Origin of the sequence: Pigmentiphaga soli, assembly GCF_039541095.1 — a bacterium.
Classification (GTDB): Bacteria; Pseudomonadota; Gammaproteobacteria; order Burkholderiales; family Burkholderiaceae_B; genus Pigmentiphaga; species Pigmentiphaga soli.
Window position 1 is genome coordinate 1 of the sequence record NZ_BAABFO010000007.1, and the last position, 55,677, is coordinate 55,677.

Annotated in this window: 51 protein-coding genes and 2 tRNA genes (1 of these 53 only partly in view); 26 read left to right on the plus strand and 27 right to left on the minus strand. The window is 68.8% G+C overall.

Going from position 1 to position 55,677, the window contains the following annotated elements; translation table 11 throughout:
- The 4 genes from ABD927_RS08720 to ABD927_RS08735 all read right to left on the minus strand — a co-directional run.
- On the minus strand, positions 1-933 hold a 933-nt coding region (locus ABD927_RS08720; RefSeq protein WP_345248391.1), incomplete at its 3' end, for an NAD(P)/FAD-dependent oxidoreductase.
- Positions 934-935: 2 nt separating this feature from the next.
- Complete coding sequence (locus ABD927_RS08725) at positions 936-1,379, minus strand: Rrf2 family transcriptional regulator (RefSeq protein ID WP_345248393.1); 444 nt, start codon at positions 1,377-1,379, stop codon at positions 936-938.
- A gap of 246 nt (positions 1,380-1,625) precedes the next feature.
- A tRNA-Arg gene (locus tag ABD927_RS08730) sits at positions 1,626-1,702 on the minus strand.
- A gap of 59 nt (positions 1,703-1,761) precedes the next feature.
- Positions 1,762-2,727 carry a LysR family transcriptional regulator gene (locus tag ABD927_RS08735; protein ID WP_345248395.1) on the minus strand — a complete coding sequence of 322 codons (966 nt, stop codon included), beginning with the start codon at positions 2,725-2,727 and terminating at the stop codon, positions 1,762-1,764.
- Between the two features lie 91 nt (positions 2,728-2,818).
- Here ABD927_RS08735 and ABD927_RS08740 point away from each other — a divergent pair, with 91 nt between their 5' ends.
- The 6 genes from ABD927_RS08740 to ABD927_RS08765 all read left to right on the plus strand — a co-directional run bounded on the left by ABD927_RS08740 (position 2,819) and on the right by ABD927_RS08765 (position 8,122).
- Complete coding sequence (locus ABD927_RS08740) at positions 2,819-3,781, plus strand: 3-hydroxyacyl-CoA dehydrogenase family protein (protein WP_345248397.1); 963 nt, start codon at positions 2,819-2,821, stop codon at positions 3,779-3,781.
- A gap of 22 nt (positions 3,782-3,803) precedes the next feature.
- Positions 3,804-4,682, plus strand: coding sequence for an isocitrate lyase/PEP mutase family protein (locus ABD927_RS08745; RefSeq protein WP_345248399.1), 879 nt, complete (start codon positions 3,804-3,806; stop codon positions 4,680-4,682).
- Between the two features lie 55 nt (positions 4,683-4,737).
- Entirely contained in the window at positions 4,738-5,724 is a 987-nt protein-coding gene (locus ABD927_RS08750; RefSeq protein WP_345248401.1) for a Bug family tripartite tricarboxylate transporter substrate binding protein, read from the plus strand.
- Between the two features lie 49 nt (positions 5,725-5,773).
- Positions 5,774-6,484: an enoyl-CoA hydratase/isomerase family protein gene (locus ABD927_RS08755; RefSeq protein ID WP_345248403.1), complete on the plus strand. Its 711-nt coding sequence runs from the start codon at positions 5,774-5,776 to the stop codon at positions 6,482-6,484.
- A 64-nt stretch (positions 6,485-6,548) separates the two neighbouring features.
- On the plus strand, positions 6,549-7,631 hold the full coding sequence (locus ABD927_RS08760; RefSeq protein WP_345248405.1) for a TauD/TfdA family dioxygenase: 1,083 nt from the start codon (positions 6,549-6,551) through the stop codon (positions 7,629-7,631).
- An 89-nt stretch (positions 7,632-7,720) separates the two neighbouring features.
- Positions 7,721-8,122 carry a hypothetical protein gene (locus tag ABD927_RS08765; protein WP_345248407.1) on the plus strand — a complete coding sequence of 134 codons (402 nt, stop codon included), beginning with the start codon at positions 7,721-7,723 and terminating at the stop codon, positions 8,120-8,122.
- 8 nt (positions 8,123-8,130) lie between these two features.
- Here the strand turns inward: ABD927_RS08765 and ABD927_RS08770 are convergent, their stop codons facing one another.
- The 4 genes from ABD927_RS08770 to ABD927_RS08785 form a co-directional block, all read right to left on the minus strand.
- Positions 8,131-8,610, minus strand: a complete 480-nt coding sequence (locus ABD927_RS08770) for a DoxX family protein (RefSeq protein WP_345248409.1) — start codon at positions 8,608-8,610, stop codon at positions 8,131-8,133.
- Between the two features lie 110 nt (positions 8,611-8,720).
- Positions 8,721-9,221, minus strand: a complete 501-nt coding sequence (locus ABD927_RS08775; RefSeq protein ID WP_345248410.1) for a TPM domain-containing protein — start codon at positions 9,219-9,221, stop codon at positions 8,721-8,723.
- A complete protein-coding gene (locus tag ABD927_RS08780; RefSeq protein ID WP_345248411.1) occupies positions 9,202-10,185 on the minus strand; it encodes a TPM domain-containing protein in 984 nt (327 codons plus the stop codon). The genes ABD927_RS08775 and ABD927_RS08780 overlap by 20 nt, the downstream gene beginning before the upstream one ends.
- Positions 10,182-10,802, minus strand: a complete 621-nt coding sequence (locus ABD927_RS08785) for a LemA family protein (protein WP_345248413.1) — start codon at positions 10,800-10,802, stop codon at positions 10,182-10,184. The genes ABD927_RS08780 and ABD927_RS08785 overlap by 4 nt, the downstream gene beginning before the upstream one ends.
- 213 nt (positions 10,803-11,015) lie before the next feature.
- Here ABD927_RS08785 and ABD927_RS08790 point away from each other — a divergent pair, with 213 nt between their 5' ends.
- From ABD927_RS08790 to ABD927_RS08800, 3 genes are read left to right on the plus strand one after another with little or no spacing between them, the layout of a single operon-like run.
- A complete protein-coding gene (locus tag ABD927_RS08790) occupies positions 11,016-11,750 on the plus strand; it encodes a c-type cytochrome (protein ID WP_345248415.1) in 735 nt (244 codons plus the stop codon).
- Positions 11,747-13,045, plus strand: a complete 1,299-nt coding sequence (locus ABD927_RS08795; protein WP_345248417.1) for a cytochrome c — start codon at positions 11,747-11,749, stop codon at positions 13,043-13,045. Before ABD927_RS08790 ends, ABD927_RS08795 begins: the two co-directional genes overlap by 4 nt.
- Before the next feature lie 16 nt (positions 13,046-13,061).
- Positions 13,062-14,465: an aminotransferase-like domain-containing protein gene (locus ABD927_RS08800; protein ID WP_345248419.1), complete on the plus strand. Its 1,404-nt coding sequence runs from the start codon at positions 13,062-13,064 to the stop codon at positions 14,463-14,465.
- Positions 14,466-14,479: 14 nt separating this feature from the next.
- On the opposite strand, the gene ABD927_RS08805 is transcribed toward ABD927_RS08800, so the two are convergent.
- Positions 14,480-15,376 (minus strand): DUF72 domain-containing protein, encoded by an 897-nt coding sequence (locus ABD927_RS08805; RefSeq protein WP_345248421.1) that lies wholly within the window; start codon positions 15,374-15,376, stop codon positions 14,480-14,482.
- Between the two features lie 66 nt (positions 15,377-15,442).
- Here ABD927_RS08805 and ABD927_RS08810 point away from each other — a divergent pair, with 66 nt between their 5' ends.
- Positions 15,443-17,524 carry an ATP-dependent helicase gene (locus ABD927_RS08810; RefSeq protein ID WP_345248423.1) on the plus strand — a complete coding sequence of 694 codons (2,082 nt, stop codon included), beginning with the start codon at positions 15,443-15,445 and terminating at the stop codon, positions 17,522-17,524.
- Positions 17,525-17,681: 157 nt separating this feature from the next.
- A complete protein-coding gene (locus ABD927_RS08815) occupies positions 17,682-19,274 on the plus strand; it encodes an EAL domain-containing protein (RefSeq protein WP_345248425.1) in 1,593 nt (530 codons plus the stop codon).
- 88 nt (positions 19,275-19,362) lie between these two features.
- Here the strand turns inward: ABD927_RS08815 and ABD927_RS08820 are convergent, their stop codons facing one another.
- From ABD927_RS08820 to ABD927_RS08845, 6 genes are all read right to left on the minus strand, one after another.
- Positions 19,363-20,508, minus strand: coding sequence for a hybrid sensor histidine kinase/response regulator (locus tag ABD927_RS08820; RefSeq protein WP_345248427.1), 1,146 nt, complete (start codon positions 20,506-20,508; stop codon positions 19,363-19,365).
- Complete coding sequence (locus ABD927_RS08825; RefSeq protein ID WP_345248429.1) at positions 20,508-21,149, minus strand: chemotaxis protein CheB; 642 nt, start codon at positions 21,147-21,149, stop codon at positions 20,508-20,510. Before ABD927_RS08825 ends, ABD927_RS08820 begins: the two co-directional genes overlap by 1 nt.
- The gene (locus tag ABD927_RS08830; protein ID WP_345248431.1) at positions 21,149-21,967 is read right to left on the minus strand and encodes a CheR family methyltransferase; all 819 of its coding nucleotides are present in this window, start codon (positions 21,965-21,967) and stop codon (positions 21,149-21,151) included. The genes ABD927_RS08825 and ABD927_RS08830 overlap by 1 nt, the downstream gene beginning before the upstream one ends.
- 6 nt (positions 21,968-21,973) lie before the next feature.
- Positions 21,974-25,192, minus strand: a complete 3,219-nt coding sequence (locus tag ABD927_RS08835; RefSeq protein WP_345248433.1) for a response regulator — start codon at positions 25,190-25,192, stop codon at positions 21,974-21,976.
- 207 nt (positions 25,193-25,399) lie between these two features.
- Complete coding sequence (locus ABD927_RS08840; RefSeq protein ID WP_345248435.1) at positions 25,400-25,708, minus strand: hypothetical protein; 309 nt, start codon at positions 25,706-25,708, stop codon at positions 25,400-25,402.
- On the minus strand, positions 25,705-26,622 hold the full coding sequence (locus tag ABD927_RS08845; protein WP_345248437.1) for a YihY/virulence factor BrkB family protein: 918 nt from the start codon (positions 26,620-26,622) through the stop codon (positions 25,705-25,707). Before ABD927_RS08845 ends, ABD927_RS08840 begins: the two co-directional genes overlap by 4 nt.
- A 236-nt stretch (positions 26,623-26,858) precedes the next feature.
- Here ABD927_RS08845 and ABD927_RS08850 point away from each other — a divergent pair, with 236 nt between their 5' ends.
- Genes ABD927_RS08850 through ABD927_RS08865 form a run of 4 tightly spaced genes read left to right on the plus strand, consistent with a single transcriptional unit; the run spans position 26,859 to position 33,670 of the window.
- Positions 26,859-29,156: an ABC transporter substrate-binding protein gene (locus ABD927_RS08850; RefSeq protein ID WP_425570226.1), complete on the plus strand. Its 2,298-nt coding sequence runs from the start codon at positions 26,859-26,861 to the stop codon at positions 29,154-29,156.
- Complete coding sequence (locus ABD927_RS08855; RefSeq protein ID WP_345248441.1) at positions 29,153-30,130, plus strand: ABC transporter permease; 978 nt, start codon at positions 29,153-29,155, stop codon at positions 30,128-30,130. The genes ABD927_RS08850 and ABD927_RS08855 overlap by 4 nt, the downstream gene beginning before the upstream one ends.
- A gap of 4 nt (positions 30,131-30,134) precedes the next feature.
- The gene (locus ABD927_RS08860) at positions 30,135-31,595 is read left to right on the plus strand and encodes an ABC transporter permease (RefSeq protein WP_345248443.1); all 1,461 of its coding nucleotides are present in this window, start codon (positions 30,135-30,137) and stop codon (positions 31,593-31,595) included.
- Positions 31,592-33,670, plus strand: a complete 2,079-nt coding sequence (locus tag ABD927_RS08865) for an ABC transporter ATP-binding protein (protein ID WP_345248445.1) — start codon at positions 31,592-31,594, stop codon at positions 33,668-33,670. The genes ABD927_RS08860 and ABD927_RS08865 overlap by 4 nt, the downstream gene beginning before the upstream one ends.
- On the opposite strand, the gene ABD927_RS08870 is transcribed toward ABD927_RS08865, so the two are convergent.
- A complete protein-coding gene (locus ABD927_RS08870; RefSeq protein WP_345248447.1) occupies positions 33,639-34,406 on the minus strand; it encodes a GGDEF domain-containing protein in 768 nt (255 codons plus the stop codon). The genes ABD927_RS08865 and ABD927_RS08870 overlap by 32 nt on opposite strands.
- A 160-nt stretch (positions 34,407-34,566) precedes the next feature.
- Between ABD927_RS08870 and ABD927_RS08875 the strand changes: the two genes are divergently transcribed.
- Both ABD927_RS08875 and ABD927_RS08880 read left to right on the plus strand, forming a co-directional pair.
- On the plus strand, positions 34,567-34,902 hold the full coding sequence (locus tag ABD927_RS08875; RefSeq protein WP_345248449.1) for a hypothetical protein: 336 nt from the start codon (positions 34,567-34,569) through the stop codon (positions 34,900-34,902).
- A gap of 87 nt (positions 34,903-34,989) precedes the next feature.
- Positions 34,990-35,077: transfer RNA gene (locus ABD927_RS08880), tRNA-Ser, on the plus strand.
- Between the two features lie 41 nt (positions 35,078-35,118).
- Here ABD927_RS08880 and ABD927_RS08885 read toward each other — a convergent pair.
- The 7 genes from ABD927_RS08885 to ABD927_RS08915 form a co-directional block, all read right to left on the minus strand.
- Positions 35,119-36,180 carry a Rieske 2Fe-2S domain-containing protein gene (locus ABD927_RS08885; protein ID WP_345248451.1) on the minus strand — a complete coding sequence of 354 codons (1,062 nt, stop codon included), beginning with the start codon at positions 36,178-36,180 and terminating at the stop codon, positions 35,119-35,121.
- A gap of 25 nt (positions 36,181-36,205) precedes the next feature.
- Positions 36,206-37,417 carry an aromatic ring-hydroxylating oxygenase subunit alpha gene (locus ABD927_RS08890; protein WP_345248453.1) on the minus strand — a complete coding sequence of 404 codons (1,212 nt, stop codon included), beginning with the start codon at positions 37,415-37,417 and terminating at the stop codon, positions 36,206-36,208.
- Between the two features lie 52 nt (positions 37,418-37,469).
- A complete protein-coding gene (proX, locus tag ABD927_RS08895; protein WP_345248455.1) occupies positions 37,470-38,438 on the minus strand; it encodes a glycine betaine/L-proline ABC transporter substrate-binding protein ProX in 969 nt (322 codons plus the stop codon).
- A gap of 76 nt (positions 38,439-38,514) precedes the next feature.
- Positions 38,515-39,414 (minus strand): ABC transporter permease, encoded by a 900-nt coding sequence (locus ABD927_RS08900; protein WP_345248457.1) that lies wholly within the window; start codon positions 39,412-39,414, stop codon positions 38,515-38,517.
- A gap of 2 nt (positions 39,415-39,416) precedes the next feature.
- The gene (locus ABD927_RS08905) at positions 39,417-40,619 is read right to left on the minus strand and encodes an ATP-binding cassette domain-containing protein (protein WP_345248459.1); all 1,203 of its coding nucleotides are present in this window, start codon (positions 40,617-40,619) and stop codon (positions 39,417-39,419) included.
- Between the two features lie 193 nt (positions 40,620-40,812).
- The gene (locus tag ABD927_RS08910) at positions 40,813-41,799 is read right to left on the minus strand and encodes a porin (protein ID WP_345248461.1); all 987 of its coding nucleotides are present in this window, start codon (positions 41,797-41,799) and stop codon (positions 40,813-40,815) included.
- Between the two features lie 297 nt (positions 41,800-42,096).
- Positions 42,097-43,338: an MFS transporter gene (locus ABD927_RS08915; RefSeq protein WP_345248463.1), complete on the minus strand. Its 1,242-nt coding sequence runs from the start codon at positions 43,336-43,338 to the stop codon at positions 42,097-42,099.
- Between the two features lie 210 nt (positions 43,339-43,548).
- Between ABD927_RS08915 and ABD927_RS08920 the strand changes: the two genes are divergently transcribed.
- Genes ABD927_RS08920 through ABD927_RS08945 form a run of 6 tightly spaced genes read left to right on the plus strand, consistent with a single transcriptional unit; the run spans position 43,549 to position 48,508 of the window.
- Positions 43,549-43,920 carry a RidA family protein gene (locus ABD927_RS08920; RefSeq protein WP_345248465.1) on the plus strand — a complete coding sequence of 124 codons (372 nt, stop codon included), beginning with the start codon at positions 43,549-43,551 and terminating at the stop codon, positions 43,918-43,920.
- Positions 43,921-43,936: 16 nt separating this feature from the next.
- Positions 43,937-45,157: an amino acid ABC transporter substrate-binding protein gene (locus ABD927_RS08925; RefSeq protein ID WP_345248467.1), complete on the plus strand. Its 1,221-nt coding sequence runs from the start codon at positions 43,937-43,939 to the stop codon at positions 45,155-45,157.
- Positions 45,158-45,203: 46 nt separating this feature from the next.
- Positions 45,204-46,073: a branched-chain amino acid ABC transporter permease gene (locus tag ABD927_RS08930; protein WP_345248469.1), complete on the plus strand. Its 870-nt coding sequence runs from the start codon at positions 45,204-45,206 to the stop codon at positions 46,071-46,073.
- Position 46,074: 1 nt separating this feature from the next.
- Entirely contained in the window at positions 46,075-47,058 is a 984-nt protein-coding gene (locus tag ABD927_RS08935) for a branched-chain amino acid ABC transporter permease (RefSeq protein WP_345248471.1), read from the plus strand.
- A complete protein-coding gene (locus ABD927_RS08940; RefSeq protein WP_345248473.1) occupies positions 47,055-47,795 on the plus strand; it encodes an ABC transporter ATP-binding protein in 741 nt (246 codons plus the stop codon). The genes ABD927_RS08935 and ABD927_RS08940 overlap by 4 nt, the downstream gene beginning before the upstream one ends.
- Complete coding sequence (locus tag ABD927_RS08945; protein WP_345248475.1) at positions 47,792-48,508, plus strand: ABC transporter ATP-binding protein; 717 nt, start codon at positions 47,792-47,794, stop codon at positions 48,506-48,508. Before ABD927_RS08940 ends, ABD927_RS08945 begins: the two co-directional genes overlap by 4 nt.
- Here ABD927_RS08945 and ABD927_RS08950 read toward each other — a convergent pair.
- The 3 genes from ABD927_RS08950 to ABD927_RS08960 form a co-directional block, all read right to left on the minus strand.
- Positions 48,493-49,425, minus strand: a complete 933-nt coding sequence (locus tag ABD927_RS08950) for a GntR family transcriptional regulator (protein WP_345248477.1) — start codon at positions 49,423-49,425, stop codon at positions 48,493-48,495. The two genes, ABD927_RS08945 and ABD927_RS08950, sit on opposite strands and share 16 nt — an antisense overlap.
- Positions 49,426-49,681: 256 nt before the next feature.
- The gene (locus ABD927_RS08955; protein WP_345248479.1) at positions 49,682-50,857 is read right to left on the minus strand and encodes an FAD-dependent oxidoreductase; all 1,176 of its coding nucleotides are present in this window, start codon (positions 50,855-50,857) and stop codon (positions 49,682-49,684) included.
- On the minus strand, positions 50,854-51,750 hold the full coding sequence (locus ABD927_RS08960; protein WP_345248481.1) for an alpha/beta hydrolase: 897 nt from the start codon (positions 51,748-51,750) through the stop codon (positions 50,854-50,856). Before ABD927_RS08960 ends, ABD927_RS08955 begins: the two co-directional genes overlap by 4 nt.
- A gap of 157 nt (positions 51,751-51,907) precedes the next feature.
- On the opposite strand from ABD927_RS08960, the gene ABD927_RS08965 reads away from it, so the two are divergent.
- Positions 51,908-52,909: a DODA-type extradiol aromatic ring-opening family dioxygenase gene (locus ABD927_RS08965; protein ID WP_345248483.1), complete on the plus strand. Its 1,002-nt coding sequence runs from the start codon at positions 51,908-51,910 to the stop codon at positions 52,907-52,909.
- 59 nt (positions 52,910-52,968) lie between these two features.
- On the opposite strand, the gene ABD927_RS08970 is transcribed toward ABD927_RS08965, so the two are convergent.
- The gene (locus ABD927_RS08970) at positions 52,969-53,904 is read right to left on the minus strand and encodes a LysR substrate-binding domain-containing protein (protein WP_345248485.1); all 936 of its coding nucleotides are present in this window, start codon (positions 53,902-53,904) and stop codon (positions 52,969-52,971) included.
- A gap of 152 nt (positions 53,905-54,056) precedes the next feature.
- On the opposite strand from ABD927_RS08970, the gene ABD927_RS08975 reads away from it, so the two are divergent.
- Positions 54,057-54,716, plus strand: coding sequence for a 2-hydroxychromene-2-carboxylate isomerase (locus ABD927_RS08975; RefSeq protein ID WP_345248487.1), 660 nt, complete (start codon positions 54,057-54,059; stop codon positions 54,714-54,716).
- A 41-nt stretch (positions 54,717-54,757) separates the two neighbouring features.
- Positions 54,758-55,677: the 5' portion of an NAD-dependent succinate-semialdehyde dehydrogenase gene (locus ABD927_RS08980; RefSeq protein ID WP_345248489.1), read on the plus strand. The gene runs 547 nt beyond the window's last position; the window shows 920 of its 1,467 coding nt (coding positions 1-920); it begins with the start codon at positions 54,758-54,760; its stop codon lies off the right edge, out of view.

The window sequence follows — 55,677 nt, forward strand, 5'->3', positions numbered from 1 at the left end:
CCAGGGGGTCAGTTTTACCTCGGCGCCAGGGGTCAGTATTACTTCGGCGCTGACACATAGCAGCGAGCGGTGGACCTGCGCGCCTGCCATGGCGCCGCCGCCCACGGCCAGCGATACCGAATGAGGTGCCCGCGCCACGTCGCCGCAGGCAAATATCCCCGCTACCGAGGTCTTGCTCTCGGCATCGGTGCGCACCTGGATGCCCATGGGCGTTTCCTCCAGCGCGCAGCCCAGGGCTTCGACCAGGGGACTGGAAGGAGAAGTGCGTGTCGCCGTGAACAGGCCAGCAAAGCGCAACCGCCGTCCGTCGGCCATCGCTACATCGGCATGTCCTTCGATCTTGTCGATGGATGCTTCCTCGATCGTCACGCCCCGGTGGCCCAAGGTGGACCTGGCTTCCTGGCTCAGTTCCACGGCACCATTGACGAGCAAGGTCACATCGCCCCAATCGGTGAGCAGTTCGGCCTGATGGATGGACATCGGGCTGTTGCCGACGATGCCGATAGGGCCCTGGTCGAGCTCGTAGCCGTGGCAGTACGGGCAATGGAATACCGACTTGCCCCAGCGCTCGGCGAGGCCTTCGACAGCAGGAAGCTGGTCAGCCACGCCGGTGGCCAGCAGGATGCGGCGAGCGCGGTGCGAGCCGCCATCGGATGCTGTGACCGTGAATTCGTCCACCTGTCCTGTTACGGCTTCGACCTGACTTTCAAGCCAGGTCAGCGTCGGATAGGCTTCGAGCTGGCGGCGCGCGTTCGCCGCGATGTCGCCCGGGGGGACGCCATCCTGGCACAGAAAACCGTGCGAATGGCTGGCGAAGCGATTACGCCGCTCGCCCGCATCGATCACCAGAACGGACCGGCGCGCCCGCACCAATTGCAGGGCTGCGGCCATTCCCGCATAGCTCCCGCCGATAACGATGACGTCGTACTGCATGGTCAACTCCCTCTGCGTCGTGCCGCCGCATGCCTGCGCGCAAAGTCGGCAGCCAGATCGGCCAGGGTTATTTCCGAAAACCGCTTGAGCAATAGCGCCTCGGCCTCGGCAAACGTGCCTTCCAGCGCGGCATTCACCGATTGCTCGACCAGACACTCCGGCGCTTCGTTACGGTTGCCGATGGCAAACATGGCAGGTTCGCCCAGCGCTTCGTGCAACTGGCGCAGGGTGACGGCGCGCAGGTCGGCATGGATGCGCCATCCACCGGCGTGGCCCCGATCTGAAGTCACGATGCCTGCTTCTCGCAGATACCCCATGGTGCGCCGCACGACGACCGGGTTGGTGCCCAGGCATCGCGCCAGGATTTCGGAAGTGACGGGTCCATCCTGTCCGGCCATGTGCAGCAGCGCATGCAGGACGGAAGACAGGCGGCTATCGCGTTTCATGTAACTAATGATGTTACTTATTGAGGCGCGTGTCAAGAGCGGTCTGGAATATGAACCCTGTCTAGTCTCTGTCAAGGCCGGCGCGCGTGCGGCGCACACGGCACATCGTGGGCAAAAGAAGAAGTCTTTGAACCTCTTGGCGCTGCTGCGCCAGGCCCAGGAACGAAAAGTCCGGCAACAAAGAAAAACGGACCAGATGAGCGAACATCTGATCCGTTTAAGTGCTTGATATTGCCAAGCAAATTCTGGCGCGCCCGGCAGGATTCGAACCCACGACCCCTTGGTTCGTAGCCAAGTACTCTATCCAACTGAGCTACGGGCGCTGCAAAGAAGTGAAATTATAGCAGTAATTTTAAAACGCGTGCAAACAGGCCCCAGAACCTTACTCAACTTTCCGCCCCGGGCCTCCGACCCGCCTGCGCCTGCGCCTGGACGGTTTCTCCGGCAAGCGCTTGCCGAACTGCTCCCCCAGCATCCTCACCATCTCGGTCGCCGCCAGCGACAGCGGACCGTCCCGCCGGGTGATCAGGCCGATGGTGCGCTTGATGGCCGGCTGCACGATCGGTTTCTGCACCAGTCCTTCCGATCGCAGCACCTTGGCCGCCAGCAGAGGCAGCGCGGCCACTCCCAGTCCCTGGGCCACCATCGCGGCGGTGGTTGCGAGATGGTTCACCTCGTAGCGCGGCATGAACTGCACCCCCATCCGCAGCGCCGTCGCATGGACGTGCTGCCGCATGCTGACGGTCATGTTGGAGGAGATGTGCGGCCACGGGAGGATGGAGGCGAATTTCAGCTCCGGCGGGCCGGAGGCGAGCGGATGCCCCACCGGCATGATGAGCACGAAGGGGTCGACCGCCAGCGGGGTGTAGTCCACGTCGTCGCTGAGCGGATTGACGCCCACCAGCGCGAAATCGACCCGCTTCTGGCGGACCAGCTCGAGTTCATGTTCCGACATGGCCTCCGTCAGCGACAGGTGCACGCCCGGATAGCGCTGGCTGTAGGACATGAACAGCGACGGCACGATGCTCGCCGCAATCGAAGGCAGCGCCGCCACCGCGACGCTGCCCTGGCGCAGGAGGACGACGTCGCGCACGGCCGCGGCGGTGCGGTCCACCTGCGACACCAGTTCTTCCGCATGCGAGCGCAAGACTTCGCCGGCTGCCGTCAACGCCACGCTGCGCGTGGTGCGCTCGAACAGCCGGGCGTCGAGATCGTGCTCCAGCCGGGCGATCAGCGCCGACAGCGCGGACTGCGACAAATGCACTTGCTGCGCCGTCTGGCTGAAGCTCAAGGTCTTGGCCAGCGTGAGGAAAACGGCCAGGTCGCGGGACGATAAATTTATCTTCATGGTAGATAAGTTTATCCAAATATATTGATTCACAGATTAAATGGGGGAACTCAGAATGCGCTCGTTTACGGCCAGGGACGCGCGAAAAGGAATGGCAGACGAGACGTTGAAGGAAACCGCCAAGGCGCCGCTGAAACGGCCCGCGGATACCCGTGTGCTGGTGATCGGCGCCGGCACGATGGGCAGCGGCATCGCCGAAGTGTTCGGCCGGGCAGGGTGCGAGACCACGATCGTCGAACCGGATCCCGCCCGCCGTCAGGCCGCGCTGGCCAGGCTGGAGCAGATCGGCGCGCGCTGCAAGGCGGCGCCGGCGCCGGAGGAGGCGGACCTGCCCGCCATCGACCTGGCAGTCGAATGCGCGCCCGAGCGCCTCGCCCTCAAGCAGGCCCTGTTCGGCCAACTGGCTCGGCGGCTGCGGCCCGACGCGCTGTTGTGCAGCAACAGTTCCAGCTTTCCCATTTCCGACATCGCCCAGGGCTTGCCGGGCCCGGAACGGATGCTGGGCCTGCATTTCTTCATGCCCGCCCCGCGGATCCCGCTGGTCGAGGTGGTGCTGGGCGCCGGTTCGAGCCCGGCGCTGGGCGAGGCGCTATGCGATTTCATGCGGGACTGCGGCATGGTGCCCGTGCTGGTGCGCAAAGACCTGCCCGGCTTCCTGGCCAATCGCCTGCAGCATGCCTTGGCGCGCGAAGCGTTCGCGCTGGTGGACGCGGGCATCGTGTCGCCGGAAGACGTCGACGCGGCGGTGCGCTTCGGCTTCGGCATGCGTTTCCTGGCCGCCGGCCCGATGCTGCAGCGCGATCACAACGGGCTGGACGTGCATCACGCGGCCGCCGCGTCCATCTATCCCTCGCTGGCGAACGATACGCAACCCGGCCCGATGCTCTCGGCGCTGGCCGCGGCGGGCAAGTTCGGACTCAAATCCGGCGCGGGCATCTACGACTGGCAGGGCGGCAAGGCCGCCGCCGAGCGTCGCCGCTACGACCAGGCGCTCGAGGCCGCCCTGGCGCAGCTGGCGCGCGACCTGCCGCCGCGGCAGGCCGGGCAGGATTGAACGACAACCAAGGAGACCCACGATGTCATTGAAGCAGAAGTTGCCCGCCGGCGGCCAACGGCGATTGCTGCAAGCGCCCGGCGTTTACGATGGCCTGTCGGCGCGGGTGGCCGCTCAATATCCCTTCGAGGCCCTGTACGTGACCGGGTACGGCGTATCGGCCAGCCTGGGCCTGCCCGACGCGGGCCTGGCGACCTATACCGAAATGGTTCAGCGCATTCAGGTCATCTCCGACGTCTGCGACATTCCGTTGGTCTGCGACGCGGACACCGGCTACGGCGGCGTGGCCAACGTGCGGCGCACCGTCCAAGGCTACGAGCGGGCCGGCGCCGCCGCGATCCAGATCGAAGACCAGGACAGCCCCAAGAAATGCGGCCATACCGACGGCCGCCGAGTGGTGCCGATCAAGGAAATGGAGATCCGCATCCGGGTGGCGCTGGATGCTCGCCGCAGCGACGAGACGCTGATCATCGCCCGTACCGACGCCCGCTCGGATCGCGGACTGGACGAGGCGATCGAACGGGCCAACCGGTATCGCGAGGCAGGGGCCGACCTGCTGTTCGTCGAGTCGCCCGAAAGCGAGGCCGAACTGGCCGCCATCGGCCGCCAGGTGCGCGGGCCGCTGGTCGCCAACATGGTGGTGCAGGGCAAGACGCCGCTGGTTCCCGCCTCGCGGCTGGAGGCCATGGGCTTCGCGCTGGCCATCTATCCGAGCATCAGCTTCCGCACCGTGGCCGGCGCGCTAGACAAGGCGTACCGGTTCCTGCACCAGGATCCCGAAGGCGTCGCTTTTCCCGTCGATTTCTTCGGCCAGGACGCGCCGCCGGGAGCCATGCACAGGCTGATGGGATTCCCCCAGGTGTGGGAACTCGAACGGCGTTTCGCGCAGGGCGGAACCTGAACGGCCGGCGTCATGCCGCCGGATGTCTTTCATTCAAAAACAAGGAGCGAGACTCATGTCTTTCAAGCGGACTCTCGGCCGGTGCCTGTGCGCGGCCGTTTCGGCATTCGCCGTTTGTTCGATGACCGCCGCCGCGGCCCATGCCGCCTACCCGGATCGTCCGATCCGGCTGGTCGTGCCGTTCGGCGCCGGCACCTCGCCCGACGCGGTGGCGCGGGTGATCGAACGGGGGCTGGCCGACCGGGTCGGCGTGCCGATCGTGATCGAGAACCGGGCCGGCGCAGCCGGCAACATCGGCATCGAGTACGTGGCCCGCACCCCGGCCGACGGCTACACGCTGCTGCTGGCCGGTTCCAACATCGCGGTCGCCAACAGCATCTATCGCAACCTGCGTTTCGACGCCAGGCGCGATTTCGCGCCGGTCGGGATGATCGGCTCGGTGCCCAGCGTGCTGGTGGTCGCGGCCAATTCGAAGCTGCGTTCGGTGGCCGACCTGGCCGCCTATGCCAAGGCCAATCCCGGCAAGGTGACCTTCGCCTCGTCGGGGATCGGCACCACCTCGCACCTGGCCGGCGAGCTGTTCAACCGCGTGGCGGGGGTGCAGATGGTGCACGTGCCGTATCCCGCGGCCGGACGCGCGATGATGGACATCGTGGCCGGCCGGGTGGACGTCCTGTTCGACAATCTGCCGGCCTCGGTGGCCCAGTTGAAGGGCGGCACCACGCGGGCGCTGGGGGTGGCCAGCATGGAGCGCAATCCCGCCATCCCCGACGTCCCCACCATCGACGAACTCGGCTATCGCGACTTCACCGTCGCCCCCTGGTACAGCGTGATGGCGCCGGCCGGCACGCCGCCCGAGGTGATCGACTTCCTGAACGCGCGCCTGCGCGCGGTCGTGGCCGATCCGCAATACCGCAGCCGGCTCGAAGACCTCGGCCTGAAGGTCCTGCCCGGCAGCCCGGAAGAGATGCGCCGGTTCGTCGATGCCGAGATCGTCAAATGGGGCGACCTGGTCCGCGCCGTGGGCATCCACGCCGATTGACGACGCGGCGCGCGGCCACGCTTTCTTCCCTATGCATAGGACACCCGAAATGAATCAACCGATACACAGCGCCCGCCGCGGCCATGCCTTGGTGCTGTCGCTGGCCCGGCCGGACCGGCGCAACCGCTTCGACACCGAAACCTTGAGGCAGCTGGCCGGCGAGATCGAAGCCGCCGCCGCGGACGCGTCCATCCGCGCGGTGGTGCTGAGCGGCAGCGGCGAGACCTTCTGCTGCGGCGGCGACGTCGGCGCCACGCCGGCGCAGCGCCAGGCCTTCGGCCCCGCCTTCATCGATGCGGTGACCGCCCTCGGGCATTGCGCCGTGCCGGTGCTGGCCGCCGTCAACGGCGCCTGCTCGGCCGGCGGCATGACGCTGCTGGAGGCGGCCGATTTCGCGATCGCCGCCGACGACGCGTCTTTCGGCTATCCGGAAATCCTTGCCGGGGCCTTTCCGCTGCTGGCTCTGGTGACGGCGCCGGCCCACATGCCCAAGAAGCTGTTTTTCGATCTCGCCTACGGCGGCCATTCCTTGACGGCGCACGAGGCGATGGCGGCCGGCCTGGTCAACCGGGTGGTCGGCGCCGATGCGCTGTGGGACGAGATCGACCGCTACGTGGACGCGCTCGCGCAGCGGCGCGCCGCCGCCATCGCTCGCGGCCGGCGCCTGTACTACGCCGCCGTGGCGCCGGTCCGGCGCGAGGCGCTGGCGGCCGCTGCCGCCGCGCTGGTGGAGGCGGCGCCGATCAAGGCCGCCGGCTGACGCCGGCACGCGGATTCACCCCATGCCGCGCGAGGCGCGGCAAACCGAACGAAGGGAAGGCAATATGTCGTCGTTGAATACCGATACCCCCGCGGCATGGGTCGCGAGCGACCTCCAGGCCGACAAGGGCTGGATCTACCGGCTGGCGCCGGATGAGCAGGCGGGCCTGCTGGACGCCGTCCGCCGCGCGAGGGTGGCAGGCAAGCCGCTCATCGCCTACGGCCGCGCCGATTTCGCGCTGGATCGCTGGCTGGGCACGCTGCGCGCCGCGTTCGGGCAGGCGCGCGGCGGCCGCGGGCTGGCGTTGGTCAAGGGGTTGCCGCGGCAGGGCGTCAGCGCCGCCGAATTCGAGCTGCTGACCTGGGCGATCGGCCTGCACATGGGTGTGGCGCGGCCACAGGGCAAGGCCAGCCAATACCTGTCGACCGTCAAGAACGCGGGCGGCGACTACCGCACGGCCACGGGGCGCGGCTATTCGTCCAACGCCGAGCTGGATTTCCACACCGACGGCGCCGACGTGGTGGTGCTGAGCTGCTACAACGCGGCGCGTTCGGGCGGGGTCAGCATGTGCACGAGTTCGGTGACCGCGTTCCGCACCATCGAACAGGAGCGTCCCGACCTGGCCGCGATCCTGCTCCAGCCGCTGGCCTTCAGCCGGCAGGGCGAGGAGGCGCCGGGCGAGCCGCCGTTCGTGACCTATCCGGTGTTCGGGATCGAAGACGGCCTGGTGTTCGGCAAATGGGTTCGCAATCGTTTCGAGAATGCGGCCCGGATGCCGGAGGCGCCATCGCCGACGGCGCAGCAGCGCGCAGCCGTCGATTTCCTGGACGAGGTCGTTCGGCGCAAGCCGTTGATGTTTTCGATGACCCTGGAACCGGGCGACGTGCAGATCCTCAACACCCACGTTACGCTGCATTCGCGCACGCAGTTCGAGGACTTCGAGGAAGACGAGCGCAAGCGGCTGCTCTACCGGCTCTGGCTGTCGACGCCGGACGCGCCGCGGCTGCCGCAGGGATGGCGGCAGCCCTATGGCAGCGTGGAGCCGGGCGTGGTTCGCGGCGGCAGCAAAGGGCACCAGTACGATGACGCCTGCCGCGCGTTCGATCGCCGGCAGGCCGAGGCGATGGGCATGCGGCTGCCGGCATAGGCGGCCGGGGCGCCGCCGCGCCGCCATGACGCATCCCGCGCGCCGGGTTAGACTGCTGGGTTTCAGCCAGCCCCGCCCATCCCGGCGCCATGAATGCCTCTTTCCCGATCCGCAAGGAATGCCCGCCGGGCGCCTGCGTATGCGACCGCGACCGTCTGCTGGAGAATCCCCAGGCCGACCTGCGCGTGCTGCGCCTGACCCGGGAAGAGGAAAAGCGCCTGGTCGAGCGCCTGGAGTGCATGGCGACCTTCGACGACCTGCTGCGCATGCAGGCCCGCATGCACGAATTGCTGGGAATCTCGCTGCGGGTGGTGCCGCGTGCGCATGAGGTGCGCACCGTACGGGGGCTCGATATCGAACTGGAAGAGCGCCCCGGCCTGTGCAGGAAGACCCGGCAGGCCATCCCCGCCGCCATTCGCCGGTGCCTGGAGCGCAATCCGGACATCGTCTACGCCATTCTGAACGCCCACGATCTGTTCGGACGTCCCTGAAACGGCTCTCAGGCCAGCACTTTCTTCAGCGCGGGATGGCGCGCCATGGCGGGCGAACGGCCGAACACGCCGTCCAGCCCGTAGAACTGCCCGGCGCCCTTGACCGCCAAGTAAATCAGCACGACCGCATAGACCACGTGGTAGTCGACGATGAAGTTGTTCTCGTCGCTGATGTAGGGAAAATCCATGTGCGCCATCCAGTACAGCATCAGGATGGCGGCGCCGCAGGGCGCGCTCAGGCGCACCAGCAGGCCGGTCAGCAGCGACAGGCCGATGGCCAGGTGGCCGTAGGCGACCAGGAAGCTGATTGCCGGCGCGGCCGAGCCGGTGAAGATCGAGAACAGTCCGTGGAAGGTCTTGGTGTGGCTCAGGAAGCCGACCACGCTGAAGGCCGGGTCGAATACCTGGTGGGAGGCGGCATACAGAAAAGTCCACGCCAGCAGCAGCCGCAGTGCGAGCAGGAATTTCTTGTCGAGGTCGGACGTCATGGCATTCACCTTGGGTGGGCAACGGGATGGCCACATTAGGCGCCCTGCGGCGTCCGCCGATGTTGACCTGCGTCAATCCGCCGCGGTCCGGCCGGCCGATCGCGCCGGCCTCAGAGCATGACCGGTTCGTCGGCCAGCCGGTTGCCGGCATCGGGCGCTTGGTTGGCCAGGCGGCCGCGCAATTCGCCTTCGATCGCGTGGACGGCCGCCAGCAGGCCGTCGAGATAGGCGCCGGCGCGCAGCCGGGCCTGCAGGTCGGCGCAGATGCGCTGCCAGTCCGCATCGGGCACGGGAACGCCGCGGTCGGCGATCAGTTCGATGCGCCGGTCGCCCAGCGCCAGGTAGAGCAGCACGCCGCTGCGCGCGGGCGTATCCCAGACGCGGTGGCGGCCGAAGACCTCCAGCGCGCGTTCGCGGCCGCCGGCGGCGCCGGGCGGCAGGCGGGTTTCGATGGCGACCACCAGTTCGCCCACGTGGCCGGCCTCGGCCTCGCGGATGGCCTGGGCCAGCCGGGCCAGCGCGCCGCGATCGAAATGGCGCCAGCGTATCCAGTGGCCGGCCACGGCGGTCAGGCCGCAGGCCGCCGAGAGCCTACCAGCGCCCGGACGCACCGCCGCCTCCGCTGCTGCCCCCGCCGCCGGAGAATCCCCCGCCGCCACCGCCGAATCCGCCGCCCCCGAATCCGCCTCCGCCGAACCCTCCGCCGCCGCAGCCGCCGCCGTCCCACGGGCCGCGCCGCGAGGCGGTGCGCACGCCGGCGCCGCCGCGCGCGCGGCGGGCGGCCGTGGCCACGCCGGCCACCATCAGCGCGATGGCGCCGACGACGGCGGTGGTCAGCAGCGAACCGCTGATCAAGAAGGCCGCGCCGGCGGCCAGCACCGCGGCCAGCAGGGGCGGCATCACGAAGGCCAGGAACAGCAGCAGGGGAATGAACTGGTACGACATGCCATGGCGTTCGCCGTCGCCGCGGACCTGCGCCGGCGGCGGCAGCGGCTCGCCCTCGACCAGCCGCGCCAGGCTGTCGACCCCGGCCTCGATACCGCCGGCGAAATCACCCTGCGCGAAGCGCGGCGTGATCTGCTCGCGGATGATGCGCGCGGACTGCGCGTCGGTGACGGCGCCTTCCAGCCCGTAGCCCACTTCGATGCGCAGCGTGCGATCGTTCTTCGCCACCACCAGCAGGATGCCATCGTCGACGTTCTTGCGGCCGAGCTTCCACGATTCGAACAGGCGCACCGCGTATTGCTCGATCGGTTCGCCGTCGGTGGAGGGCAGCATCAGCACCGCGATCTGCGCGCCCTTGTCCTGTTCCAGCTTTTGCAGGCGCGCTTCCAGCTTGTCGATCGTGGCGCGGTCCAGCGTCGCAGTGAGGTCGGTCACGCGCCGCTGCAGGGCGGGCAGCGGCGCGCTGCCGGGCGTGGCCGGCGAGGCGGCAGGCGCGGCGGCGGACAGCGATTGCGCCGCGGGCACGCCGCCGGCATCGCCGGCCGCCCACGCCGTCCCGCCGGCCAAGGCCATGGCGATCACCAGCGGCGCAGCAATGCGGCGGCCCAGCCGCGCAAGGCGTTCCGTCATTGCGGCCGCGCCGGCTGCGGCGTGCCGCCGCCGAAGTCCACCGTGGGCGGCCTCGAGATGGCCGCCTCGTTCTCGACGCTGAAGTTGGCCTTGGGCGCGTAGCCCAGCACCTTGGCGGTGATCACGGCCGGGAACTGGCGTACCAGCACGTTGTACTGTTGCACCGCCTGTACATAGCGATTGCGCGCCACCGCGATGCGGTTCTCGGTGCCTTCGAGCTGCGCCTGCAGATCGCGGAACAGGCCGTCGGCCTTGAGCTGCGGATAGTTCTCGGCCACCACCAGCAGCCGCGACAGCGCCGAGCTGAGCTCGCCCTGGGCCTGCTGGAAGCGCTGCATCTGCTGCGGGTCGTCCAACTGATCGGCGGTCAGGGTGACGCTGCCTACCCGCGAACGCGCCTCGGTCACCCGCGTCAGCACTTCGCTTTCGTGGGAGGCATAGCCTTTGACGGTATTGACCAGATTGGGCACCAGGTCGGCGCGCCGCTGGTACTGGTTCAGTACTTCGGACCAGGCGGCATTGACCTGTTCGTCGGCGGCCTGGATGGCGTTGTAGCCGCAGCCCGAGAGCAGGGCGGCGCAGGCAAGGGCGAAAAGGGAAGCGAGCAGTCGTTTCATCGGGATGGTGGTTCCGGATGCGGAAGCCCGATTACAGCAGGGTTTGAAGCTTGCGCCAAACCCGCTTGCGGGCGGTTCATCTGATATGGTGTTTTTTGCCGGATTTGCATCTGTTTCAGTACAGATCGGGCGTCTAGAATCGTCGCCGTGCCACAATTCTCCCTTCCGGCTTCCGGGTTTCCATTCTACGGCGCTCGCTGCGCCATCCAGTCCATGCCACCTATCCGCACCCTTTGCCTGTCCGGCGCGTTGCTGGCCACGGCGCTGGCGCTGCAGCCCGCAGCGGCCCAGCCCGCGCCGGCGCCGTCGCTGCAGCCGGGCACCATGGCCGCCCGGCTTGCCGCCTGTACCGCCTGTCACGGCGACCACGGCCGCTCGGCGCCCGACGGCTACTATCCCCGCATCGCCGGCAAGCCGGCCGAATACCTGTACAACCAGCTCGTCGGCTTCCGCGACGGCCGGCGCAATTACCGGCCGATGAATCTGCTGCTGGAGAACATGCCGGACGAGTACCTGCGCCAGATCGCCGCGTGGTTCTCCGACCAGCACCCGCCCTACGAGGCGCCACGCCCGGCGCGCGTGTCGCCGGCGGAGCTGGAGCGCGGCCGCACGCTGGTGACCGCCGGCGATCCGGCCCGCAAGCTGCCGGCCTGCACGGCCTGCCACGGCAGCGCGATGACCGGCACCTTGCCCGCCATCCCGGGCCTGCTGGGAGTGCCGCACGACTACATCACCGCGCAGTTCGGCGCCTTCGCCTCGGGCCTGCGCAAGGCGATCGAACCCGATTGCATGGCCGACATCGCGCGCCGCATGAGCCCGGAAGACATCAGCGCGGTCGCGGCCTTCCTGTCGTCGCAAACCGTCCAGGGCCAGGGCGAGCCCGCGCCCGCATCGGCCGGGCCGCTGCCGCTGGCCTGCGGCAGCCAGCCCGCAGGAGGTGCGCGATGAGAACCTTCGCGCGCATCGTCCTCGGCCTGGTCGTATTGCTGGTGGCGGCCGCCAGCGCCATGCTGTGGCTGGGCTACCGCGATCGTCCCGCGCCCGCCGCCGCGAATGCCGCCCAGGCTGCGCCGGCCGATCCGGCCGCGCTGGTTGAGCAGGGCCGCTACCTGGCCAGCGTCGGCAACTGCATGGGCTGCCACACCGCCACCGGCGGCAAGCCCTTCGCCGGCGGCCGCGCGCTGCCGACGCCGTTCGGCCGCTTCTACGGCCCCAACCTGACGCCCGACGACGAAACCGGCATCGGCCGCTGGAGCGCCGACGACTTCTGGCACGCGCTGCACGACGGCAAGGCGCCCGACGGCTCGCTGCTGTATCCGGCCTTCCCGTACCCGAGCTATACCCGGATGCGCCGCGCCGATGCCGACGCGCTGTACGCCTACCTGCGTTCGTTGCCCGCCGTGCGCCAGCCGAACCGCGCGCACGAGCTGTCGTTCCCCTACGACCAGCGCCCGCTGATCGCCTTCTGGCGCGCGCTGTACTTCCGCGGCGCGCCGGCCGACGGCGCCGGCCGCGGCGACGCGGCATCCGCCCAATGGCTGCGCGGCCAATACCTGGTGGAAGGCTTGGCCCATTGCGCCGAATGCCACACGCCGCGCAACCGCTTGGGCGCGCTCGACGCCTCGGCCGGCCTGACGGGCGCGGTGATCCCGGGCCAGAACTGGTATGCGCCGCCGCTTACCGCCGACGCGGTCACCGGGCTTGGGCAGTGGAGCGAGCAGGACATCGTCGACCTGCTGAAAACCGGCCTGGCCCGGCAGTCGCACGCCTCCGGTCCGATGGCCGAGGCGGTGCACGTAGGCTTCCAGCACGCCAGCGACGCCGACCTGCAGGCGATGGCGGCCTATATCAAATCGGTGCCGGCGGCCGGGCTCGATGCCGCCGCGCAGGGCGGTGCGGCCGGCACCGCGGTGCTGGAGCGCGGCGGGCGCATCTACGGCCAGCAATGCGCGCAGTGCCACCAGGACGACGGCCGCGGCCGCGAGCAGGCCTGGCCGCCCTTGGCCGGCAATATCTCGGTGGTGGCGGCCTCGCCCGTCAACGCGATCCGGATGGTGCTGTCGGGCGGCTTCGCGCCGGTCACGGCCGCCGATCCGCAGCCGCACGGCATGCCGCCTTTCGGCCAGTCGCTGGACGACCAGGACGTGGCCGCCGTCGTCACCTACATCCGCCAGAGCTGGGGCAACCGGGCGCCGGCCGTCGCGCTGCCCGAGGTCCGGCGGGTGCGCGAAACCATCCGCTAGGGTACGGGGCGAGGGCATGAAGCGGTACGAGGCGCTGGCCGACGACCTGGCCGCATCGATCCGCGCCGGCGTGCTGCGCGCGGGCGACCGCCTGCCTTCGGTGCGGCAGGCCAGCACCAGCCGCGGCGTCAGTCCGTCCACGGTGTTCCAGGCCTACTACCTGCTGGAGGCGCGCGGCCTGATCCGCGCGCGCGAGCGCTCCGGCTACTACGTGACCGCGGCCGAGCGGCCGCTGCCGCCCGAGCCCGAAGCGCTGCCGGCCGACGACGCGCCGGGCGAGCCCATCAGCGAGCGCATCTTCTCGGTGCTGGAGTCGTCGATGACGCGCGACGTGGTGCCGCTCGGCTCGGCCTTCCCCAGCCCGCTGCTGTTCCCGCTCGGCCGGCTGGCCAAGGTGATGGCGGCCACCGTGCCGCGCATGGACCCATGGAGCGCGGTCGACGAGCTGAGCCCGGGCAACGCCCGCCTGCGCCGCCAGATCGCGCTGCGCTACCTCGGCGACGGCCTGCACGTGCATGCCGACGAGATCGTGGTCACCAACGGCGCGCTGGAAGCGCTGAACCTGTGCCTGGCGGCAGTCGCCCGGCCGGGCGACGCGGTGGTGGTCGAATCGCCGGCCTTCTACGCCGCGTTGCAATCCATCGAACGCAACGGCATGACGGCGATCCCGGTCCAGACCCATCCACGCGACGGCATCGACCTGGAAGCGCTGGAGCGGGCGGTGGCGCGCCACAGGCCCAAGGCTTGCTGGCTGATGACCAGCTTCCAGAACCCGCTGGGCAGCCTGATGCCGGAAGCGAAAAAGCGGCAGCTGGTGGAGCTGCTGGCGCGGCACGAGGTGGCGCTGATCGAGGACGACGTCTATGGCGAGCTGTACTTCGGCAGCCGCCGGCCAGCGCCCGCCAAGGCCTACGACACCAAGGGCCTGGTGATGCATTGCTCGTCGTTCTCGAAATGCCTGGCGCCCGGCTACCGGATCGGCTGGGCGGCGCCGGGCCGGTATGCCAAGGCGGTGGCGCGGCTCAAGCTGACGACCACGCTGGCGGCCTCGGCGCCGGCCCAGGCCACGCTGGTGGCCTACCTGGAAAAAGGCGGCTACGACAAGCACCTGCGCCAGCTGCGCCAGACCCTGGCGGCCGCGCAGAACGAGATGATGCAGGCCATCGCGCGCTACTTCCCGGCGGGCACGCGCGCCACCCGGCCGCTGGGCGGCTACTTTCTCTGGGTCGAGCTGCCGGAGGAGGTGGATGCGCTGGCCATCCATCGGCTGGCGCTGTCGCACGGCATCAGCGTGGCGCCGGGGCCGATTTTCTCGGCCCACGCCAGGGTGGCGAACTGCCTGCGCCTGAACTACGGCCACGGCTGGGACACCCGGATCGAGAACGCGGTCCGTACGCTCGGCCGGCTGGCAGGCGCTTGAGGGCAGGGCCCCCGTCAGCGGGGTGCATCCAGCGCGGTGCGGAAAGCGGCGGCGTTGCGCATGCCCTGGTCTTCGAAATTGGTGTTGAACAGCACGTGGATGCTGGCCACGGCGCGCGCCAGCCGCCGCACCTGGGCCGCCAGCTCGTCCAGCTCGGCCGGCGTGTATTCGTAGACGAAGCGTCCCGACGAGGCGGCCGCCGGGCGGTTCCAGGCCTCCAGGTTGCGTCCGTGCAGCCTGACCACGGCCAGGTCGGGGCGGGTGGCGGCCCAGACGGCCGGCACCGTGTTGGCCGGCCCCTGCGGGCAATCGACCACCACGTGGACGGCGTTCAGTTCGCGCAGCAGGGCGAGCGTGGCGTCGGCCTGCGGCCCGGCGAACCAGCTCGCATGGCGGAATTCGACCGCCATCGTATGCTCGCGCATGGCGCGCGCGGCGTCGTCGAGCAGCATCCGGCCGCGGCCCGGCCGCACGCCGGGGGCGTACTGGAAATGCACCGCGCCCAGCTTGCCCGCCATCCGCAGCGGCTCGAGCGCCAGCTCGAAGCGCCGCCAAAGCTCGCCGCGCAGTTCGGCCGGCACGTCGGGCCAGTAGAGGGCCGGCCCCGCCGCGCCGGCGCCCAGCGCGCGGCGGATGTCGGCTGGCAGCGCGGCCGGCGGCGTGGCGTGGCCGGTGAACAGCCGGAAGGCCTTGACGTTGAAGAGGAAGCCCGGCGGCGTGGACCGGGCCCAGTGGTAGGCGACGTGCGGATCGGGCAAGGCATAGTGGCTGCTGTCGACCTCCACCATCGGAAAGCGCGACGCGTAGAAGCGTAGCCGGTCGCGCGCGCCCGAGACCCCGGGCGGGTAGAAGCGGCCACAGGCCAGCAGGGTCTTGTCCGTCCAGGACGCGGTGCCGACGCGGATCGACATGGGGCAGGCGGGAGAGTCGTTCTATACTGTACGCGCATACAGTAGCATATCCCTCGTCCGCATCCCATGTCCGACCCGTCCGCTTCGCCTGCCCGCGCCGACTACCTGGCCGACCTCAACCCGTCCCAGCGCGAGGCGGTGGAACATGGCGTGGGCGAGGGCGGCCGGCCGGGCGGGCCGCTGCTGGTCATCGCCGGCGCCGGCTCGGGCAAGACCAATACCCTGGCGCACCGCGTCGCCCACCTGGTGCTGAAGGGGGCCGACCCGCAGCGCATCATGCTGCTGACGTTCTCGCGCCGCGCCGCCGCCGAAATGGAGCGCCGCGTGGGCCGCGTGCTGCAGAAGGTGCTGGCGCTCGGCACGAGCCATCCGCCCACGTTGCCGTGGACGGGCACCTTCCACGGCATCGGCGCCCGGCTGCTGCGCGAGCACGGCGACCGCATCGGCCTGGCCGAGGATTTCACCATCCACGACCGCGGCGATTCGGAAGACCTGATGGGCATCGTGCGGCACGAGCTCGGGCTGTCGTCCACCGAATCGCGCTTTCCGCTCAAGAGCACCTGCCTGGCGATCTATTCGCGCGTGGTCAACGGTTGCCAGCCGCTCGACCAGGTGCTGCGCGCGGCCTTCCCGTGGTGCGCCGCCTGGGAGGCCCAATTGAAGCGGCTGTTCGGCGCCTACGTGGCGGCCAAGCAGGCACAGCACCTGCTGGATTACGACGACCTGCTGCTGTACTGGGAAGGCATGCTGCGCGACCCGGCGCTGGCCGCCGAGCTGGGCGCGCGCTTCGACCACGTGCTGGTCGACGAATACCAGGACACCAACCGCTTGCAGGCGGCCATCCTGCTGGGCATGAAGCCGGACGGCAGCGGCCTGACGGTGGTGGGCGACGACGCCCAGTCCATCTATTCCTTCCGCGCCGCCACCGTGCGCAACATCCTCGATTTCCCCGGCCAGTTCCCGAAGCCGGCGCGGGTCGTCACGCTGGAGCGCAATTACCGCTCCACCCAGCCCATCCTCGACGCCTCCAACGCCGTGATCGGCGAATCGGCGGAGCGCTACGCCAAGGAGCTATGGACCGACCGCGAATCGTCGCGCCGGCCGGCGCTGGTCACCGTGTCCGACGAAGCCGGCCAGGCCCGCTGGGTGGCCGACAACGTGCTGCGCAACCGCGAAGAGGGGCTGACGCTGAAATCGCAGGCGGTGCTGTTCCGCAGCGCCAGTCACAGCGCCCCCCTGGAGCTCGAGCTGGCGCGCCGCAACATTCCCTTCGTCAAGTACGGCGGCCTCAAATTCCTGGAAGCCTCGCACATCAAGGATGTGCTGTCCGTGCTGCGCTGGGCGCAGAATCCGCGCGGGCGGCTGGCGGGCTTCCGCGTCGCGCAGCTGGTGCCCGGCATCGGCCCGGCCACCGCGGGCCGCCTGCTGGATGCGATGGCGGCCTGTCCGCGGCCGCTGTCGGCGCTGCTGGAATTCGTGCCGCCGTCGGCGGCGCGCAGCGAATGGGCCGGCCTGGCCGAGGCCTACCGCACGCTGTGCGAGAACGCGCGCTGGCCGGCCGACGTCGAACTGGCCGTGCGCTGGTATCTGCCTCACCTGGAACGCCTGCACGACGACGCTGCCGCGCGCCGCGCCGACCTCGACCAGCTGGCGCGCATCGCCGCCGGCTACGGTTCGCGCGAACAATTCCTGGCCGAACTCACGCTCGACCCGCCAGACGCCACCAGCGCCGAATCCGGCGTGCCGCTGCGCGACGAAGACTACCTGATCCTGTCGACCATCCATTCGGCCAAGGGCCAGGAGTGGAAGGCCGTATACGTGCTCAACGTGGTCGACGGCTGCATTCCGTCCGACATGAGCACCGGCACCGCGGCCGAGATCGAAGAAGAACGCCGCCTCCTGTACGTGGCAATGACCCGCGCGCGCGACCGCCTGCATTTGATCGTGCCCCAGCGCTTCTACGTCCACCAGCAGACCGGCCTGGGCGACCGCCATGTCTACGCCGCCCGCAGCCGCTTCCTGACGGACCGCATCGCCACCCTGTTCGACCGCCTGCCCACGCCCCCGCAGCAAGCAGCCACTCCCGCTCCACATCCGGCCGCCCCCCGGGTAGACGTCGCCGCCCTGCTGCGCAACCTGTGGAAATAAGCCCGGCCCACCCAGCGCGCCGCGGATCCGGCTCCGCCGGTCCGCCAGCGCCGGCCTCTTGAGGGGGAGCAGCCGCAGGCTGCCAGGGGCTGGGTCCAACCACTGGGCTTTGGTATTCTCCGGGTGGACAAAAAGCGCGAGACGACTCGAAACGGCCATGCGACGCCCGCTACGCCAGATTTTTGCGGCCTCGGCCGCGAAATTCGCCTGCATGGCCGTCGGCATCGCGCTGGGGCTGCTGCTGTGCCGCACCGCGGTGCTGTGGCAGGCGCAGCTCGATCTCGGCCGCTACGCCACGCAGCTGCTGCGCCTGGGCGAAGAGGCCGCCGCCGAAACGCAGCGCGTGCTGCGCGAGGCCAACGCCTCGCCGGTGCCGTTCTGCTCCGATGCCGACATCGCCCGGCTGCGCGCACTGGCCTTCCGTTCCCGCTACATCAAGGGCGTCGGCCGCCTGCGCGAAGGCATGCTGGCGTGTTCGGGCACGCTGGGCCGGCTGCCGGCGCCGCTGGCGCTGCCGCCGCCCAGCCTGACCGGCCCGGCCGGCCTGCGGATCCACTCCGGCATTTCCCTGGCCATGGCGCCGCAGTTGCAGGCCACCGTGATCCAGTCCGGCAACGCCAGCGTGGTCATGGGCACGGACATCTACGGCGGCGTGGTGCCTGCGCCGTTCGGCTATACGGTCGCGGTGGCCGACCGCGACGCCGGCCGCATCGTGCGCGGCTGGGGCGACGAGCTCGACCTGCCGGCCTCTGCCGTACTGCAGGGCGGCGCGCTGAACGCCGGCGGATTCCTGTACCGCTCGGCGTGCTCGCCGCAGGTGGCGCTGTGCGCCGTCACGCGGATCTCCGTGGCCGAGGCGCTGGCGCGAGCGCACACCGCGTTCTGGCTGTTCGGCGTGCTCGGCGGCGCGCTGGCCCTGGCGGCGGTACAGCTGGGGGTGATGCTGTGGGGCCGCCAGCAGCCGCTGGAGCGGCGCCTGCGGCGGGCCATCCGGCAGGGCGGGCTGACGGTGGTCTACCAGCCGATCGTCGATCTGCACAGCGGCGCCGCCGTGGGCGCCGAGGCGCTGGTGCGGTGGCGCAATGAGCAGGGGTTGCCGATTTCGGCCGAGGTGTTCGTCAAGGTGGCCGAAGACCGCGGCTTCATCGGCGAAATCACCCGTTTCGTGCTGCGCGACGCGCTTGGGGAGCTGGGCGCCATGCTGCAACGCGTGCCGGGTTTCCGGATCAATGTGAACGTCGCGCCCAGCGACATCACCGAATCGTGGCTGCTGGACGAGCTGCGGCGCAACCTGCGGGCGGCGCGCGTGCCGCCGGGCCAGATCGGGCTGGAACTGACCGAGCGTTCGACGGCGGAGCGCGCGGTGGCGGTCGACGCCATCGCGCGGCTGCGGCAGGCCGGCCACCGCGTCTATATAGACGATTTCGGCACCGGCTACTCCAGCCTGTCGTACCTGAACGAGCTGAACGTCGACGCGCTGAAGATCGACCGCTCCTTCACGCGCACGGTGCGCCCCGGCGCCGAGGCGCCGTCCATCGTGCCGCAGATCGTCGAAATGGCCCGCGCGCTGAACCTGGACGTGGTGGTGGAGGGCATCGAAACCGCGGGTCAGGCCGAGTACTTCCGCGCCATGGGCGGGCAGATCCGCGGCCAGGGCCGCTACTTCGCGCATCCGATGAACGCGCGCGACCTGCTCGCCTGGGTCTATGCGCGGCGGCCGCCAGCCCCGGCGCCCGCCGCGGCTCCCTAGGCCGGCGCCGGGCCGTTCCCAAGCCGGCCGCGTGCCCCAGGGGGACGGCCGTCCGGGCGCCGTTCAGGCGCCTGGGCGGCCAAGGGCATCAAAACACCCACTGGCGGTCGTCCTGCAGGCTGACCGGCGTGCGGCGCAGCGCCGCGCGCCGCGGCAGCCGCAGGCGGAACTCGGTATAGCCGTCGTCGACGCTGTACACCTCCATGTCGCCGGCGTGGCTGCGCACCAGCTCCTTGGCGATGTACAGCCCCAGGCCCAGCCCGCTGTTGGCGTCGCGCCGCGTCTGCCCGGCATGGAAAGGCTGGAACAGGCGGTCGCGGATCTCGGGCGCGATGGTGCCGGCATTGCGCACGCGCACCGCCACCTCGTCGGCCGCGCTGCCATCCACGGCCACCTCCACCGGATGCTCGGGGCTGCCGTGCTGCAGCGCGTTGCCCACCAGGTTGGACATGACCTGCGACAGCCGGTCGCCGTCCCAGGTGCCCGAGGTGTCGCCGGTGGCCTGGACCGTCACGCGGTCCTGCTCGCCCAGCGGCTGGAATTCGTCGACGATGGCCCGGCACAGCGCGGCCAGGTCCAGCGTCGAGGGCGCCAGTTCGAGCCGGCCGCTGCGCATGCGGGCGATGTCGAGCAACTGGTCCACCATGCGCGACATGCGGCCGCTGCTGTTGCGGATCCGCATGGCGGCGGTGTTGACCTTGGCGTCGGTGCTGGTGTGCAGCAGCACCTCGGCGGTATTGATCACCGCCGCCAGCGGGTTGCGCAGGTCGTGCCCGAGCACGGCGATGAACATTTCGTTGGTGCGCAGCAGCTGGGTCATGGCGTCGACCTGCTCGGCCATCTGCAGCTTCTGCTGCTGCAGCTGTACGAACACTTCGATCTTGCTGCGCAGGATGTGCGGATCGAAGGGTTTGTAGAGGAAATCCACCGCGCCCGCCTCGTAGCCGCGGAAGGTGCGGTGGGTGTTGCGGTCGGTGGCGGTCAGGAAGATGATCGGCACGTTGCGGGTGCGCGCGCTGCCGCGCATCAGCTCGGCCAGCTCGAAGCCATCCATGCCGGGCATCTGCACGTCCACCAGAGCCAGCGCCACGTCGTTGTCGAGCAGCAGCTCCAGCGCATGCGAGCCGGAATAGGCCTTGAGCAATTCGATGCCGGGACGCGCCACCAGCGCTTCCAGCGCCACGATGTTCTGCTCGATATCGTCGACAACCAGGATTTTGACGGTGCGGGACATCACGTTCTCCACGGATCCGGCCGGGCCGGCGGGTCTTCGACGGAATGCGGCGCGCGGCCCAGGCGCCGCGCCATGATGGAAAGCGTCAGGATCTCTTGCGCGGCGCCCAGCCCGATGGCGGCGAGCGGCATGATGTCCATGGCGGCCGTGGCCGGGTCCTGAACCCAGGTGCGGCCGCCCGCCTGGCGGATCGCCAGCAGGCCGGCGGCGCCGTCGGGGCTGGCGCCGGTCAGCAGGATGCCCAGCAGCCTGGGGCCGTACGTCCAGGCGGCCGATTCGAACAGCACGTCGATCGACGGGCGGGAAAAATTCACCGCGTCGTCCACCGACAGCGCCAGGGTCCGGTCGGGCTCCACTTGCAGATGATAATCCGGCGGCGCGAAATAGATGCAACCCCCGGCGATCTCCCGCTTGTCGCTGGCTTCCTCGACCCGGACGGCGCAGCGGTCGGCGAACAGCTCGGCCAGCAGGCTGGCGTGGTCTGGCACGATGTGCTGCACGACCAGCACCGGCGGCGCGAAATCGGCCGGCAGCGCCGGCAGCAGCGTGCCCAGGGCTTCGATGCCGCCGGCCGATGCGCCGATCACGACGGCATCGATGCCGAGGGCTGCGGACAAGGGTAGTGGGGCATCGTTCATCATCAGCGCTTCTGGTAGATTTTCTGCGTGGCGACGAAATCATCGAAATCCGCGCTGCACGGCCCGTAGCGCAGGCTTTCCTTGCTACCCAGCCCCAGGAAGCCGCGCCGCACCAACGCATCGCGGAACAGCGTGACGGCACGGTTCTGCAGCGCGTGGTTGAAATAGATCAGCACGTTGCGGCACGACACCAGGTGCACTTCGGAAAACACGCTGTCGGTGGCCAGGCTGTGGTTGGCGAACACCACCTGCTGCTTGAGCGAGCGCGAGAACGACGCCGCGCCGTAGGCCGCATGGTAGTAGTCCGACAACGAGCGCTTGCCGCCGGCCGCGATGTAGTTGCGGCTGAAGCCGGCGATGCGTTCGGCCGGGTAGATGCCGGCCTCGGCGGCGCGCAGCGCCTCCGGGTTGATGTCGGTGGCGTAGAACAGCACGCGGCCCGCCAGCCCTTCCTCTTCCATCACGATCGCCAGCGACCACAGCTCCTCGCCCGAACTGCAGCCGGCCACCCACACCTTGACCGACGGATAGGTGTGCAGGATGGGCACCACCTGTTCGCGCAGCGCCCGGAAGTAGCCGGGATCGCGGAACATCTCGCTCACCTGCACCGTCAGGTATTGCAGCAGCTGCGGGAAGACCTCGGGCTCGTGCAGAACGCGGTCCTGCAGCTGCGACAGCGAACGGCACTTGAATGCCGTCATGGCCTGCGTCAGCCGGCGCCTCAGCGACGACTGCGAGTATTGCCTGAAATCGTGCTGGTACCTGGCGTAGATCGCCTCGAGCAGCAGCCGGAGTTCCAGTTCGAAATCGGGATGTGGCATGGCGGGTCACTGGGGCAGCCAGACACGGCACAGCGACAGCAGCCTGTCGATGTCCAGCGGCTTGGAAATATAGTCGTTGGCGCCGGCGTCCAGGCAGCGCTGGCGGTCGGTCGGCATGGCCTTGGCGGTGAGCGCGATGATCGGCAGGTGGGCGAACTGCTCTTTCCGGCGGATCTCGCGGATGGCCGTCAGGCCGTCCATCTCGGGCATCATGATATCCATCAGCACTAGGTCGATGGGCGTGTCGTGCGCCAGCACGTTGAGCGCCTCCAGGCCGTTGCGCGCGATTTCCAGCTGCGCGCCCAGCGGTTCGATCACCTGCGACAGCGCGAAGATGTTGCGCACGTCGTCTTCGGCCAGCAGGATGCGCCGGCCCTCGAACGCGGCGTCGCGCTGGCGCGCCTCTTTCAGCATGCGCTGCTTGTCGGCCGGCAGTTCGGATTCCACGCTGTGCAGGAACAGGGTGACCTCGTCGAGCAGGCGTTCTGGCGAGCGGGCGCCCTTGATGATGATGGACTTCGAATAGCGGCGCAGGCGCTGCTCTTCTTCCGGGGTCAGCGAGCGGCCGGTGTAGACGATGACCGGCGGGAAGGTATGCTGGTCGTCGCCGGCCATCTTTTCCAGCAACTGGTAGCCGGTGCCGTCGGGCAGCACCAGGTCGAGCACCACGCAGTCGAATTCGTTCGCCGCCAGGTGGCGCAGCGCGTCGGCCACGGTGCCGGCGCCCTCCAGCTCGACGCCGGGCGCCTGCAGCAGCAGGCTGATGTTCTCGCGCAGCGCCGGGTCGTCCTCGATCACCAGGATGCGGCGCACGCGCTGCTTGAGCCGGGCCTCGAGCGAGCGGATGGCTTCGGCCAGCTGATCGCGCGCGGTCGGCTTGAGGGTGTAGCCGATTGCGCCCATGAACAGCGCGGCTTCGGTATGGTCGGCCACCGACACCACGTGGACCGGGATGTGGCGGGTGGCCGGGTCGCGCTTCAGGCGGTCCAGCACCGTCAGGCCGGAGTCGTCGGGCAGCTCCACGTCGAGCAGGATGCCGTAGGGCTGGTAGTCGTGCGCCAGGGCGAGGCCGTCGGCCGCGGTGGCCGCGTGGATGCAGTCGAAATCCAGTTCGTGGGCGAGGTCGTACAGGATGCCGGCGAAGGTTTCGTCGTCCTCCACCACCAGGATCAGCCGGACGCCGCGGGTGCGGTGGTCGCGATCGTCGTCGATGCCGGCGGCGGGGCGCCGGAGGGTGGAAGGGGGGATCGGCACCTCGGAGGAGACACCGGAAGACGCGGGCGCCTCGTAGGCCGGGGCCGGCGAGGCGAAAGCGGGGGCTGCCTCGCCAGCCGTCCCGGCGCCGGCGGATCCGGCATGTCCGGGCCAGAGGCTGGCCGACGCGCGTGCCGTGGCGAGGTCCGCCGGCGCGGCGGGTTCGTCGTCTGCCCGGGCGCTTTCGGCGGGCTCCAGGCGCTCGGCTATCTCAAGCGAGAAGGTACTGCCGGCGCCCGGTTCGCTGGCGACCGTGATGTCGCCGCCCAGCAGGTGAGCAAGCTGGCGCGAGATCGACAGCCCGAGCCCGCTGCCGCCGTACTTGCGGCTGGTAGTGCCGTCGGCCTGGCGGAAGGCCTCGAAGATCACTTCCAGCTGCGAGGCTTCGATGCCGATGCCCGAATCGACCACGTCGAAGCGCACGCGCCCCGGGGCGGCCGCCGCCGCGCGCAGCGCCACCTGGCCGCGTTCGGTGAACTTGAAGGCGTTGGACAGCAGGTTGCGCAGGATTTGCTGCAGGCGCTGGCCGTCGGTCACCAGCGTCTGCGGCGCCCCGGCGGCGGTTTCGATGCGCAAGTCCAGTCCTTTCTGCTCGGCCACCGGCGCGAACGATTGCCGCATCGAGGCCAGCACGGTCGACAGCTCGATCGGTTCAGGGACGATGGTGACCTGCCCGGCCTCGACTTTCGATAGGTCAAGGATGTCGTTGATCAACAGCAGCAGGTCGGTATTGGACGAATGGATGGTGCGGGCGTAGCGCACCTGCTCCGGCGTCAGCGTGCCTTCGCGGTTATCGGCCAGCAGCTTGGCCAGGATCAGCGAGCTGTTGAGCGGCGTGCGCAGCTCGTGCGACATATTGGCCAGGAATTCCGATTTGTACTGGCTGGCCCGTTCCAGCGCCGCGGCGCTTTCGGCCAGCCGCCGCTGCGCGGTCAGCAGGCCGCGCTTCTGGCGTTCCAGGTCTTGCGTGTGTTCTTCCAGCCGGGCATTGGTCTGTTCCAGTTCGGCCTGCTGGGTTTCCAGCCGCGCCTGGGTGTCCATCAGCGCGCGGCTGCGTTCTTCCAGCTCCTCGTTCGACACCCGCAGTTCTTCCTGTTGTACCTGCAGCGCCTCGCTCTGGCGCTGGGTTTCCCCCAGCAGTTCCTCGAGCCGGCCGCGATACAGCGCCGAGCGCAGCGTGGAGCCGATGATATCGGCCGCCACGCCCAGCACTTCGGTCTCGTCTTCCAGCGAGGTCTTGCCGACGAAGCCCAGTTCCATTGCGCCCACCACCTGGCCGCCGGCCGACAGCGGCGTGGCGACCACGGCCGACGGCGCCGCATGGCCCAGCGACGACGCCACCTGCAGATAATCGGGCGGCAGACCGGTCAGGGCCAGCGTGCGCTGCTCCAGCACGGCCTGGCCCAGCATGCCGTGGCCCACGCGCAATTCGGACGGACCGGTTTCTTCGGGCAGCGCCCAGCCGCCGATTCGCCGCAGCACGCCCTGGTCGAGACTGTAGAACGCCCCTACGCCCGCGCCCAGGTGGCGCACGATGATCTGCAAGGCCTGCGCGGCGATCTCGCCGGCGCCGAGTTCGCCGCGCAGGCCCTTGGCCAGTTCGACGTGCCCCTGCTGGATCCACGCATGGCGCCGCAATGCGGCCGCCGAGCGGATGTGCGAGTAGGCCATCCAGGCCAGCGCCCACAACATGAGCACGCCAATGCAGCGGTTGACGGCGGCCACGATCGTTCCGGCCGATTCCGCCGGCAGCGACAGCGCGTAGGCGGCGGCCAGCAGCAGCGTGCCGCAGGTAGCAGCCACGAATGGCGCCGCCGGTTCGCGCGCCAGCAGGCAGACGGCAACCGGCGCGACATACAGTACCCATGCGGCATAGCCCGGCGGCGCCATCATGTCGAGCGCGAAAATGCCGCCCGTCATCAGGGCAACGATCAGATAAAGCGGTAATGCGGTCAGTAAGCGATGGGGCATGGCGGTTCGGACGGCGTTGGACCGGTGGCGGCGGACGCCCGCGGTGGGGCGGCGGCGCCGGAGTCCGTCAGGCCGAGGGATTTTAGAACCCGCTCCAGGCCGCCCGGCGCAGCGGACGTAACTGAACGCTTCGGGGCGCCGGGCACGCCGTATCCGGCGCCCGCCGGGACGGCGCGAAGCGTTTGCGGCCTACCGTCGCGCCCGGTCTCAACGCGCTTCGCCCGCCTCCGTGAAGATGCGCCGGCCGGCCTCCAGCAATTCGGCGCGCGGCGCGCCCAGCTTGATGGCCTCGCTTACCTGCAGCGGCACGTACTTGGTGGCCGAAACCAGCAGTGCCTGGTCTTGCGCCTGGCCCGGCCAGCGCACCGCCAGGCAATGCTGGTGGTGCGGGGCCTGGCCGTCGTACTTGCTGACGACCGCGCCGGTGCGCAGTTCGACCGCCGTGCCGTGCCGGTGGTCGACTTCGAAGTGGGGCAGGCCGCCCAGGAAGCGGATATAGGGGTGCAGCGCGTTCATCGGTCTTGCTCCGGGGCTGCCGCGGCCTGGCGGGACGGCCGCATGCTGCCGTGGGTCTCGGCGTATTGGCGGGTGAAGGCCGCGCCGTAGAAGAAAATCTGCGCGGAGTAGTAGATCCACAGGATCAGCGCAACCACCGAACCGGCCGCGCCGTACGACGACGAGACGCTGCCGCCGCTCAGATAGAGGCCGATCATGACCTTGCCGACCAGGAACAGCACCGCCGTGACGATGGCGCCCGGTATCACGTCGCGCCAGGCGATGCGCACCGAGGGAAGCATTTTGTAGACGACCGCGAACAGCGCCACCACCACCGAGAACGAAAACACGTTGGACACCACCAGCGCGATCAGCGAGAACGCCGATTCCATCCAGTAGCGGGTCCAATAGCTTTGCAGCGCCGCCAGCCCGGCGTTGACCGCCAGCGAGATCAGCAGGAACAGCGCCAGCACCAGCACCAGGCCGAACGACAGCAGGCGGCTGCGCAGCAGCGACATGACGCCGGAGCTCTCGCGCCGGGGGGCCTCCCACAGTTCGTCCAGGCTGTCGGTCAGTTCGGCGAACGCCGTCGTCGCGCTGAAGATCAGCAACACGACGGAGATCACGGCCGCGATCCAGCCCTGTTCGGATTCCTTGGCGCTGGCCAGCACCGTCTGGATGACCTCCGCGCCCTGGCGGCCGGTCAGCCCGCCGATCTGGTCCACGAGCTGGGCGCGCACGGCATCCTCGCCGAAGAACGCCCCGGCCACGGCGATGACCAGCAACAGCATGGGGGCCAGCGAAAACACCATGTAGAGCGCAAGCGCGGCGCCCTTGCTGGAGGACCGATGGGCGGACCAGCGCTCCGCGGCCGCGATCATCAGCGCGATCGGGGCCCAGTGGAGCAGCCGGTCGACGAGCGGGGGAAGCTTCATGGCTGGGGACCGCCGGCGGCAGGAACTTGTAATTTCTTTATTGTCCTTGGGCTTGCGCGAGGCCGTCAGTGCTTCACACAATCCGACGCAATTGAACGGTTTTCTAACGCGGCGGCCAGGCCCCGGGGCGCCGCGCGCCGCCCTCCGGCGCGCCATGCCGCTGTTGCTCCGAATGAAGTTTTTGCTATCCTGCCGCGAGGAACGAGGAACTCATGCGGGAGAGCTCGATGCGCCTGATGCGCGCGAAGGATGGGGGAGGTCGCGCGGGCGGGGCGTGGCGGCGGCCGGGGCGGGCGGCGGCAGGGGCCGTGGCCGTCCTGCTGGCGGCGGCGCTGGCCGCCTGTTCCCCCGGGGGGCCGGGCGGCACGCCGCTCAACAGCCCCTACGCGGCCGGCGCCGAACGCCAGAACACGCTGTACACCGCGTTCACCCAGCGCTCGCCCAAGTACCTGGACCCCACCAGTTCGTATTCGGTCGACGAAACGCCGTACACCTACCAGATCTACGAGCCGCCGTACGGCTACGACTACCTCAAGCGCCCCTATCAGCTGACCCCGCGCGCCGCGCAGCGCGTGGCCGACCCCGTCTACCTGGACGGCCAGGGCCGCCCGCTGCCGGCCGACGCCCCGGGCGAGCAGGTGGCCCAGAGCGTGTACGACATCCCGATCAAGCCCGGCATCCTGTACCAGCCGCATCCGGCCTTCGCGCGCGACGCCGCCGGCCATTACCTGTACCACCACCTGGCGCCGGCCGACCTCGAAGGCAAATACGCGGTCACCGATTTCCCGCACACCGGCACCCGCGAACTCACGGCCGACGACTACGTCTACGCCATCCGCCGCCTGGCCACCACGCGCGTGGTGTCGCCCATCTTCGCCCACATGGCCGACTACATCGTCGGCCTCAAGGAATACGGCGAACGCATCCGCGCCGCCGACCGGGAACTGCGCAAGGGCCTGGACCCGACCGACCGCGACCTGCCCTGGCTCGACCTGCGCAAATATGCCTTCGAAGGCGCCGAGGCGGTCGACCCGCACACGCTGCGCATCCGCATCAAGGGCAAGTACCCGCAGTTCAAGTACTGGCTGGCGATGACTTTCTTCGCCCCCATCCCCTGGGAGGCCGACGCCTTCTACAGCCAGCCCGGCATGGCCGAACGCAACCTCACGCTGAACTACTGGCCGGTCGGCACCGGTCCCTACATGCTGACCGAATACCTGGCCAACCGCCGCCACGTGCTCAGCCGCAATCCCAATTTCCGCGGCGAGCCCTATCCCTGCGAGGGCTCGGACGAAGACCGCCGCAACGGCCTGCTGGACGACTGCGGCAAGACGACGCCGTTCATCGACCGCATCGTCTTCAACATCGAGAAGGAAAGCGTGCCGCTGCAAGGCAAGTTCCTGCAGGGCTACTACGACGTGCCTCAGGTGGAGCGCGGCGAATACGGCGTGGCCTACCTGGTGGCGATCAACGACTCCAAGGAAAAGGCCCGGCTGTTCGCCGACCGCGGCATCAGGCTGCCCACCACCGTCGAAACCCAGAACTGGTACATGGGCTTCAACTGGCTCGACCCGGTGGTGGGGCAGGGCGACACGCCCGAGCAGCAGGAAAAGAACCGCAAGCTGCGCCAGGCCATCAGCATCGCGGTCGACTGGGAAGAATACGTGACGGTGTTCGAGAACAGCCAGGCGCAGGTGGCGTACGGCCCGCTGCCGCCGGGCCTGCTGGGCTACCGCGAGCCGCCCGAGGGCGCCAATCCCGTCGTCTACGACATCCACGGCAAGGACGTGACCCGCAAGCCGCTCGATGTGGCCAGGCGCCTGCTGGCCGAGGCCGGCTACCCCGGCGGCCGCAACGCCGCCACCGGCCAGCCGCTGGTCATCAACTACGACGCGATGGGCGGCGTGTCGCCGGCGGCGCGCTCGCAGTTCGACTGGATGGCGCGGCAGTTCGCCAAGCTAGGCATCCAGCTCGACATCCGCTCGACCGACTACAACCGCTTCCAGGACAAGATGCGGCGCGGCTCGGCGCAATTGTTCATGTGGGGCTGGAATGCCGACTACCCCGACGCCGAGAACTTCCTGTTCCTGCTGTACGGCCCCAACGGCAAGGTCAAGTCGGGCGGCGAGAACGCCTCCAACTATTCCAACCCCGAGTTCGACCGCCTGTTCGAGCAGATGAAATTCCTCGACGACGGCCCCGAGAAGGAGCGCATCATCGAACGCATGGTGGCCATCGTGCAGAACGACGCGGCATGGATGTTCGGCTACTTCCCGAAATCGGGCGGGGCCTATCACCAGTGGGTCGGCAACGGCAAGCCGACCCAGATGATCCGCAACAACCTGCAGTATCTGAAGATCGACCCCGAACTGCGGGCGCGCAAGATCCGCGAATGGAACCAGCCCGTCTGGTGGCCGGTGTGGCTGCTGGCGGCGCTCCTGTTGCTGGCCGTGCTGCCGGCCGTCGGCATGCTGCGCCGGCGCGAACGTGCCACGGCGGTCGTCGCGGCAGCGGCCGAGGGGGGCGCGCGATGAGCGCCTATATCGTCCGCCGCGTGCTGTACGGCATCCTGATCCTGATCGGCGTGAACCTGTTCACCTTCATGCTGTTCTTCGCCGTCAACACGCCCGACGACATGGCCCGCCTGGCCATCGGCGGCCGCCGCGTCAGCGCCGACGCGATCGAAAAATGGAAGGTCGAGCGCGGCTACGACAAGCCGCTGCTGGTCAACCGCCAGGCCGAAGGCGCCCGGCGCTTCACCGACACCATCTTTTTCGAGCGCTCGGCGCGCCTGTTCGTGTTCGACTTCGGCGCCTCCGACGCCGGCCGCGACATCGGCTACGAGATCCGCCAGCGCGCCGGGCCCAGCCTGGCGCTGGCGCTGCCCACCTTCATCCTCGGGCTGATCGCCAGCGTGGCGTTCTCGCTGCTGCTGGTGTTCTTCCGCGGCACCTACCTCGATTTCTGGGGCGTGGTGCTGTGCGTGGCGATGCTGTCGATCTCGGCGCTGTTCTACATCATCGCCGGCCAGTACCTGTTCTCCAAGGCGCTGCGGCTGGTGCCGCTGTCGGGCTATGCCGACGGCCTCGACGCCGCGCGCTTCCTGGTGCTGCCGGTGGTGGTGGCGCTGATCGCCCGGCTCGGCCCCGAAGCGCGCTTCTACCGCGCGCTGTTCCTGGAAGAGATCGGCAAGGACTACGTGCGTACCGCGCGCGCCAAGGGCCTGTCCGAACGCCTCGTGCTGTTCCGCCACGTGCTGCGCAACGCCATGCTGCCCATCCTGACCGGCACCATTTCGGCCATCCCGCTGCTGTTCATGGGCAGCCTGATCGCCGAGTCGTTCTTCGGCATCCCGGGGCTGGGCAGCTACACGATGGACGCCATCGGCGCGCAGGATTTCGCCATCGTGCGCGCGATGGTGTTCGTCGGCTCGGTGCTGTACATCGTCGGCCTGATCCTGGCCGACATTTCCTACACCATCGCGGACCCCCGCGTGCGGCTGGGGTAGCGCCATGCCCAAGTTCGTCTTCCTGTGGACCGACGTTGCCTTGCTGGTGCTGCTGCTGGCGGTGGCTGCCTACGTCTGGCATGCGGCGCGCACGCCCACGCTGCGCGCCACCTGGTCGCGCGTGGCACAAGACACCGCGGCCATGTGCGCGGCGGTGGTGCTGGGCGTGTTCGTGCTGGTGGGGCTGCTCGATTCCATCCACTACCGGCCGCTGCTGGAACCGGTGCAGGCGGCCGGCCAGCCCGCGCCGGCGCCGGCCTACGCCCCGTTCACCAAGTCGGTATTGGACATGCTGCTGGCCAAGCCGGTGGAAGGGCGCGAGAAGACCTATTCCGCGCCGCTGGCGGTGCGCCAGTTCACCAAGGAATCGATGCTGGTGGACGGCCAGCCGGTGCGCGACTTCCCGCGGCTGCGGCACGGCGGCGCCCACCTGGGCGACGACCCCGACGCCCGCTGGGCCGGCGACGTCGCCCGGCGCACGCTGGCCGGCTTGGCCGCAGGTCTGGCGGCGGCCGCGGCCACGGCCCTGATCCTGGCCGCGCTGCTGGCGCGCCGGCGCCGCGCGACGCTGCGCCAGGCCTGGGCCGCGATCGCCGCGCGCCGCACCCGCGTACCCTGGGGCGCCATGCTGCTGACCTGGACCGCGATCTGCCTGCTGGCCGGCATGGCGGCCGCGCTGTCGACCGGCTACCACGTGATGGGAACCGACAGCACCGGCAACGACGTGCTGGTGCAGACCGTCAAGAGCTTCCGCACGGCGCTGGTGATCGGCACCCTGACCACGCTGGCCACGCTGCCGCTGGCGCTGTCGCTGGGCATCATGGCCGGCTACTTCAAGGGCTGGGTCGACGACCTGATCCAGTACCTCTACACCACGCTCACCTCGATCCCCGGCGTGCTGCTGATCGCCGCCTGCGTGCTGATGGTGCAGGTGTTCATCGACAACAATCCCGACCTGTTCGCCACCAGCGCCGAGCGCGCCGACCTGCGGCTGTTCCTGCTGTGCATCATCCTGGGCGTGACGGGCTGGGCCAGCCTGTGCCGGCTGCTGCGGGCCGAGGTGCTCAAGCTGCGAGAGCTGGACTACGTGCAGGCCGCGCGCGCCTTCGGCGTCTCGCACACGCGCATCATGGCGCGCCACCTGCTGCCCAACGTGATGCACATCGTGCTGATTACCGTCGTGCTCGATTTCTCCACGCTGGTGCTGTACGAGGCGGTGCTGTCCTACCTGGGCGTGGGGGTGGATCCGTCCATGAATTCCTTCGGTTCGATGATCAACCTGGCGCGGCTGGAAATGTCGCGCGACCCGATGATCTGGTGGAACCTGCTGTCGGCCTTCGTCTTCATGCTGGCGCTGGTGCTGTCGGCCAACCTGTTCGCCGATGCCGTCCGCGAAGCCTTCGATCCGCGTGCCCGGGCCTTCCGTCCGGCCTGGGCGCGCACCGTCCGCCCGGAGGCGAAATGAGCGCCCCCCGTCCGGCCGCCGGAAGGGCGGCGTTCTCCCTCGCCGGAAATGCCGCGCGGCGCCAGGAGGGCACGCCCGCGCAGGCGCTTGCCGACAGCCCCTTGCTGGACGTGCGCGACCTCGACGTCGTCATCGACGGCGAGCAAGGCCTGGTGCACGCCGTCGATGCGCTGCGCCTGACCATCGAGCGCGGCCAGACCTTCGCGCTGGTGGGCGAGTCCGGCAGCGGCAAGAGCATGACGGCGCTGGCGCTGCTGCGCCTGCTGCCCGACGCCGGCCGCATCGCGCGCGGCAGCACGCGGCTCGACGGCGCCGACCTGAACCGCCTGGCCGAGCGCGACATGCGCGCCGTGCGCGGCGGCCGCGTCGGCATCATCTTCCAGGAGCCCTCCACCAGCCTGAACCCGGTGATGCGGGTGGGCGACCAGATCGTCGAGACCGTCGTCCGGCATACGAAGCTGCGCGGCGCCGCCGCGCGCGCCAAGGCCGTCGACTGGCTGCGCCGGGTCGGCATCCCCGAGCCCGAACGGCGTATCGACGACTATCCCTTCCAGCTGTCCGGCGGCCAGAAGCAGCGCGTGATGATCGCCATCGCGCTGGCGGCCGAGCCCGAACTGCTGATCGCCGACGAACCCACCACCGCGCTCGACGTGACCATCCAGGCGCAGGTGCTGGCGCTGCTGGCCGAGCTGCAGCGCGAACTGGGCATGGCGCTGCTGCTGATCACGCACGACCTGGGCGTGGTGCGCAACATGGCGCACCATGTGGCCCTGATGTATGCCGGCCAGGTGGTGGAATCGGCGCCGGCCGAGGTTTTCTTCTCCCACCCGCGCCATCCCTATGCGCGGCTGCTGTTCGCGGCCGTGCCCGGCATGGCGCGCCGCGGCCACCGGCTGGCCGCCATCCCGGGCCGCGTGCCGGCGCTGAACCAGCGCTTCGGCGGCTGCCGCTTCGCCGACCGCTGCCCCGCCCACGCCGCCGAATGCGACGCCGCGCCGCCGCCGCTGCTGCCTGCCGACGATGCCGGCCGGCACCTGGCGCGCTGCGTCAGGCTGGCGTCGATCGAGGCGGAACGGGCGGTGCAGGCCGATACGGCGGGCGAGGGTGAAAGGCTTGGGGCCGGCGAGGCAGAGACCCCCGGCGCAGGCGACGACGTCGTCGCAGCGGCGCACAACGCGGGGCCGGGGGCCGCGGCCATGCCCGCGTCCGTGGCCGGTCCGTCGGCGGCGCCGCTGCTGGAGGTACGCGACCTTTCGGTGCATTTCCCGATCCGCAAAGGCCTGCTCAGGCATACGGCCGGCTGGGTCAAGGCGGTCGACGGCATCACCTTCTCGCTCCAGCCCGGCCGCACGCTGGCCCTGGTGGGCGAATCCGGCTGCGGCAAGACGACCACCGGCAAGGCCCTGCTGCGCCTGCTCGACGACACCGCGCGGATCGGCGGCCGCGCCGCGCTCGACGGCCGCGACCTGCTCACGGCCGGTCGCGGCGCGCTGAAAAAGCTGCGCCGGGAAATCCAGATCATCTTCCAGGACCCCTATGCCTCGCTGAACCCGCGCATGCGCGTGGGCGAAATCCTCGACGAGGGCCTGCTGTCGCTGCGCCCCGGCATGGACCGCGCCGCCCGCGCATTAAAGATCGCCGGCTTGCTAGACCAGGTCGGCCTGCGCGGCGACGCGCTGGACCGCTACCCGCACGAATTCTCCGGCGGCCAGCGCCAGCGCATCGCCATCGCCCGCGCGCTGGCCGTCGAGCCGCGCCTGATGGTGTGCGACGAACCCACCTCCGCGCTGGACGTTTCGGTGCAGGCGCAGATCCTGAACCTGCTGCATACCCTGCAGCGCGAGCTCGGCATCGCCTACCTGTTCATCACCCACAACTTCGGCGTGGTCGAATACCTGGCCGACGACGTGGCCGTGATGAAGGCAGGGCGCATCGTCGAAGCGGGCCCTGCCCGGCAGGTGCTGGCGCATCCGCAGGATGCCTACACGCGCAGCCTGCTCGATGCGGTGCCGCGCTTCGATGGGGAGCAGGGCGCGGCCGGCGCTACCCGGCCACCGGCGGCGAAAAGACCGTGATGCGGCCGCCGCCGGCGGCCTTCGACGCGTACATCGCCCGGTCGGCCCGCGCGTAGATTTCGGCAAAGCTCAGCCCCGGCAGGAACTCCGCCAGCCCCACGCTCACGGTGATCCTGAGCGCGTGCCCGTCGGTCGAGAAATCCGTCGCCGCCAGCCTTCGCAGGAAGGTGCCGGCCATGGCCTGCGCATCGTCGATGCGGGCCGGCACCAGCAGCGCCGAGAATTCCTCGCCGCCCAGCCGCGCCACCACCGCCGGCGGCCCGAACACGCTTTTCATCAGCGCCGCCAATTCCGAGATGACATGGTCCCCGGCCGGGTGGCCGTAGGTATCGTTGATTTTCTTGAAGGCGTCCACGTCCACCAGCATCAGCACATGCGATTCGGGCGACGACGACACCGTCTCGGCGATCTCGATGAAAGTGCGGCGGTTCAGCAGCCCGGTATGCGGATCCAGCCGGTTCAGCTCGGCCAGGTGGTTCTTCATCTGGTACACCCGGTAATTGCCCATCGCGGCGTTGTAGACCACGTAGGCGCTGAGCACGCCCGACAGCAGCGTGGTCTGGATGGCCGAGCGGACGATCTGGTACGGCGCGTAGATCAGGTTCACGCACAGGTCGACCAGGTCGGCCACGATGATGACCAGCAGCGTGACCGTGATCGTGCGCTGGATCGCTTCGCGCCGCGACGTGACCTCGCCGTGGACGCGCCATTTGTTGCGCGGAGGGGCGTTCTGCATGCTGAGACAAGTTCCTGTTGCTGCGCAGCTGCGGCAACAGGCCGCCGCGCCGTCGGCGCCCATTAGATCAGATACCGGCGTGCCGCGGGCCGCATCGGGGTGGGGCCGGCCTTCGCGGCATGCTCTATGATGGCGGCCTCCGCGTCGATTCCCCACCCGCATGAACGACCGCAGCACCGACCAATGGGCGGTAGGCCCGCTGACGATTTCCCGCGCCGTGGGCTACGTGGTCGGCCTGCCGTCGTTCATTCTCGGCACGGCTACCTTCATGCTGGGGTTCGCGCTGGCGCGCGGCGCCATCCTGAATATTGCCTGCCTGCTGTACGCCACCGCGCTGACTGGCATCGGCTGGCGCGTGGCCGCCGGCCGCTGGCGCCCGGCGCGGCTGGCGCCGGCGCTGGGCCTGCTGGTGGCGGTGCTGGCGGCCGCGGCGGCGCTGTACTGGGCGCTGCGCGGCGTCCTGTGGGTGTTCGGCGCGCCGCCGATGGTGGGGTAGGGCGGTGCGCGGAAGGGGGTAAATCGACTATGATGTCGACCCCCGCCCGGGCGGCGCCGGCAAATGCCTGGCGCCGGAGCGATCGCGGGAAGCGTGGCCGAGTGGTTTAAGGCACTGGTCTTGAAAACCAGCGACGGGCAACCGTCCGTGAGTTCGAATCTCACCGCTTCCGCCAGTTCTCTTCTTGCGGCGCCTGCGATGGCTCTGGCCGGGCGTCTACACCGTCCCGCCGGCGCGGCGCCTGTCTTCCGCATCCAGCAGCGCCTGCAGCTGCCGCCTGGCCATCAGGCCGGCACGGTCGGCGACCACGCTGACTTCCTGCAGGTTCGCCCCCGGGCCCGCTTCGTCATTGCGCTTCTGGATCGCTTCCAGGATCACCTTGTCTTCCGCGAAGGCGACGTGGGCAATGCTTTTGAAATAGGCCGCGGCCTTGTCGTTGACCGCGTAGTCGCGGGCCATCGCCCACCAGTAGTGATGCGAGCGTGGCGTTTCCGGCGTCGTCATGTGGTGGAACATGAAGGCGTACTCGGCCTTCTCGCCCGGCCGCGGTTCCTTGATGCGGATGCTGACCTTGGCGATGTGCACCGCTGGCGAGACCGACACCCCCTCGTCGACGCGATCGGTCAGGCGGTCGCCCAGGCCCAGATCGTCGTTGTAGACCGGCGAAAGCGGCTGGTTCAGGAATTCGTTGCGATAACAGACGCGGTCATCGCCCAGCACCGGCGGCGGCGAATAGTTCGCATAGGAGTCGATCGCTCCCAGCGTGGACTTGTGCGCGAACGGAAAATGCGTGAGGTCGAGCACGTTCTCCTTGAGCAGCATGTAATTGGCCGCCACGTGGATGCGTTCCGTGGCCCAGGCCCAGCCCGGCTCGCGCAGCCATGGGTAGACCGGCACGTCGTCCGCGTTCGCCAGGGCGGGATCGCCTGTCCAGATCCAGATGTAGGGGGCCTTGTCGACGACGGGAAAGGCGCGCACCGATCCCTTGCGCGGGCAGTTCGGCTGGGTGGGGACGGCCACCAGCGTTCCCGTGGGATCGAACTGGAAGCCATGGTAGCCGCAGGTGATCCTGTTGCCTTCGAGTGCGCCCATGGACAGCGGCAACCCCCGGTGGGAACAGCGGTCGACCAGCGCCGCCGCCGTCCCGTCGTCCTGGCGGAACAGGACCACGTCCATGCCCAGCACCTTGCGCGGCAACAATTGCCCTTGTCCCAGTTCTTCGCTGGTCGCGATCACCCACCAGTGATCGAAAGGATAGTTTTCTTCCGGATTGCGCATTTCCACATACACCATTGATCGAAATTCAGGCAGCCGCCGCCGCGCCGTAGGCGCGCCGGGCGATGATCTGCTGGAAGTGATGCACGGCGTCTTCCCAATAGGGCGAGAACCGCGTCGACATTCCGATCTCCTGCCGCTGCGCGCTCAGGCTCTGCACCCCCATCGAATAGGCGGCGTCTTCGCTTGTGACCTGCTCCCAGATGTCGACGTTGCGTTGCCGGGCCGGCGCGGCCTGCGTCGAGGTCGCGCCCGGGCCGATGAAGTACATCTTGCGGCGCACCGTCGTGCGCGTGGCCGAAACCGGGCGCAGCAGCGTCGTGATGAACGCCTCTGGCCAGGCGGCCACGATGACCGTGGGCGTCACGAAGCAGATCGTGTACGGCGGATCCTCGCCGCGGGCGATGGCCGCCGCCGCCGCCGGGTTCAGCCCGAGCGCGTCGGCCGCCAGCCCGGCCAGCGTGCCGAGGCGGGTGTATTTGGGCACGCCGGCGGTGACGCTGGTGAACACGTCGTCGTCGCTCTCCGTCTTGTACATGGCCGGCTGCGACAGCGCCGGATGGACGAAGGGGATGTGGTAGCCCTCCAGCCCGCCTTCGTGATAGAGCTTCCAGTTGATGTCCAGCCCGGCCTCTTCCGTGCCGCCCGAAGGGTGGGCCAGGTCGTACCCGGCGGGTTCGTAGCGGGCGAAGAGCTGCGTCAGCCTGGCCGAGAAATCCTCGAAGGAGCGGGCCTTGCCGTCGATGTTGACGAACACGATGTCGTTCCAGACGGCAGAGCGCACTTCGATCAGGCCGAGCTGGGCGCGGTCGAAGTCTTCGTGGCCGGTGGTGCGCGGGCCGGCGATCAGCGGAGTGCTGTTGAGCCGGCCGTCCAGTTCGTAGGTCCAGCAGTGCCAGCCGCAGGAGATCTTGCGGACGTTCCTTGCCTCGCGCACGAGCTTGGTGCCGCGGTGGCGGCAGATGTTGTGGAAGCAGCGCACGGAGCCGTCGGGCTGGCGGATCAGCACCAGTTCCCAGCCGGCCGCCGTGATGGGCTTGAGATCGCCCGTCATCGGCGCATCGCTCGCGAAGCCGACCGCGAACCAGTCCTGCCGGAAGAGCTTCTCGCGCTCGACGTCCCAGCAGGCCTGGTCGGAGTACACGCGTCCCGGCAGTCCGTCGGCCACGCCGATCGGCTTGAACAGCGCCTGCAATTCCCGTTCGCTCAGCAGCGGCCTGGCCGCCATTTCCTTGTCCATTTGTTCGCCCCTAGTTCAAGATGTCGGATTTGTGAAGGTGGCCGGGCGGCGCTCAGGCGCGCGCACTGGCGATCCAGCCGTCGAACAACTGCTGGTTGCGCGCGATCCACTCGGCCGCGTGCCGCGCAATGTCGCGGTCGCTCTTCTCGCCTTTCATCATTCGCTGGTTCTGCGCCACCCGGTCTTCCAGCGAAAATCGCAGCGCGCCCAGGAATTTCTCCGCCGGCTTGTTGGCCGAGAGCCATTGCGTATTGGCGCCGACGTAGTAGGTGGTTGGCTTCCAGCCGGTCAGGCAATCCGGCTTCCCGCTGGCGCAGCCGGCGATGCCGTGGTAGGTCATGGCTGGATCGGCCTGCGGTTCTTCCAGCCAGACGACGTCGCGGCCGGGCATGATCTCCACCGTGGCGTTGTTGGGATACCAGGCATAGAAGAAGACGGGCTTGCCGGCCCGGTAGCGGGCGATGACGTCCGCCACCATGACCGCGTATTCGCCGACCAGCACGTTGACCGTATCGTCGAGCCCGAGCCGCTTCATGTCGGCCAGCACCCGTTTCTCGTCGTTCCAGCCTGCGCCGGGGCCGATGAGGCGCGCGCGGCGGTCGCTGCCGTCGGCGAACAGGGCGGCGAGCTTGGGGTCGCGCAGGTTGGTGATGCTGCGGATGCCGTATTTCTCGGAGGTCGGCTTGTCGATCAGGTAGCCGGCCACCGACCCGGGATTGGCGGCGGGCCCGAGCAGCGTCACGCGGTCTTTCACGCTCTGGTAGGCGGCCTCGGCCGAGGGCATGATGATGTCCATCGTGTAGTGGCCTTCCCCCTGCGCCAGCGTCTGGTAGAGGGCGGCGGGCGTCATCACGCTCGGCGCTTCGACGCGATAGCCGAGCCTGCGCAGTCCTTCGCGGGCGACGGCCTCGGTCCACCACAAGGAGTCGAAGCTGGCCCGCAGCGGCCTGACCGCCTGGCCGGTCTGGGCGCGCAGGATCGCGGGAAAGCCCGCGGCGGCGGTCAGGGCGCAGGCGATCATCGCTCGCCTGCGGGGTAACGGCGTTTCTTTCATCTGAGCTCCAGTCAATGCAATGTCGAGAAATCGCGTCGCCGCTTCACGCGGTAGCGGTTTTCGTCCGGCGCAGCCGGAACGGAAAGGAGGGGAAAATGCGCGCCGGCCGTTCGCCCTCGGCGCCCTGCGTCAGGCCGTCCAGCATCAGCGCCAGCAGCACCAGGCACAGCCCGCCGGTGGCGGCCATTCCCACGTCGAGGCGGGAGATGCCTCTCAGGACCACCAGTCCGAGCCCTTCGGCGCCGATCATCGCGGCGACCGAGCTCATGACCATGGCCAGCATGATGGTCTGGTTGATGCCTGCCCGGATGGCGTCGAGCGCCAGCGGCAGCTTTACCTGGAACAGCAGCTGGGCGCGACTGGCGCCGAATGCCTCGCCGGCCTCGATCGATTCCGGCGAGACCTGCTTGATGCCCAGGTAGGTAAGCTTGACCAGAGGAGGGATCGCGAACACGATGGTGGCGATGACGCCCGGCACGGAACCGATGCCGAACAGCATCACCACCGGCACCAGGTAGACGAACGACGGCGTGGTCTGCATCACGTCCAGCAGGGGGCGGGCCAGCCGCCACAGGCCGTCGTGCTCGGCCAGCAGGATGCCGATCGGCACGCCGAGCAGCGCGGCGAAAGCCACCGAGGTAGCCACGATGCCGATCGAGGTCATCGATTCGGCCCAGAACCCCAGCCAGCCCATCAGCACCGCCGAGACCACGCAGAACGCGGCGAACGCCGTGCCCCGCCGCACGTAGCCCAGGATGCCTAGTACGGCGATCATCAGGGCCGGCGGCACGGCCCGCAGCGATTGGTTGATCCACTCCAGGAACTGTTCGACCGGCAGCCGCAGCAACTGGAACAGGCCGCGGTAGTGCTGCACGAAAACGTTGACGCCATCCTGGATCCAGGCATCCAGCGGCAGCAGGGGCATTCCGAGAAAGCTGTCCATCGTCATTCCTCCCGGCCCAGCGCGTACAACGAGCCGATGCGGTCGAACACCTCGCTGCAGCTGACCACGCACCGCTGGCCGCTGCGGCCGTCCGCTACCGATACGAAGGCGCCATGGCGCAATACGCCCAGCAGCTGCGACAGCGGGGCGTCGGCCGCCACCTCGACCAGCGCCCCGCGCGGCAGCCGCGCGCCGGTGAACTGGGAGCCGGGAATGCCGGCCACCAGTTCGCCCGCGCACATCATCTGCATGCGGTCCACGTTGGCCACGAAGGCGCGCACGTAGTCGTTGCAGGGGCGCGCGACGAGGTCGGTCGCGGTGCCTTCCTGCACGGCTCGGCCGTCTTTCATGATCAGGATGCGGCTGCCGATCCGCGCCGCCTCGGCGAAGTCGTGGGTCACGAACAGGATCGTCATCTTCAGCTCGCGCTGGAGCCGCAGCAGTTCGTCCTGCAGGGTCCGGCGGATCAGCGGATCCAGCGCGCTGAACGGCTCGTCCATGATCAGCAGTTCGGGGTCCGTGGCCAGCGCGCGCGCCAGGCCCACGCGCTGTTTCATGCCGCCGCTGAGCTGATGGATGCGGTGGCTCTTCCAGCCGTCCAGCCCGACCATCTCCAGCACCTCGCCGACCCGCCGACGGCGGGCCGCCGGGTCTTCCTTGCGCAGCGCCAGGCCGAACTCGACGTTCTTTTCCACCGTCATGTGGGGCAGCAGGGCAAAGCTCTGGAACACCATCGCCATGCGGCGCATGCGCAGTTCCCGCAGCGCCGCCGGGCCGCATTCGCCCACCGGCGTGCCACAGACGGACACTTGTCCGGCGGTGGGGCTGATCAGCCCGTTGACGCAGCGCACCAGCGTCGATTTGCCGGAGCCCGACAAGCCCATGATCACGTAGATCTCGCCGCGCGACATGGACAGGCTGACCTGGTCCAGCGCGGGCCTGGCCTGCTCGTGCCCGACCGCCTCGCCGAACGATTCGCCGCGGGCCAGGCGCCGCCGGATACGCGCTTCCGGCTTGCCGAACACCTTGCCCAGGTTCGAGATGCGGACGATTTCCTGCGCCGCCGAAGCATCCGCCGCGGCCTGGGCGTCGCCGGCATCGCGCAGCCGGCGGGCCTCCGCCTGCGGCAGGACGGAGCGGAGGGGAGGTTCGGCGCCGGAGGGCGCGCAAGCGGGCGTGGGGATCGGGCGGATTGCTTGAAGCATTTGGACTCCAACTGGATTCGAGGCAAAGGAAGAATCAGGCTGTTGGCAACATATCCCGCGCGCAGGGCGTCCGGACAAGCTTAGTGCAGTCGACGCTGCAGCGCAATAATTCTGCATACATTCGACAATGTACCGATGCGATCGGCGTTCCGGCGGCGCCGCGGCGGCGCATGCGGCGCCGCCGCGCGCTGCGTCAGAACAGGTGACGTATGCCGAACTCGTAGCCGGAGGACGACTCGCCGGCCACGCCCGTGGGCGCTCCCCATAGCGCCCTGGCCGCGTCGCCCTTGTTGTTCACGTAAGCGGTCTGCACGAACAACGCCGTGCGCTTGGAAAGGTTGTACAGATAGCCGATGGCGTACAGCGTGCTGTCATTGCCGTCCTCCAGGTCCTTGCCGCGGTTGAAGACGACCGAGGCGCGGATCATCCCGGCGCCCACCGGCACCTGCAATCCCACCGAGTAGTTGTCGAACTTCGATCCGCCCAACTCCTTGCGCGAGTAGCGGCCCATGAGCCTGACTACGCCGAAGTCGTAGAGGCCGGCCAGCACCCCGTACTTGAACTTGGCGGGAACGGTGGAGGTCTCGCCGTACGCGCCTTCGACCTTCCATGGGCCGGACGCATAGCCGAGGCTGCCGCCCCTGAACTTGTTGGTGTCGTCTCCCTCGGCGAACGAGGCCTGCATCTGTCCGAATACGCCGCCGAGACCGGCGGGCAGGACGTAGGTGACCGCGTTATCGATGCGGGCGGTGGTGGCGGGAACGGTATTGCCCGGCACCGATGGCGTGCCGCTGGCGCCGCCTATGCCGCCGACGCCGGTGTCGTAGAAGGCGTCGTAGGTCCAGTCGGTAAGGTAGACCGCCATGTTGTCGCGGCCCATGCGCAGCTCGCCGAAAGTGACGCTTTTCAGGCCCACGGTCGACCTGCGGTTCCAGAACTTGTTGCCCGCGCCCATGCCGCCGGTATCGACGGCGATCGCCCCTTCCAGCCAGAACTCGGTGCTCAGGCCGTTGCCGAGATCCTCGGAGCCGCGAAAGCCGAGCCGAGAGGGCGCGGTGCCGGGGTTGCCGAGCTTCCATACCTTTTCGGAGCCGCTCCGATAGTGGCCGATGCCCGTATCGAGCAAGCCGAAGATCGTGACGGAAGATTGCGCCGAGGCAGTGCCGGAAAGCGCCGTCATGGCGACAAGCATACTGAGGAGAAGTGCCCTGTTCATCTATCAGCCTTTCAAGAGTGGGTGGTGGAAACCGGGTCGAAGCGCTGCTCGGAAACGCGTTCCACGTGGCATGGAACGCCGTACTGGCAAGCCTTTGCTCCGCGCATCGCCCGCACTCGGGAGGTGCGCCAAGCACCTTGAATGACGTTCCCGGTTCCATCGATGCACCAACTTCGGAGCAATTCCGGCTTGCCTTATTTTGAATACAATATCCAAGCAAGTTTCTTGCCACGGCACCCATTCCGGAATGCCAGGCCGGGCCTAGCGAACGGCGATCGATTTCTTCTGCCTGGCCTTCAGCCGCGCGAACCCCAGGCCGGTGGCCAGGACCGCCCAGGCGCACCAGGAGATGAGCCCGGCGCCGGAGAAATGAGGCCGCAGATAGCCCACGCTCATCACGCCCACGGCCTGGCCGAGGAAGAACAGGGCGGCGAACAGGCTCATGCCTATGCCCCTGCGGCCCGGCGTCATCTGCGTGGCCTGCGTCTGCAGCGTGTTGTGCAGCATGTAATAACCGAGCCCCGTGACGCAGAGGAACGCCACCGAAGCCATGCCCGGTGCGGCCGCGATGCACAGCAGCCCGATGCACAGCAGCGCTGCGCCCCATGCGCACAGGCCGGCCTCGCCCAGCCCCCGCACCATGCGGCCGGCCAGGCCTACGTAGACGAGGCCGCCGACGCCGAACATCATCGATATCGCGCCCGAGAGGGTGAGCGACATATCGGCGCTCTCGTGCAACTGCAGCGCCATGAACGCCAGCGCGCCGTAGACCGCCGCGCCCTCCAGGAAGCCGGCCGCCATGACGATCTGCACCCAGCGCGAGCCGAGCGCCTCTGCCAGCGTGCGCAGCGCGCCGCCGGGATGCGCGGCGGCGTGCGCGGCCGGGACATGCGCCGGCCGCGGCGTGCGAACCGTGCTCTTGCCCAGCACCAGTGCGCCGGCGGCGAACCAGGCGGCCAGAATGCCGAAGGCGATGCGCCATTCGAAGAGTTCCGCGGCCATGCCGCCCAGCACCTGTCCGGCCGCCACGCCGAACATCTGCCCCAGGGTAAAGCGGGCCATGATGGGCTGCCGCGATTCGTAGGGAACGACGTCGCCGATCCATGCCATGGACAGCGGGATGATCGCCGCGGAGGTGGCGCCCGCCAGCACCCGGCCGGCCAGCATCACCGGGTAGTTCGGCGCCAGCATGCAGACCAGCGCCCAGGCCGCATTGAACGCCGTCGCCCAGACGACTACCCGGTACTTGCCGTAGCGCTCGCCGACGGCGCCGAAGACCACCTGCATCAGACCGTAGGCGGTGGCGAAGCCGACGATGAGATTGGCCGCCGAGGCCGTGCCCACGCCGAAGTCGTGGCCGATCCGCTGCTGGAGCGCGTCGCACACCCGCATGGAAGCCGAAGTGGCCACCGACGCCAGGGAAAGGATCGCTATCGATAGGGAGGGAATGTCGTCGGCTTGCGCCTTGCCGGCATAGAGCGGCGCTGTGTCGTGGAGGCTCATCTGGTTTTCTTTAAATAGTAGAAAGAAGATTGTATTCAAAACTTGACGAATCGTCGTCCGCCAATTAGCCTTTGAACGAGCGCGCCTCCGGGCCGCGCTGGAGTCGCTCCGCGGCCGGCCGGCGCCGGGCGGGCGTTCGCAACCAGAGCAGAGGATTTCATGATCGAGATCAAGCCGATTCACCCCCGGGAGCCCCTCCCCGAATACAACATGCCTTTCCTGCCAGCCGTGTCTTCCCAGGGGGGGAAGATCCTGTGGATCGCCGGCAATGGGCCGGTCCCGCTGTATCACAAGCATCCGCACGTGCCGGAGGAAGAGCGCGAGTGGCTGAGCGGCGGCTTCCGCGCGCAGTTCGACCGCACCATGGCCAACGTCAAGCTGGTGGTGGAGGCCGGCGGCGGCACCCTGCAATCGATCGTGAAAATGACGGTCTACCTGCCCGACATGAGCTACCAGAACGAGCTCAACCAGGGGATCTTCGACTACTTCGGCCGCGAGAACCCGCCGCCCCGCACGCTGGTCGGCGCGGCGCTGTCGCACCAGGACATGCTGATCGAGATCGACGTGACGGCGATCGTCTAGTTCAGGAGCAAGAATGATGAGTCGACCCGGAATCAAGCTTTCGCGCCGGCAGTTGCTGGGAGGGGCGGCCTCGGCGGCCGCCGTGGCCGCCACGCAGGGCCTGGGCGGGCTGGCCCAGGCCGCCGCCAGACCGGTGCGGATCGGTTTCTCCATGGCCAAGACCGGCTACCTGGGCATGGCCTCGCCGGTGGCGCTGCAGGCCTACGAGCTGTGGAAGGCGCAGGTCAACGAGGCCGGCGGCCTGGAAATCGCCGGGGAAGGGCGCCGGCCGGTCGAGTTCGTCATCTACGACGACCAGTCCGAGCCCGTCAAGGCCGCGGAGGCCTACGAAAAACTGATCTCGCGCGACAAGGTCGATCTGCTGCTGGCCCCCTACGGCACGCCTTTCCACATCGCCATCGGGCCGGTGGTGGAGCGGCACCGCGTGCCGCTGATCGGCAATACCGCCACCACCACGCTATTGCGCGATCTTAAGGCCAGGTACATGTGGTTCACGCAATCGATGCCGGACGCCTACGCCAGGATGCTGGCCGGATTCCTCGCCGCGCAGGGCGTGAAGTCGGCCTCGCTGCTTACGCTGCAGCTGCCGGCCTCGCTGGAAACCAAGAAATTCGTCATGCCGCTGTTGAAGGAGGCCGGCATTGCCGTGCCGGTGAATTCCGAATACGCGGTCTCGGTGTCCGACATGACCGGCATGCTGGGCTCGGTCAAGAACGCGAAGCCGCAGGCGGTGGTAGCCCTGAGCTACCCGGGCGACTCGGTTCTTTACGTCAACGCGGCGCGCGAATCGGGCATCGACGTGCCGATACAGTTCCTCTTCATCGGTCCCTGCACGCCATTCTTCTTCCAGAAGTTCTCGCGGCCGGTCATCGAAGGCATCGTCACGCTGGGCGAATGGGCGCCCAGCCAGGCCCGGTGGCCTGGCGCCAAGGCTTTCTTCGACGCCTACTCGGCCAAGTGGGGCGAGCCGCCCGACTACCTCGATTCGACCATCTGCTACGCCAGCTGCCAGATCCTGCAGCAGGCCGTGGCCACGGCCGGCCTGGACCGCGAGAAGCTGCGCCAGACGATTTCCAGCGACACCTTCCAGACCATCAAGGGGCCGATCCGGTACGCCAACGCCGAAAACGTGTCCACCGTGCCGGGCTTGCTGCAGATCCAGAACGGCGGCATGGAAATCGTCTGGCCGAAGGAAATCGCCACCGCCGAGTTCAAGCCCAAGAAGGGCTGGGCCTGATGCGGGATCCGGCCGGGCGCCGCGCCGGCGGCACAGGGAGCGAATCATGATTCCCCAGCTTCTGCTGGCCGGCCTGGTGGTCGGCTCGCTGTACGCGCTGATCGCCGTCAGCCTCAACCTGGTCTACGGGACCATGCGGCTGCTCAATTGCGGACACGGCGACCTGGTCATGATCGGCGCATTCGTCGGCTATGGCGTGGTGGTCGGCCTGGGGCTGTCGCCGGTGGTCGGCTTCTTCGTCGCGCCGATGGTCACCGGCCTGCTGGGCTTCGTGCTGTTCAGGACGCTGTTCTTCGATTTGTCCAGGCGCTTGTCGGCGGACGGGCTGGAGGCGGCGTCGCTGCTGATTTTCTTCGGGGTCTCGATGGTGGTCCAGAACACGATGTCCTATTTCCTCACCGGCACGCCGCACGCCTACAGCGGCTACGACGATCTCGTGCGGATCGGCCAGACGGCGGTGAGCGAGAGCCGGCTGATCGCGCTGACGGCGTCCGTGGCGCTGGTCGCCGCCGTGATGGCCTTCCTGCGTCTGACCATGTGGGGAATAGGCGTGCGCGCGATGATCCAGAACCGCGAAGCTTCCCGCATCGTCGGCATCGATGTCGAGCGGGCCTTCGCCTTGTGCAGCGTGGGCGGCTTCGCGCTGGCGGGCGCCGCGGGCGCTGTGCTGGGCATGCAGCAGCCAGCCACCCCTTTCATGGGTGCGCCGTACACCACGATCGCCTTTCTCATCGTGATCCTGGGCGGCCTGGGCAATATCGCCGGCAGCCTGGCGGGCGGCCTGGCGATCGGGCTGCTGGAGACGCTCGGGGTCTCGCTCACCGACCCGAGCTACCGCGATCCGCTGATCTACGGCCTGTTCATCCTGGTGCTGCTGTTGCGGCCGCAAGGCCTGTTCGCCAGGGCGAAGCGCTGACATGGACCGTTCCGTCTTCGCTAGGAACCTGGCGCCGGCCGCGGCGCTGTTCGCCGCCTTGGCAGCAACCCCTTGGGCGGCCGACGACTACGGCCTTTCTTTCGCGACCGGCCTGCTCATATGGATCGCGCTGGCCGAAAGCTGGGTCATCCTGTCGGGCTACGCGGGCTATGTCTCGCTGGGCCATGCGGCCTTCGTCGGCATCGGCGCGTACGCCGTGGTGCTGACCTGGGGCGTACTGCCTTTCTGGCTGGGGCTGTTGCTTGGGGGCGCCGCCGGTGCGGCGCTGGCCGCGGTGGTGGGCATTCCCTGCCTGCGGGTGCGCGGGCCGTACTTCGTCATCCTGACCCTGGCGGTATCGGAATTCGTCAAGTACGTGGTCGTCAACATCGAGGCACGGCTGGGATCCTTCGGCCGCCTGCTCATGGGCCAGCCCGAGGCCCTCACGCTGTTCCATACCGCCTGGCTGCTGGCGCTGCTGGCTTTCCTGGGGGCATGGGGAATTCGGCGGTCCAGGCTCGGCATCGGCCTGCGGGCGATCCGCGAGAACGAGATCGCCGCCGAAATGACTGGCGTGCGCGTGGGGCTGCTCAAGTCGGTGGCTTACGTGCTGAGCGCGATCGCGCCCGCGCTGGCGGGCGGCCTGATGGTGGCGCGTACGGGGTACTTCGAGCCGGCCACGATCTTCAGCCCGCAGATATCGCTGACGATCATTGCGATGTGCGCGGCCGGCGGCAGCGATGGTCCGTGGGGGCCGCTGCTGGGCGCGCTGCTCCTGACCATCCTGTCGGAGCTGCTGCGGGATGCCGCGCCGCAGCTGTACCTCATCATCCTCGGGATGCTGCTGGTCTTCTTCACGCTGAAGATGCCGGGCGGCCTGAGCGCCTGGCTGGCCGGGGCAGGCACGCGACTGCGCACCTGGTGGCGGGCGCGCCGTCCGGCGCGCGCGCGGCTGCCGCGCAGCCACAGGAGGGTGGCGCGATGAGCGGGCCGATGCTGCTCGAGGTCAACGAGGCAAGCAAGGCCTACGGCGGCCTGCTGGCGGTCGGCGGGGTGTGCTTCGCCATGCGGGAACATGAAATGGTCGGCCTGATGGGCGCCAACGGCGCCGGCAAGACCACCCTGTTCAATATGGTCAGCGGCGCCACGAAGCCCACGTCGGGCAGCATCCTGCTGCGCGGCGAACGGATCGACGGCAGGCGGCCGGACGAGATCTGCCGGCGCGGCGTCGGCCGTACCTACCAGATCGTCCGTCCCTTCGGCGGCATGTCGGTCGAAGAGAACGTCATCGTGGGATTCCGCTACGGTTCGCGGGTCGATCCGCTTGCGACGCCGTTGCACGAAGCCGTCGAGCAACTGCTGCATGAGGTCGGCCTGATCGACCAGCGCCATCGCCTGGCCAACCAACTCACCCTGGCCGCCCGCAAGCGGCTGGAGGTGGCTCGCGCGCTCGCCACGCGGCCCGTCCTTCTCATGCTGGACGAGGTCATGGCCGGGCTCACGCCCACCGAGTCGGCGGCAGCCTTGGCGATGCTGCAGGCGCTGCACCAGCGCCGCGGCATCGCCATGCTGATCGTCGAACACAATCTGCGCGCGATGATGCAGCTTTGCGAACGCGTCATCGCGCTCGACCACGGCAGGAAGATCGGCGAAGGAACGCCCTCGGCGATCATCGAGAACGAGGCGGTGATCCGAGCCTATCTGGGGGCAGAGACGGCATGACGGCCCGCATCCTGGAAGTCGAAGGCGTCCACGCCGGCTATGGCGAGATCCGCGTCCTGCACGGCGTCTCGCTGGCGATCGACGGCGGCAGCATCACCGCGCTGGTCGGCAGCAATGGCGCGGGCAAGACCACGCTGCTCAAGGTTCTGGCGGGGCTGATCCCGCCTTTGCAGGGCAGCGTCTTCTACCGGCATCGCGACATTACCGACGAAGGCGCGGCGCGCCGGGTGGCCAAGGGCATCGCGCTGGTGCCCGAAGGGCGGCTGGTGTTCCCGAATTTCAGCGTGGAGGAAAACCTGCTCGTGGGCGCGTTCACGCCGCGGGTACGGGCCGAGCGCGCCGCGTTGCTGGAGCAGATGTATGACCGCTATCCGCTGCTGCGGGAACGCCGCCGGCAAATGGCGGGCACCTTGTCGGGAGGGCAGCAGCAGTTGCTGGCGATCGCGCGCGGGCTGATGTCCCGGCCGTCGGTGCTGCTGCTGGACGAGCCCAGCCTGGGGCTGGCGCCACAGGCCGTGCGCGACCTGTTCAGGATGATCGCCGCCATTCGCGAGGCCGGCGTCACCGTCATGCTGGTCGAGCAGAACGTGCGCGCCACGCTGGAAATCGCCGATGCGGCCTTCGTGCTGGAGTCGGGCAGGATCGCGCTGTCCGGCGCCGCCGCCGACCTGGCGGCCGACGACCGGGTGCAGCGCTCCTACCTGGGTGTGTGAAGCGTGCGGCCGCGGCTGGCCACGCGTTCCCCGGCATCGGTGGTGCGCGCGGGCTTGGGCTCGGGCTTGGACTTGCGCGGCGCGGACGGCACGGTTTCAAGCGCCGGCTTGCGGCGCGCGGCAGCGGGTTTGGCGCCGCCGTGCCCGCGGCGGTCGATGCTGGCCGCCGGGCCCAGTTCGATCAGCTGTTCGGGGGTGACGTCGATCGCCATGCCGCGGGTCTGCAGCACTTCCAGGAAGCGGATGGCGGTCATCTCGCAATGCATCCGGCTGAGTATCGCCACGGTGGCCGCGTCGCCTTTCTTGAAGGCCTCGTAGATCTCGCGATGGTAGGTCGGGCCGTCGACCAGGTCCTGGGTACTGCTGAGTTCGAGCAGGATGTACGGCTGCACCTTGGCGCTGAGGTTGGAAGTCAGCAGCTTCAGCTGTTCGTCGCCGGAGGCGGCGAACAGGGCGTTGTGGAAGCGGCGGTTGAGCGTCGTCCATTTCGCCCGCTGCGCGTCGTTCATGTTCTTCGACGGGAATCTTTCGAGGGCGCGCAGGCAGCTTTCCAATTCCTTGACGTCCTCTTCCGTGCGATTGAGCGTGGCCACGTAGCCCGCGTAGCCTTCGACCAGCATGCGCATCTGCAGGAGGCCGATCAGCTCGTGCTCGTCGAGCGAGGTGACCGCATAGCCGCGCCGCGGGCGCAGCGATACCAGGCCCGTGGCCTGCAGATGCTGCAAGGCCTCGCGCAACGGCACGCGGCTGGTGTTGAAGCGGCTTGCGAGTTCTTCCTGCCTGAGCAATTGTCCCGGCTTTAGCGCGCCTTCCGTGATCGCTGTGTGAAGTTTTTCGTAGATGAATTGGGAGAGGGAAGGGATGTCCCCTTCGGTTTCGGGGGAAACTTCGCCGGCTGGAAGTTGACTGCGGCGCATATACGTCTCGTTTGAAGGGATTTGTTGATAGTATACAAAACTGACCGCCGCGGGAATCGGCGGCGCCGTGCGCACGCGCGGCGTTCGCGGCAAAGATGGCCGGCTCAAGGGTAGCCGATCGCCGTGTCAGGAAAAAGCGTCCTGGCCGGGCAATGCATAGGGGTTTGCGTGATGGCGTGCGGAGGGGGCGCACCGGCGGCACCGGTGCGCCGCCGGATGGGCCGCGTCGGCCGGCGCCGCGGGCCGGCCGAGGCCGTCACATGGCGTGTTCCGCCGGCGCCGGGGCGCCCAGCGGATGATGATGGGCGGCGCGGAATATCTGGGCCCGGATCCATTCGTTGGTCGCCGCCGCGCGGAAGGTGGCCCGGCGCTGCGCTTCCGGCATGCTGATCACTTCCCCGTACAGCTCCGACCATTTCTGGCAATGCTCGACGAGCGGCCGCTCCGACATTTCCCAGGCTTGCAGGGCGTCTGGGATTCGATCGCGGGAGATCACCGGCCGCAGCATGGCGGCAAGCGCCAGCGCGTTCTGCATGGCCATGCCGGCGCCTTGTCCCAGGTTGGGCGGCTGGGCATGCGCCGAATCGCCCAGCAGTGCGACATGGCCCCTGGACCAGGATTGCAGGTGGATGACGCTGTAGCGGTCCCAGTGTCCCAGGTCGTCCGTCACCCGATCGATGAGATGGGCCCACATCGGGAAGCTTTTCTTCCACGTGGCCTTGTCGAGCGGCAGATGGCGGCCCGGATCCGACTCCAGGGCGCTGAATGCCAGGTAGACCTCTTCGTCGTTGATCGGCGTGATGAGAAAACGGCGCTCTCCGGCCCACTGCTCTATGTATTTGCCGTGATCGGCCGGGTCGAAATCGCCGGGCCGGATATTCACGATCAGGCGCACCGAGCCTTCCTCGGTACGCCGGTTGACCGCCGCGAGGCCCAGCCCTTCGCGGATCGGCGAGCGCACGCCGTCGGCGCCCACCACCAGATCGGCCTTCAGGCTTGCGCCCGACTGCAAATGCAGGATGCCCTCGGGTTCGGCGCGGATGGCCTCGGAGTTGACCACCAGTTCGGCGCCCGCGGCCGATGCGGCATCGCGCAAGGCATGGAGCAGCCGGATGCGGGGCACGGTGAAGGTCCGCTTGTCCGGCGGCAGAACGCCCGGGTCGACGATGTGCCCGTCGGAGTCCCGGATCTCGAACGCGAAGCCGCGATGCGTGTCGCGGATGACCTGGTCCAGGCAGCCCAGGGCGTCCAGCACCTGCAGGCCGTTTTCCCAGATGTAGATGCCGGCCCCGATGGTCTGGATCCGAGGCTGGCGTTCATGGACGCGCACCGACCATCCGATGCGCGCCAAGGCCGCGGCGGTGGCCAGGCCGCCGATTCCGCCGCCGGCGATTTCTGCGTGAAAGCGGCGGCCGTGTTCACTGGCATTCATGATCTTGCTCCCGTTGTGCCAGGTTGAAGAATTCGCGCCAGCCAGGCCTGGCAAAGGGAATGGGCCGGATCGGCAAAGGCATCGACCACCGAATAATGGTGCCTGCCCGACGCTTCCACGGCCTCGGCCGGCACGCCGCCCGCTGCGCAGTGCCGCGCGTAGCCGGCGGTCTGGCGATGGAATTCGGGCGACTCCATCGCGCCGAGGGCCAACAGCACGGGCGCCCGGTTGCGGATGGGCTGGCGCACCGGGCTCAGCGCCGATACCTCCGCGTCGGTCAGCTGGAGATCGTCCTGGACCGAGACATGCTGCAGGGGATGCAGGTCGTACAGGCCGCTGAGCAGGCATGCGCCGCGGATCGCCGGCGGCGCTGCCAGGCCCTGCACGCGCCAGTCCGTCATCAGTATGGCGGCGACCAGATGGGCGCCGGCGGAATGGCCCGACAGGAACAGGCTGTCCGGGCTGCCTCCGAATGCCCCGATGTGCCGGACCGTCCATGCGACGGCGCGGCGGCATTGTTCGACGATGCCCGTGAGCGAAATGCGGGGGCACAGCTCGTAGTTCACGACCACCGCAACCACGCCGGCCTCGAGCGCGGGCACGGCTGCGAATGCGTATTCGTCCTTGTGCAACGCGCGCCAGTAGCCGCCGTGGAAGAGGATCTGGACGGGATTGCCCGGCGCGGGCCTTGCCGGCAGCAGCACGTCCAGCGTTTCGGCCGGGTGGGCGCCATAGGCGATGTCCAGGTGGCCGGCGTACTGCCGGCGCACGCCGGCGCTGGTTTCCTTCCAGCGCGCCAGGAACGCCGCCCAGTCGGCCACCTGTCGCCGCACGATGTATTGGCGATCGAGATCGTCTTCGCCCAGGTCTTTCCAATCGGCCGGTGCTGACACGTGCGACCCTCCATGGCCCCGATGCCCGGGAAAATGCATTGACGGAGATCGTATCCCTGACATGGAATTTTGTCTACAATCTACATTAGCCAGATTTCAGGATGCGTGCCGGCCAGGCGCGTGACGATAACCAGGACTTCGTGTCGAGGAAGAAATCATGTCTAGGATCGTGGGTGCCTTCTGCATGTCGCATGCCCCGCTGGCCGTCGGCGCGCCGGACGCGCCGGCCCCGGAGGCCCGGCGCAATATCGAGGCGGCCAACGCCGAATACCGGCGCCGGCTGGAGCAGGCGCGGCCGGACCTGATCGTCGCGTTCCTGGACGATCATTTCGAGAATCACTTCAGAAACCTGATGCCGGCCCTGTCCATCGGCATCGCGCCCGAGCACTCCGGTCCGGCCGCCCACATGATGGAAGTCCTGCGCTTCGAGCGTCCGGTGGCCGTGCCGGGCGACCCGGCAACGGCCGAGCTGCTGCTGCGCGAGCTGATCCGCGCGGGTTTCGACCTCACCCGCATGGGCAAGGTGGAGTACGGCAACAACCTGCTGGTGCCGCTCAAGCTGATCCTGCCCGGCTTCGACATCCCGGTGATCCCCATCTTCATCAACGTCTTCTCGCCGCCGATTCCCACCATGCGCCGCGCCTACCAGCTGGGCCAGGCCGTGCGCAGGATATTCGACGCATCGGACGACGGCCGCCGCGTGCTGTTCATGGGTACCGGCGGGCTATCGCACTGGCCGCCGGTCTGGACGGAAGGCAGCCCGGAGCACGACGCCTTCCTGCAACGGATGAAGCGTTACCAGACGGAAGGCCGGCACGTCGCGCAAGAGGACCCGGACATCTATTCCGACCTGGCCGCGTACGAAACGGTGATGGCGTCGAAGATGCAATGGCCGCTCGGCACCTCGCACTCGCTGATCAACGAACAGTGGGATCGCAGGGTGCTGGCGGCCTTCGAGCGCGGCGACGTGGAGTTCCTGTGCGGCATGGGCTACCAGGAGATCGACGACCTGGGCGGCCACGGGGGCCACGAGATCCTCAACTGGTGCGCCGTCATGGGCGCGATGAACGGTGCGCCCGCGCGGATCCTGGCCTATGAGCCGGTGCTCGAATGGATAGGCGGGATGGGCTATATCGCGTACGACGAACAGGCGGCATAAGACGTGGCACGAGGCGTGGCATGGGGCCGCGCAAGGCCGGACAAGCCCGCCGCCGCAGCCTAGCGGGCCAGCCGCCGCAATTCCCCGATGAACGCATCGACCGCCGGCGAACGGCGGCGCCCGCCGCGGGTGATCAGCGCGACCGGGCCGAACAGGCCGGGCAACGGCACCGGCAGCGCGCGCACCAGGCCGCTGCCGGAAAACTGCCCGACCAGGTCGGCCGGCATGACCGCCAGCGCCGGGCTCTTCTGCAGCAGCGATAGATTGCTCAGCAGCGAAACCGATTCGACCGCGTTGCGCGGCTTGTCGCCGGCCTGTTCCATGAACAGGATGTCGAGCCGCTGGCGCAGCGGCGCCGTGGCCGGCGGCAGGATCCAGCGCTGGCCGGTGAGGTCGGCCAGGCGGATTTTCCGCTTCTTGGCCAGCGGGTGCTGCGGCCCGCAAACCACCAGGAACTTGTCTTCGTAGAGCACTTCGAGCTCGAGCTCGTCCATTGCCGCGCCGCCCATCACGCGGCCCAGCACCAGGTCGAGCTCGCCCCGCTGCAGCGCGCCCATCAGCATGTCGTGCGCCCCTTCCACCAGCGACACCCGTACGTCGGGGCTGCGCGCCAGCAGCGAGGCGACGGCGCGCGGCACCAGTTCGGAGGCGGTGGATGTCATGGTGCCGACCGCGACCGTGCCGGCCGAGCCGCCGGCCAGCGCGTCGATTTCGTCGCGCGCGGCATCCAGATCGGACAGCAGCGCGCGGGCATGGCGGATCATGGCCTCGCCGTAGAGCGTGGCGGCCATGCCGCGGCGCGAACGCTCGAACAGCGGCACGTTCAGCGCGGCCTCCAGCTCGTGCAGCAGCTTGGTGGCGGCGGGCTGGGTCATGCCGAGCTGCGCGGCGGCGCGGCGCAGATTGGCAAGATCGCCCAGCGCCGCCAGCAGCAGGATCTGCCGCATCTTGAGCCGGCTGCGCAGCAGCCAGTGGGCACGGTCGGGCGTGGTCATGGCCTTTTTCCGATGATATGAAAATGAATATCAAACATGGCAAAAAATCTATTTTACGGTGATCAGGGCCGAATCTAATCTTGCCGCCATGCCGATGCCGCATCGGCTGCGCCGCAGCAATCGGCGCCGACCACGACAAGAGAAACGAGACAATGGCCCGCGATCTCCAGGTCGACCTCTATTGGTCGTTCCGCAGTCCCTACAGCTACCTGGCGCTGCCGCGCGTCGAGGCCTTGGCGCGCGAACGCGGCGTGCGGTGGAACGTCAGGATCGTCTACCCGCTGGCGGTTCGCTATCCCGAGCATTTCGGCCGCCAGCATCCCCTTGCGCGGCCGTACTTCTTCGCCGATTCGGCGCGCGTGGCCGAATACCTCGGCATGCCGTTCAGGCGTCCCGTGCCCGACCCGATCGTGCAGGATCCGCGCACGCTGGCGATCGCCGCCGACCAGCCCTATATCCGCCGGCTGACCCATCTCGGCATCGAGGCCGATCGCCGCGGCCGGGCGCTGCCGTTCATCGTGCAGGCCAGCCGCCTGCTGTGGGACGGCAGCGTGGATGGCTGGGACCGCGGCGACCATCTGGCGCAGGCGGCGCGGCGGGCCGGACTGGACCTGGACGACATGGAACGCGCGATCGCGGCCGATCCATCCATCCACGAGTCGGCCGTAGAGGCCAATCAGCGCGACCAGCTGGCGGCCGGCCATTGGGGCGTGCCTCTGTTCGTTTTCGACGGCGAAGCCTTCTTCGGGCAGGACCGGTTCGACCTGCTGGTCTGGCGCCTGGCGCAGCGCGGGCTCGTGCCGGCGGCCTGAGCCATGCGCGCCTCGTATCCCATCACCGACAGGATGCTCTCATGACCTTATCCAGCAATGACGTGCCGTCCGCTTTCTCCGACCTTCGCATGCTGATAGACGGACGATGGACCGCGGGCAGCGGCATGGCCGGCGAACCGGTCTTCAACCCGGCGACCGAGGGAGCGCTCGGCCGCCTCCCGCATGCCGGTCCGGACGACCTCGAACGGGCCGTGGCGGCCGCCGCGCGGTCGTTCGACGCCTGGGCGGCCACGCCGGCGTGCGAGCGGCGCCAGGTGCTGCTGCAGGCGGCGCGCCTGCTGGCTTCGCGCATCGATGCCATCGCCCGCATCCTCACCCTGGAACAGGGCAAGCCGCTGGCCGAGGCGCGCGCCGAATTGGCCGCCGCCATCGAAGTGTTCGAGTGGTATGCCGAAGAAACGCGCCGTTTGTACGGGCGAGTCATCCCGGCCCGCTCGCGCGCGGTGGCGCAGGTGGTGCAGCACGAGCCGGTGGGGCCGGTGGCCGCGTTCACGCCGTGGAATTTTCCGGCGTTGACGCCGGCGCGCAAGATCGCCGGCGCGCTCGCCGCTGGCTGCACGGTGGTTCTCAAGCCGTCGGAGGAAACACCGGCCACCGCGCTCGAACTGGCGCGCGCCTGCGTCGACGCCGGCCTGCCCGCGGGCGTGTTGAACGTGGTGTTCGGCGTGCCGGCCCAGGTGTCGGAATACCTGGTCAGGCACGCGGCGATACGCAAGATCACGTTTACCGGCTCGATCCCGGTCGGCAAGCATCTGGCCCAGCTGGCAGCGGCCCATGGCCTGAAGCGCTGCACGCTGGAACTGGGCGGCCACGCGCCGGTGCTGGTGTTCGACGACGCGCAGATCGAGCAGGCCGCCCGCGTCTGCGCGGCCGGCCGCTTCCGCAATGCCGGCCAGGTCTGCGTCGCGCCGTCGCGCTTCTACGTGCAGCGCGGCGTGGC

Bases quoted from the DNA above. Each gene is read 5' to 3' on its own strand.
- ABD927_RS08930 (WP_345248469.1), top strand. From the start codon at position 45,204: ATGATTCCCCAGCTTCTGCTGGCCGGCCTGGTGGTCGGCTCGCTGTAC.
- ABD927_RS08920 (WP_345248465.1), top strand. From the start codon at position 43,549: ATGCCTTTCCTGCCAGCCGTGTCTTCCCAGGGGGGGAAGATCCTGTGG.
- ABD927_RS08785 (WP_345248413.1), bottom strand. From the start codon at position 10,802: ATGAAACGACTGCTCGCTTCCCTTTTCGCCCTTGCCTGCGCCGCCCTG.
- ABD927_RS08845 (WP_345248437.1), bottom strand. From the start codon at position 26,622: ATGAAGCTTCCCCCGCTCGTCGACCGGCTGCTCCACTGGGCCCCGATC.
- ABD927_RS08805 (WP_345248421.1), bottom strand. From the start codon at position 15,376: ATGTCGATCCGCGTCGGCACCGCGTCCTGGACGGACAAGACCCTGCTG.
- ABD927_RS08820 (WP_345248427.1), bottom strand. From the start codon at position 20,508: ATGTCCCGCACCGTCAAAATCCTGGTTGTCGACGATATCGAGCAGAAC.
- ABD927_RS08780 (WP_345248411.1), bottom strand. From the start codon at position 10,185: ATGACGGAACGCCTTGCGCGGCTGGGCCGCCGCATTGCTGCGCCGCTG.
- ABD927_RS08910 (WP_345248461.1), bottom strand. From the start codon at position 41,799: ATGACGGCGCTTTCCGGCACTGCCTCGGCGCAATCTTCCGTCACGATC.
- ABD927_RS08725 (WP_345248393.1), bottom strand. From the start codon at position 1,379: ATGAAACGCGATAGCCGCCTGTCTTCCGTCCTGCATGCGCTGCTGCAC.
- ABD927_RS08860 (WP_345248443.1), top strand. From the start codon at position 30,135: ATGCCCAAGTTCGTCTTCCTGTGGACCGACGTTGCCTTGCTGGTGCTG.
- ABD927_RS08830 (WP_345248431.1), bottom strand. From the start codon at position 21,967: ATGCCACATCCCGATTTCGAACTGGAACTCCGGCTGCTGCTCGAGGCG.
- ABD927_RS08885 (WP_345248451.1), bottom strand. From the start codon at position 36,180: ATGCGCAATCCGGAAGAAAACTATCCTTTCGATCACTGGTGGGTGATC.
- ABD927_RS08800 (WP_345248419.1), top strand. From the start codon at position 13,062: ATGAAGCGGTACGAGGCGCTGGCCGACGACCTGGCCGCATCGATCCGC.
- ABD927_RS08825 (WP_345248429.1), bottom strand. From the start codon at position 21,149: ATGATGAACGATGCCCCACTACCCTTGTCCGCAGCCCTCGGCATCGAT.
- ABD927_RS08945 (WP_345248475.1), top strand. From the start codon at position 47,792: ATGACGGCCCGCATCCTGGAAGTCGAAGGCGTCCACGCCGGCTATGGC.
- ABD927_RS08740 (WP_345248397.1), top strand. From the start codon at position 2,819: ATGGCAGACGAGACGTTGAAGGAAACCGCCAAGGCGCCGCTGAAACGG.
- ABD927_RS08865 (WP_345248445.1), top strand. From the start codon at position 31,592: ATGAGCGCCCCCCGTCCGGCCGCCGGAAGGGCGGCGTTCTCCCTCGCC.
- ABD927_RS08760 (WP_345248405.1), top strand. From the start codon at position 6,549: ATGTCGTCGTTGAATACCGATACCCCCGCGGCATGGGTCGCGAGCGAC.
- ABD927_RS08935 (WP_345248471.1), top strand. From the start codon at position 46,075: ATGGACCGTTCCGTCTTCGCTAGGAACCTGGCGCCGGCCGCGGCGCTG.
- ABD927_RS08735 (WP_345248395.1), bottom strand. From the start codon at position 2,727: ATGAAGATAAATTTATCGTCCCGCGACCTGGCCGTTTTCCTCACGCTG.
- ABD927_RS08855 (WP_345248441.1), top strand. From the start codon at position 29,153: ATGAGCGCCTATATCGTCCGCCGCGTGCTGTACGGCATCCTGATCCTG.
- ABD927_RS08835 (WP_345248433.1), bottom strand. From the start codon at position 25,192: ATGCCCCATCGCTTACTGACCGCATTACCGCTTTATCTGATCGTTGCC.
- ABD927_RS08765 (WP_345248407.1), top strand. From the start codon at position 7,721: ATGAATGCCTCTTTCCCGATCCGCAAGGAATGCCCGCCGGGCGCCTGC.
- ABD927_RS08750 (WP_345248401.1), top strand. From the start codon at position 4,738: ATGTCTTTCAAGCGGACTCTCGGCCGGTGCCTGTGCGCGGCCGTTTCG.
- ABD927_RS08875 (WP_345248449.1), top strand. From the start codon at position 34,567: ATGAACGACCGCAGCACCGACCAATGGGCGGTAGGCCCGCTGACGATT.
- ABD927_RS08840 (WP_345248435.1), bottom strand. From the start codon at position 25,708: ATGAACGCGCTGCACCCCTATATCCGCTTCCTGGGCGGCCTGCCCCAC.
- ABD927_RS08950 (WP_345248477.1), bottom strand. From the start codon at position 49,425: ATGCGCCGCAGTCAACTTCCAGCCGGCGAAGTTTCCCCCGAAACCGAA.
- ABD927_RS08755 (WP_345248403.1), top strand. From the start codon at position 5,774: ATGAATCAACCGATACACAGCGCCCGCCGCGGCCATGCCTTGGTGCTG.
- ABD927_RS08890 (WP_345248453.1), bottom strand. From the start codon at position 37,417: ATGGACAAGGAAATGGCGGCCAGGCCGCTGCTGAGCGAACGGGAATTG.
- ABD927_RS08940 (WP_345248473.1), top strand. From the start codon at position 47,055: ATGAGCGGGCCGATGCTGCTCGAGGTCAACGAGGCAAGCAAGGCCTAC.
- ABD927_RS08870 (WP_345248447.1), bottom strand. From the start codon at position 34,406: ATGCAGAACGCCCCTCCGCGCAACAAATGGCGCGTCCACGGCGAGGTC.
- ABD927_RS08815 (WP_345248425.1), top strand. From the start codon at position 17,682: ATGCGACGCCCGCTACGCCAGATTTTTGCGGCCTCGGCCGCGAAATTC.
- ABD927_RS08900 (WP_345248457.1), bottom strand. From the start codon at position 39,414: ATGGACAGCTTTCTCGGAATGCCCCTGCTGCCGCTGGATGCCTGGATC.
- ABD927_RS08970 (WP_345248485.1), bottom strand. From the start codon at position 53,904: ATGACCACGCCCGACCGTGCCCACTGGCTGCTGCGCAGCCGGCTCAAG.
- ABD927_RS08850 (WP_425570226.1), top strand. From the start codon at position 26,859: ATGCGCGCGAAGGATGGGGGAGGTCGCGCGGGCGGGGCGTGGCGGCGG.
- ABD927_RS08925 (WP_345248467.1), top strand. From the start codon at position 43,937: ATGAGTCGACCCGGAATCAAGCTTTCGCGCCGGCAGTTGCTGGGAGGG.
- ABD927_RS08745 (WP_345248399.1), top strand. From the start codon at position 3,804: ATGTCATTGAAGCAGAAGTTGCCCGCCGGCGGCCAACGGCGATTGCTG.
- ABD927_RS08790 (WP_345248415.1), top strand. From the start codon at position 11,016: ATGCCACCTATCCGCACCCTTTGCCTGTCCGGCGCGTTGCTGGCCACG.
- proX (WP_345248455.1), bottom strand. From the start codon at position 38,438: ATGATCGCCTGCGCCCTGACCGCCGCCGCGGGCTTTCCCGCGATCCTG.
- ABD927_RS08975 (WP_345248487.1), top strand. From the start codon at position 54,057: ATGGCCCGCGATCTCCAGGTCGACCTCTATTGGTCGTTCCGCAGTCCC.
- ABD927_RS08810 (WP_345248423.1), top strand. From the start codon at position 15,443: ATGTCCGACCCGTCCGCTTCGCCTGCCCGCGCCGACTACCTGGCCGAC.
- ABD927_RS08965 (WP_345248483.1), top strand. From the start codon at position 51,908: ATGTCTAGGATCGTGGGTGCCTTCTGCATGTCGCATGCCCCGCTGGCC.
- ABD927_RS08915 (WP_345248463.1), bottom strand. From the start codon at position 43,338: ATGAGCCTCCACGACACAGCGCCGCTCTATGCCGGCAAGGCGCAAGCC.
- ABD927_RS08955 (WP_345248479.1), bottom strand. From the start codon at position 50,857: ATGAATGCCAGTGAACACGGCCGCCGCTTTCACGCAGAAATCGCCGGC.
- ABD927_RS08770 (WP_345248409.1), bottom strand. From the start codon at position 8,610: ATGACGTCCGACCTCGACAAGAAATTCCTGCTCGCACTGCGGCTGCTG.
- ABD927_RS08905 (WP_345248459.1), bottom strand. From the start codon at position 40,619: ATGCTTCAAGCAATCCGCCCGATCCCCACGCCCGCTTGCGCGCCCTCC.
- ABD927_RS08795 (WP_345248417.1), top strand. From the start codon at position 11,747: ATGAGAACCTTCGCGCGCATCGTCCTCGGCCTGGTCGTATTGCTGGTG.